The organism is Clostridium sp. AWRP (genome assembly GCF_004006395.2).
In the GTDB taxonomy this organism is placed as follows: domain Bacteria; phylum Bacillota; class Clostridia; order Clostridiales; family Clostridiaceae; genus Clostridium_B.
Genome location: NZ_CP029758.2, coordinates 1,730,143 through 1,787,813, shown reverse-complemented (window position 1 = coordinate 1,787,813; position 57,671 = coordinate 1,730,143). Strand labels below are relative to the sequence as shown.

The 57,671-nt window shown below is 31.6% G+C and carries 53 protein-coding genes, 1 riboswitch and 1 other annotated feature (2 of these 55 only partly in view); of the genes, 8 read left to right on the top strand and 45 right to left on the bottom strand.

All coding sequences use genetic code 11. The annotated features are described in order from the left end of the window. Positions 1-958, top strand: partial view of an endospore germination permease gene (locus tag DMR38_RS08300; protein WP_127720837.1) — the 3' portion only. The gene continues 128 nt to the left of window position 1, outside the view; 958 of the gene's 1,086 nt are visible here — the last part of the coding sequence; the start codon falls outside the window, past its left edge; its stop codon occupies positions 956-958. 66 nt (positions 959-1,024) lie between these two features. On the opposite strand, the gene DMR38_RS08295 is transcribed toward DMR38_RS08300, so the two are convergent. The 18 genes from DMR38_RS08295 to DMR38_RS08210 form a co-directional block, all read right to left on the bottom strand. Continuing rightward, positions 1,025-1,798: a serine hydrolase gene (locus DMR38_RS08295; protein ID WP_127720836.1), complete on the bottom strand. Its 774-nt coding sequence runs from the start codon at positions 1,796-1,798 to the stop codon at positions 1,025-1,027. Between the two features lie 12 nt (positions 1,799-1,810). Next, the gene (gene yjeM, locus DMR38_RS08290) at positions 1,811-3,310 is read right to left on the bottom strand and encodes a glutamate/gamma-aminobutyrate family transporter YjeM (RefSeq protein ID WP_127720835.1); all 1,500 of its coding nucleotides are present in this window, start codon (positions 3,308-3,310) and stop codon (positions 1,811-1,813) included. 82 nt (positions 3,311-3,392) lie between these two features. Further along, positions 3,393-4,469 (bottom strand): dipeptide epimerase, encoded by a 1,077-nt coding sequence (locus DMR38_RS08285; protein ID WP_127720834.1) that lies wholly within the window; start codon positions 4,467-4,469, stop codon positions 3,393-3,395. 121 nt (positions 4,470-4,590) lie between these two features. Next, a complete protein-coding gene (locus DMR38_RS08280; RefSeq protein ID WP_127720833.1) occupies positions 4,591-4,917 on the bottom strand; it encodes a DUF3870 domain-containing protein in 327 nt (108 codons plus the stop codon). Between the two features lie 435 nt (positions 4,918-5,352). Next, positions 5,353-5,739 (bottom strand): Nif11-like leader peptide family RiPP precursor, encoded by a 387-nt coding sequence (locus tag DMR38_RS08275; RefSeq protein WP_127720832.1) that lies wholly within the window; start codon positions 5,737-5,739, stop codon positions 5,353-5,355. 197 nt (positions 5,740-5,936) lie between these two features. Further along, the gene (locus DMR38_RS08270; RefSeq protein WP_175412948.1) at positions 5,937-6,311 is read right to left on the bottom strand and encodes a Nif11-like leader peptide family RiPP precursor; all 375 of its coding nucleotides are present in this window, start codon (positions 6,309-6,311) and stop codon (positions 5,937-5,939) included. A gap of 197 nt (positions 6,312-6,508) precedes the next feature. After that, positions 6,509-6,874, bottom strand: coding sequence for a Nif11-like leader peptide family RiPP precursor (locus DMR38_RS08265; RefSeq protein WP_175412947.1), 366 nt, complete (start codon positions 6,872-6,874; stop codon positions 6,509-6,511). A gap of 70 nt (positions 6,875-6,944) precedes the next feature. Continuing rightward, positions 6,945-7,268, bottom strand: a complete 324-nt coding sequence (locus tag DMR38_RS08260; protein WP_127720829.1) for a hypothetical protein — start codon at positions 7,266-7,268, stop codon at positions 6,945-6,947. A gap of 78 nt (positions 7,269-7,346) precedes the next feature. Continuing rightward, the gene (locus DMR38_RS08255) at positions 7,347-7,901 is read right to left on the bottom strand and encodes a sigma-70 family RNA polymerase sigma factor (protein WP_127720828.1); all 555 of its coding nucleotides are present in this window, start codon (positions 7,899-7,901) and stop codon (positions 7,347-7,349) included. 10 nt (positions 7,902-7,911) lie between these two features. Continuing rightward, positions 7,912-8,610 carry an ECF transporter S component gene (locus tag DMR38_RS08250; RefSeq protein WP_127720827.1) on the bottom strand — a complete coding sequence of 233 codons (699 nt, stop codon included), beginning with the start codon at positions 8,608-8,610 and terminating at the stop codon, positions 7,912-7,914. A 38-nt stretch (positions 8,611-8,648) separates the two neighbouring features. After that, complete coding sequence (locus DMR38_RS08245; RefSeq protein ID WP_127720826.1) at positions 8,649-9,581, bottom strand: DMT family transporter; 933 nt, start codon at positions 9,579-9,581, stop codon at positions 8,649-8,651. Between the two features lie 2 nt (positions 9,582-9,583). After that, on the bottom strand, positions 9,584-10,018 hold the full coding sequence (locus DMR38_RS08240) for a DUF3574 domain-containing protein (RefSeq protein WP_127720825.1): 435 nt from the start codon (positions 10,016-10,018) through the stop codon (positions 9,584-9,586). A 33-nt stretch (positions 10,019-10,051) separates the two neighbouring features. After that, positions 10,052-11,188 carry an ABC transporter substrate-binding protein gene (locus tag DMR38_RS08235; protein WP_127720824.1) on the bottom strand — a complete coding sequence of 379 codons (1,137 nt, stop codon included), beginning with the start codon at positions 11,186-11,188 and terminating at the stop codon, positions 10,052-10,054. Between the two features lie 13 nt (positions 11,189-11,201). Further along, positions 11,202-13,382, bottom strand: coding sequence for an NHLP bacteriocin export ABC transporter permease/ATPase subunit (locus DMR38_RS08230; RefSeq protein ID WP_243124495.1), 2,181 nt, complete (start codon positions 13,380-13,382; stop codon positions 11,202-11,204). A gap of 12 nt (positions 13,383-13,394) precedes the next feature. Next, positions 13,395-15,548 carry an NHLP family bacteriocin export ABC transporter peptidase/permease/ATPase subunit gene (locus DMR38_RS08225; protein WP_127720823.1) on the bottom strand — a complete coding sequence of 718 codons (2,154 nt, stop codon included), beginning with the start codon at positions 15,546-15,548 and terminating at the stop codon, positions 13,395-13,397. Positions 15,549-15,552: 4 nt separating this feature from the next. Next, a complete protein-coding gene (locus DMR38_RS08220; protein ID WP_127720822.1) occupies positions 15,553-16,461 on the bottom strand; it encodes a biotin/lipoyl-binding protein in 909 nt (302 codons plus the stop codon). A gap of 209 nt (positions 16,462-16,670) precedes the next feature. After that, on the bottom strand, positions 16,671-17,339 hold the full coding sequence (locus tag DMR38_RS08215) for a response regulator transcription factor (protein ID WP_243124582.1): 669 nt from the start codon (positions 17,337-17,339) through the stop codon (positions 16,671-16,673). A 9-nt stretch (positions 17,340-17,348) separates the two neighbouring features. Further along, positions 17,349-19,082, bottom strand: a complete 1,734-nt coding sequence (locus DMR38_RS08210; RefSeq protein ID WP_127720820.1) for a histidine kinase N-terminal 7TM domain-containing protein — start codon at positions 19,080-19,082, stop codon at positions 17,349-17,351. A gap of 416 nt (positions 19,083-19,498) precedes the next feature. On the opposite strand from DMR38_RS08210, the gene DMR38_RS08205 reads away from it, so the two are divergent. Continuing rightward, positions 19,499-20,167: a DUF6033 family protein gene (locus tag DMR38_RS08205; protein ID WP_127720819.1), complete on the top strand. Its 669-nt coding sequence runs from the start codon at positions 19,499-19,501 to the stop codon at positions 20,165-20,167. Between the two features lie 44 nt (positions 20,168-20,211). Here the strand turns inward: DMR38_RS08205 and DMR38_RS08200 are convergent, their stop codons facing one another. The 5 genes from DMR38_RS08200 to DMR38_RS08180 all read right to left on the bottom strand — a co-directional run bounded on the left by DMR38_RS08200 (position 20,212) and on the right by DMR38_RS08180 (position 24,584). Next, a complete protein-coding gene (locus DMR38_RS08200; protein ID WP_127720818.1) occupies positions 20,212-21,504 on the bottom strand; it encodes a S41 family peptidase in 1,293 nt (430 codons plus the stop codon). Between the two features lie 125 nt (positions 21,505-21,629). Beyond that, positions 21,630-22,478, bottom strand: coding sequence for a CPBP family intramembrane glutamic endopeptidase (locus DMR38_RS08195; protein WP_127720817.1), 849 nt, complete (start codon positions 22,476-22,478; stop codon positions 21,630-21,632). A 59-nt stretch (positions 22,479-22,537) separates the two neighbouring features. Then, positions 22,538-23,119, bottom strand: a complete 582-nt coding sequence (locus DMR38_RS08190; protein ID WP_127720816.1) for a permease prefix domain 1-containing protein — start codon at positions 23,117-23,119, stop codon at positions 22,538-22,540. Further along, entirely contained in the window at positions 23,112-23,453 is a 342-nt protein-coding gene (locus DMR38_RS08185; RefSeq protein ID WP_127720815.1) for a PadR family transcriptional regulator, read from the bottom strand. The genes DMR38_RS08190 and DMR38_RS08185 overlap by 8 nt, the downstream gene beginning before the upstream one ends. A gap of 228 nt (positions 23,454-23,681) precedes the next feature. Continuing rightward, a complete protein-coding gene (locus DMR38_RS08180) occupies positions 23,682-24,584 on the bottom strand; it encodes a LysR family transcriptional regulator (RefSeq protein WP_243124489.1) in 903 nt (300 codons plus the stop codon). Between the two features lie 242 nt (positions 24,585-24,826). Here DMR38_RS08180 and DMR38_RS08175 point away from each other — a divergent pair, with 242 nt between their 5' ends. After that, positions 24,827-26,770 (top strand): FAD-dependent oxidoreductase, encoded by a 1,944-nt coding sequence (locus DMR38_RS08175; protein ID WP_127720814.1) that lies wholly within the window; start codon positions 24,827-24,829, stop codon positions 26,768-26,770. Between the two features lie 15 nt (positions 26,771-26,785). Continuing rightward, positions 26,786-27,880: an NAD(P)-dependent alcohol dehydrogenase gene (locus tag DMR38_RS08170; RefSeq protein ID WP_127720813.1), complete on the top strand. Its 1,095-nt coding sequence runs from the start codon at positions 26,786-26,788 to the stop codon at positions 27,878-27,880. Between the two features lie 123 nt (positions 27,881-28,003). Here DMR38_RS08170 and DMR38_RS08165 read toward each other — a convergent pair whose 3' ends face one another. The 12 genes from DMR38_RS08165 to DMR38_RS08110 form a co-directional block, all read right to left on the bottom strand. Next, positions 28,004-30,061, bottom strand: a complete 2,058-nt coding sequence (locus DMR38_RS08165; protein WP_127720812.1) for a glycosyltransferase family 39 protein — start codon at positions 30,059-30,061, stop codon at positions 28,004-28,006. A gap of 115 nt (positions 30,062-30,176) precedes the next feature. Further along, a complete protein-coding gene (gene trpA / locus DMR38_RS08160; protein WP_127720811.1) occupies positions 30,177-30,962 on the bottom strand; it encodes a tryptophan synthase subunit alpha in 786 nt (261 codons plus the stop codon). Then, positions 30,962-32,137, bottom strand: coding sequence for a tryptophan synthase subunit beta (gene trpB, locus DMR38_RS08155; protein ID WP_127720810.1), 1,176 nt, complete (start codon positions 32,135-32,137; stop codon positions 30,962-30,964). The genes trpA and trpB overlap by 1 nt, the downstream gene beginning before the upstream one ends. Then, positions 32,137-32,766: a phosphoribosylanthranilate isomerase gene (locus DMR38_RS08150; protein WP_127720809.1), complete on the bottom strand. Its 630-nt coding sequence runs from the start codon at positions 32,764-32,766 to the stop codon at positions 32,137-32,139. The genes trpB and DMR38_RS08150 overlap by 1 nt, the downstream gene beginning before the upstream one ends. A 13-nt stretch (positions 32,767-32,779) precedes the next feature. Then, entirely contained in the window at positions 32,780-33,556 is a 777-nt protein-coding gene (trpC, locus tag DMR38_RS08145) for an indole-3-glycerol phosphate synthase TrpC (protein ID WP_127720808.1), read from the bottom strand. A gap of 13 nt (positions 33,557-33,569) precedes the next feature. Beyond that, on the bottom strand, positions 33,570-34,583 hold the full coding sequence (gene trpD / locus DMR38_RS08140) for an anthranilate phosphoribosyltransferase (RefSeq protein ID WP_127720807.1): 1,014 nt from the start codon (positions 34,581-34,583) through the stop codon (positions 33,570-33,572). Continuing rightward, the gene (locus DMR38_RS08135; protein WP_127720806.1) at positions 34,549-35,154 is read right to left on the bottom strand and encodes an aminodeoxychorismate/anthranilate synthase component II; all 606 of its coding nucleotides are present in this window, start codon (positions 35,152-35,154) and stop codon (positions 34,549-34,551) included. The genes trpD and DMR38_RS08135 overlap by 35 nt, the downstream gene beginning before the upstream one ends. Position 35,155: 1 nt before the next feature. Next, positions 35,156-36,586 (bottom strand): anthranilate synthase component I, encoded by a 1,431-nt coding sequence (trpE, locus tag DMR38_RS08130; protein ID WP_127720805.1) that lies wholly within the window; start codon positions 36,584-36,586, stop codon positions 35,156-35,158. A 53-nt stretch (positions 36,587-36,639) separates the two neighbouring features. Beyond that, positions 36,640-36,956: a binding site (T-box leader), on the bottom strand. A gap of 49 nt (positions 36,957-37,005) precedes the next feature. Then, entirely contained in the window at positions 37,006-37,650 is a 645-nt protein-coding gene (locus tag DMR38_RS08125) for a VC0807 family protein (RefSeq protein WP_127720804.1), read from the bottom strand. 14 nt (positions 37,651-37,664) lie between these two features. Further along, positions 37,665-38,366, bottom strand: coding sequence for a flavodoxin family protein (locus tag DMR38_RS08120; RefSeq protein WP_127720803.1), 702 nt, complete (start codon positions 38,364-38,366; stop codon positions 37,665-37,667). An 18-nt stretch (positions 38,367-38,384) separates the two neighbouring features. Further along, positions 38,385-38,945 (bottom strand): PadR family transcriptional regulator, encoded by a 561-nt coding sequence (locus DMR38_RS08115; RefSeq protein WP_127720802.1) that lies wholly within the window; start codon positions 38,943-38,945, stop codon positions 38,385-38,387. 168 nt (positions 38,946-39,113) lie between these two features. Continuing rightward, complete coding sequence (locus DMR38_RS08110) at positions 39,114-39,500, bottom strand: helix-turn-helix domain-containing protein (protein WP_127720801.1); 387 nt, start codon at positions 39,498-39,500, stop codon at positions 39,114-39,116. A gap of 139 nt (positions 39,501-39,639) precedes the next feature. On the opposite strand from DMR38_RS08110, the gene DMR38_RS08105 reads away from it, so the two are divergent. Further along, complete coding sequence (locus tag DMR38_RS08105; protein ID WP_127720800.1) at positions 39,640-40,158, top strand: DJ-1/PfpI family protein; 519 nt, start codon at positions 39,640-39,642, stop codon at positions 40,156-40,158. Positions 40,159-40,227: 69 nt separating this feature from the next. On the opposite strand, the gene DMR38_RS08100 is transcribed toward DMR38_RS08105, so the two are convergent. The 3 genes from DMR38_RS08100 to DMR38_RS08090 all read right to left on the bottom strand — a co-directional run bounded on the left by DMR38_RS08100 (position 40,228) and on the right by DMR38_RS08090 (position 43,384). Beyond that, on the bottom strand, positions 40,228-41,481 hold the full coding sequence (locus DMR38_RS08100) for an Nramp family divalent metal transporter (protein WP_127723967.1): 1,254 nt from the start codon (positions 41,479-41,481) through the stop codon (positions 40,228-40,230). Positions 41,482-41,495: 14 nt separating this feature from the next. Next, the gene (locus DMR38_RS08095; protein ID WP_243124488.1) at positions 41,496-42,143 is read right to left on the bottom strand and encodes a PRC-barrel domain-containing protein; all 648 of its coding nucleotides are present in this window, start codon (positions 42,141-42,143) and stop codon (positions 41,496-41,498) included. A gap of 231 nt (positions 42,144-42,374) precedes the next feature. Next, positions 42,375-42,563, bottom strand: a riboswitch (M-box (ykoK) riboswitch). A gap of 206 nt (positions 42,564-42,769) precedes the next feature. After that, a complete protein-coding gene (locus tag DMR38_RS08090; protein WP_127720799.1) occupies positions 42,770-43,384 on the bottom strand; it encodes a manganese efflux pump in 615 nt (204 codons plus the stop codon). A gap of 158 nt (positions 43,385-43,542) precedes the next feature. On the opposite strand from DMR38_RS08090, the gene DMR38_RS08085 reads away from it, so the two are divergent. Beyond that, the gene (locus DMR38_RS08085; RefSeq protein WP_127720798.1) at positions 43,543-45,522 is read left to right on the top strand and encodes a transglycosylase domain-containing protein; all 1,980 of its coding nucleotides are present in this window, start codon (positions 43,543-43,545) and stop codon (positions 45,520-45,522) included. Between the two features lie 153 nt (positions 45,523-45,675). On the opposite strand, the gene DMR38_RS08075 is transcribed toward DMR38_RS08085, so the two are convergent. Beyond that, positions 45,676-46,251 carry a phosphatase PAP2 family protein gene (locus DMR38_RS08075; protein WP_127720797.1) on the bottom strand — a complete coding sequence of 192 codons (576 nt, stop codon included), beginning with the start codon at positions 46,249-46,251 and terminating at the stop codon, positions 45,676-45,678. A gap of 217 nt (positions 46,252-46,468) precedes the next feature. Beyond that, complete coding sequence (locus DMR38_RS08070) at positions 46,469-47,887, bottom strand: sugar porter family MFS transporter (RefSeq protein WP_127720796.1); 1,419 nt, start codon at positions 47,885-47,887, stop codon at positions 46,469-46,471. Positions 47,888-48,194: 307 nt separating this feature from the next. On the opposite strand from DMR38_RS08070, the gene DMR38_RS08065 reads away from it, so the two are divergent. Both DMR38_RS08065 and DMR38_RS08060 read left to right on the top strand, forming a co-directional pair. Continuing rightward, on the top strand, positions 48,195-48,956 hold the full coding sequence (locus DMR38_RS08065; RefSeq protein ID WP_127720795.1) for a DeoR/GlpR family DNA-binding transcription regulator: 762 nt from the start codon (positions 48,195-48,197) through the stop codon (positions 48,954-48,956). A 19-nt stretch (positions 48,957-48,975) separates the two neighbouring features. After that, on the top strand, positions 48,976-50,205 hold the full coding sequence (locus DMR38_RS08060) for an aminopeptidase (protein WP_127720794.1): 1,230 nt from the start codon (positions 48,976-48,978) through the stop codon (positions 50,203-50,205). 61 nt (positions 50,206-50,266) lie between these two features. On the opposite strand, the gene DMR38_RS08055 is transcribed toward DMR38_RS08060, so the two are convergent. The 5 genes from DMR38_RS08055 to DMR38_RS08030 form a co-directional block, all read right to left on the bottom strand. Continuing rightward, a complete protein-coding gene (locus tag DMR38_RS08055; protein WP_127720793.1) occupies positions 50,267-51,112 on the bottom strand; it encodes a TylF/MycF/NovP-related O-methyltransferase in 846 nt (281 codons plus the stop codon). Positions 51,113-51,165: 53 nt separating this feature from the next. Beyond that, positions 51,166-53,343, bottom strand: coding sequence for an HD domain-containing phosphohydrolase (locus DMR38_RS08050; RefSeq protein ID WP_127720792.1), 2,178 nt, complete (start codon positions 53,341-53,343; stop codon positions 51,166-51,168). Positions 53,344-53,761: 418 nt separating this feature from the next. Next, on the bottom strand, positions 53,762-55,174 hold the full coding sequence (locus tag DMR38_RS08045; RefSeq protein ID WP_127720791.1) for a peptidoglycan binding domain-containing protein: 1,413 nt from the start codon (positions 55,172-55,174) through the stop codon (positions 53,762-53,764). A 538-nt stretch (positions 55,175-55,712) separates the two neighbouring features. After that, positions 55,713-56,393, bottom strand: a complete 681-nt coding sequence (locus DMR38_RS08035) for a M15 family metallopeptidase (protein ID WP_127720790.1) — start codon at positions 56,391-56,393, stop codon at positions 55,713-55,715. 24 nt (positions 56,394-56,417) lie between these two features. After that, positions 56,418-57,671, bottom strand: the 3' portion of a protein-coding gene (locus DMR38_RS08030; RefSeq protein ID WP_127720789.1) for an insulinase family protein. It continues 1,680 nt past the right edge of the window; the window shows 1,254 of its 2,934 coding nt (coding positions 1,681-2,934); its start codon lies off the right edge, out of view — the gene reads right to left on this strand; it ends in the stop codon at positions 56,418-56,420.

Sequence of the window (57,671 nt, the reverse complement as noted above, 5' to 3'; positions counted from 1 at the left end):
ATTAGCAGGCTTTACTATAATGCTGCCTTTCTTATTAATTTATACATCTCTAAATAAAAGATTTCCTAATAAAAATTTGATAGAGATAAATAATGTATTGTATGGGCGCTATTTAGGAAAAATTATATCTATATTATATATTTCCTACTTTTGGTATGTAGTCTCCGCTAATTTCAGATTTACTGCAGACTTTTTTTCTACATATCTTTTTACAGAAGTAGATATTAGTGTATTTATAGTAATATTTACAATAACCTGCATATATGCTCTAAAAAAGGGATTAGAAGTTATAGCTAGGACTAGTTTCATTTTAGGTATAGTATCAATTATTACAGCTGTATTTATTACAATACTTACTATTAAAGATATGCATTTATCAAATTTCTTACCTCTTTTTCAAATAAATTTAAAAGAATTTGTTCAAGGAACTAATCTTATGATATCTATTCCCTTTGGTGAAATAGTTGTATTTGTTATGATTTTTCCATACGTTAATGATATAAAAAAAGTAAAGAAATCTGCGTTTGCAGGTTTAATTGCAGGAGGTATATTTTTTTTGGGTATTATGTTGCGAAATATAGCAATACTTGGAAATATAAATTCTATTCATTTTCTTCCATCTTATCAAGTAGCAAGATCCATAAATGTGGGAGAAATTATTACGAGAATGGAAATATTAATTGCACTAATACTATTATTTAATGAATTTGTAAAAATATGTATTTTATATTATGCTACAGTTCTATCTATAGGTCAGTTTTTCAAATTGCAGTCTTATAAACCCTTAATTGTTCCTGTTGGAATTATAAGCATTATATTTTCAATTATCATGTTCAGTTCACCAGCAGAGCATGCATATATAGCATCTTCTATATATCCTATATATGTTATTCCATATATAATCTTATTTCCTTGTATCTCCTTGATCATAGCTTGGGTTAGAAAATTAGGTAGTTAGAAACTAGAATCCTGTTAATGCATCAGACGGAGTCAAAACTTCATCTGATGCTTAGAACTCTGTTTATTATAAAGATATGAAATAATCATAAGCTATTTTGGAAATTTTCCCAATTGTTTCTCTCGCAAAATTATTTGTAACAGCATCCCAGGTAAGTCCACAAAAAATATAATCAGCATTGGGAAGATATACTATACCTGCATCATGGCTTATTCCATCTAAATCCCCCGTCTTATGGGCAATAAGTGTATCATCCGGAATATTAAGTCTCATAACACTGTTATCCAATTGAGCAGTCAATATGTTCTTCATAATGACACTGTAGGATTCCTTAATCTTTTCACCTTTATAGATAATTTCAAAGAATTTTGCCATATCAGCAGCAGTAGTTCTATTTTCCCTCCCTTCTTTTCTTGCCTGTGAATCCATCATCTTTCTCTGAAGTACTGTATTTTTTATTTCTAAATTTTTAACATAATTGTTTACATTGTCCATACCTGCAAGATCCATCAGTATGTTTGCAGCCGTATTATCACTTTGAATTATCATCAAGGTTATTACGTCTTTTAGAGTATAACTGTTTCCACTTTCCAAAAGATTAAGTATGCTAAAAGGTACTTTTACATTGTCCTCTACTGTTATTCTCTGTTTAAGTGAAAGTTTTCCTTCTTTAACTTGATTCAATATCTCCATCATTATAGGTATCTTTATAAGACTTGCAGAAGGCACCACTATATTTTCATTATAGGCAATTTTTTCTCCTGTTTTAAGATTTTCTATCACAAATGCACAATTCAATTTTTTTAAATCTATTGCGGCTAATATTTTTTCATACAGCATATCTTATGCCTCCTAATTTTCTACTTTTTGTTTTGAACCTTTATTCTTTTTCTCATAATTAGAGTACATTACAAATGCTACAATTGAGAAGAATATAGGACCTACAACCATCCATATGGTGCTTTGCATGTCACCTTGAAATGCTGGAGCAATTATTGTAAATAAATTTGCAAAACCTATAGTAAATACAACAACTATTTCCCAGATCAATGAAGACTTGTATCCTTTAAAAATTATAAATGGCTTGTTAATTTCCTTTTTCTTCTTAAACGGAACAAAAGCTCCTGCTATAAACATATATGGAATTGTCAATGCTACGTTTGTCATACTTACAACTATGTTAAAGAACTTAGATGCTCCTTCTCCACCAATTGTAAGTAGTACTAAAAACAAAACGATTATAATACACTGTGCCCACATTGCATTTTTAGGCATACCATCTTTTATTTCTGTAAGTTTTTCAGGAAATAATCCCTTTGGAGTACCTTCTATTATCTGTTTGAGTGGTCCATATAATACAGTTATGATACTTCCCGTCAGTGCAAGGAACATTGATAGTCCAACAAATCTTGCTATCCAGGCACCTAATGTAAGTGCTGCAGATTGACTTAAATTAAAGCTAACTCCTAACTGGTACCCTAAGTTTTGCATTATAACATATGCAACATTAGCTAAATGAACATCCGGGTTTGAAAGTACCTGTTTCCAATTTGTAAATATACCACACATAAATATGCCTATAGAATATCCTAGTGTTATGACTATTGCAGATATAGCCATTCCTTTTGCGAAATTTTTTTCAGGTTTTTCAGTCTGATCCACAAGTCCTGCTACAACTTCAATTCCACCATAAGCAAATATGGCAAATACTATAAATGATAAAATTGAAAGAGAACTACCGTATTTTGGATTAGGAGATACTGTAAAACTAAGAGGCTGTGCAAGATGTCCATGGCTTGCTATGAGCACAATTACAGCTCCTATAATTAAAAAAACATTCAACAACATAACTGCAGTACCGCCAATTGATGTAACTTTTGAAATATCCTTCAATCCCTTAGTAGCTATAAATGTTATGGCTACTATAAAAATAATACTAAAAATTCCTATAACTTGGGTAGATTTAAGTCCCCAAAATCCCCAACTAGCTGTTACATCTTTTCCAAATATTAGATTTGAAAGTGGAATCCATATAAGAGAACACATATCAACTATTAAAACAACATATGAAGCATACCACATAAATGTTGCTTCAAAAGCATATTTAGGTCCTACAGATCTATTCATCCATGAATAAATTCCACCTTTTTCATCTTTAAATGCGGAACCAAATTCAGCCATCATAAATGCATATGGAATAAAGAATGCTATTCCCGATATTATATACCATGGAATAGATGAATATCCCATAAGGAGAAATGCTCTTGGCATGTTAGCAAAGCCAAACACTTCGGTAAAAATCATTAAAATTAGTGCTACAAGTGACAGTTTTTTTAAATTGTTTGTACCCATTTTTCCCCTCCTAAATTTATTAAAATATAATATTAATATAGAAGTTCCTAGAAATTTAATCTAAGAGCTTCATTTTAACTTATTAATAATTGATAGATTCTATTCCAAGTCCTGGTTTATCTGTAAGTGTTATTTTGCTTTCATTGAATACTGCCCCACCATTAATTGGGTCTTCACTGCATAAAACAGGGCCATCCAAATCGATTTTAGTTATGATACTCTTTGCACAAGCTAGATGAACTGCAGCTGTTACACTTACTTTTGCCTCCAGCATGCACCCTATCATACACTCAATTCCATGTATTTCTGCTAAAGAACATATTTTTAATGCATTGTATATTCCGCCTGTTTTCATGAGTTTTATATTTATTAAATCTGCTGCTCTTCTCTCTAGAACATTTAAGGCATCCATTGGTGAAAATATACTTTCATCTGCTAAAACTGGTGTGGATACATTGTCTGTAACAAACTTTAATCCATCTATATCATGTGCTATAACAGGCTGTTCCACAAACTCAATGTTAAGCCCTGCATCTTCCATTTCTCTTAGCACTTTTACTGCTTCTTTAGGCTTCCATCCTTGATTTGCATCTATTCTAAGGTCAACATCATATCCTATAGCCTGTCTTATAGCTTTCATTCTTTCCAAATCTTTTTTAGAATCTTTACCTACCTTTATTTTTAAAGTTTTATATCCTCTTTTTATAGCATCTATACTGTCTTTTACCATTTCTTCAGGTTCATTTACACTTATAGTTATATCTGTTATTATTTCTTTTCTAAACCCACCCAAAAGCTTATACAATGGTGCCTTATATAACTGACCATATAAATCATAAAGTGCTATGTCCACTGCAGCCTTTGCACTAGTATTTTTTACAATGCACCCATTCAATTTTTGTATTATTGACTCAAAATTTTCTATTTTCATTCCTATAATAGACTTTTTTATGTGGTCTTCTATGGCTCCTATTATAGATCCAGTTGTATCTCCTGTTATGACCCCAGTGGGTGGGGCTTCTCCAAAGCCAATATTTCCTGTATCTGTATATATTTCAACTATAATATCTTCTACCCTTTCCACAGTACGGAGTGCTGTTTTAAATGGTGTCTTCAGTGGAACGGATATTCTTTTTATTTTTATATCTCTTATTTTCATTTAGAGAACCTCCTTAAAATTAATACAAAAAAAGCCCGCAAAAGCATATTAACATTGCTTTTACTGGCTTTCATTCACTTTAAAATAAGGGTAACTTATTTACCATAAACAAAACAGTAATTTAAAAATATTTTTTTTTCACTTCATTATATTTCTTAACTCCATCCCTGTAAGCTACAATAATAGCTTTTTGAGATGAACCGTGATATCTTTTTATAACTTCTTCTTTTAGTTTATCATCAAATATCTTAAGGTTTCTACCTATTAAAAGAGATCTTATAAATTCATCCGTAGTTCTTAGTGTAGAAGATGAATTTAAATCAATTATTTTATCTGTACTTAAATCCACTACAAAACCTATATAAAAAGAATTAAATCTAATGGTAATGGCATTATCCTCATTAGTTTTAGCATTTCCAACTACATATACCGTATTTTCCATATACATAAAATCATCTCATTAACTGAAAATTAAGTTTAATTATTAATTGTTAGCTATTATGTATATAATATGATAAATATTCAAAAAAGTCAATTAGTAAACAATTAATCTAATAATTAGGGGTACAACTATAACTAAAATGCAATAAACCTTTTTCCACATAAACAGAATAAAATTTAACTTATATGAGATTGATTCATTTGCCATGAACGTAGCACGACTACAGGGTGCAATTGCCACAAGAAACAAAGCAAATGCATTTATGGAACTCAATGAAGCCTACGAGCACTGGGATAACATTGGTGGGTAATAATTTTCACTTCAGCAATATAAAAAGCGCAGCAACTATAAATTCTAATTGTTACGCTTTTAAAATTCTAAATTTTCAGTTTTATTTTAAAATTATGATTTTATCTAACATCTTAAATAATAACCCCTATATTACCATCTTTTTTTTACCTTGTATTTTGTATGACCTGTCTTTGCAAGATGGACAGCTGTCAATGTAGTATAGTTGTAATAGCCATTAATGTCTTTCCATCCGCTGTCCCATCCACACTGTTTGCATATTACTTTAATTTGAGGTATAAGACGGCCAGGCCAATGAATACCACCTGCAACTTTATCTAATTGGTCATCTGGAATCTCACTTGTATCGGTTGAAATTCCAGAAATAAATTCATCGTACTCTTCTTTGGTAAATTCAAAACCTTTTTTCTTTGCATATTCCACAATATTACCTGCAGCTGCTGCCTCTAACACCTCTTGATTTGTTTTCTCGTCATCCTTAATTGAAGCATAAAATTTCTGTACATTTTCCTTTGACATTGTTTTTCCCTCCAAAATTTCTTTATTTGTATTAATCAGCAAATATTTCTGCTGTAATTACCTGCTATTTTAAAATTATAACTCTATCCAGATCATACCATTATTAATACTGTCATCTTATATTAAAGTAGAAAATAAATTCTACCGACCACCTGGATAATCCCTGTAACTCAACAGCTTAAATAACAATCTCCATACTATACTACCTTGTATTTTGTATGACCTGTCTTTGCACAATGCAGAGCTTCCAGAAAATGAACATTACTATTTTTTACCCCCCATCCACTTTTCCATCCACATTGTTTGCACATTACTGTTCTAATTTGCGATGTACTATCACCATGCAAATCGAAACCACCCGCAACTTTATCTAGTTGGTCGTCTGGAATTTCACTTGTATCGGTTGAGATTTCAGAAATAAACTCATCGTACTCTTCTTTGGTAAATTCAAAACCTTTTTCCCTGGCATATTCCACAATATTACCTGCAGCTGCTGCCTCTAACACCTTTTGATTTATTTTCTCGTCATCCTTAATTGAAGCATAAAATTTCTGTACATTTTCCTTTGACATTGTTTTTCCCTCCAAAATTTCTTTATTTGTATTAATCATCAGATATTTCTGCTGTAGTTACCTGTTATTTTAAAATTATAACTCTATCCAGATCATACCATTATTAATACTGTCATCTTATATTAAAGTAGAAAATAAATTCTACCGACCACCTGAATTATCGCTGTAACTCAACAGCTTAAATAACAATCACCATACTATACTACCTTGTACTTTGTATGACCTGTATTTGCACGATGGATACCTGTCAATGTAATGCAGACATTAATGCCTCTCAATCCGCTGTCCCATCCACACTGTTTACATATTACTTTAATTTGCGGTGTAAGACCACCACAATGAATACCACCTGCAACTTTATCTAGCTGCTCATCTGGAATTTCACTTGTATCGGTTGAGATTTCAGAAATAAATTCATCGTACTCTTCTTTGGTAAATTCAAAACCTTTTTTCTTTGCATATTCCACAATATTACCTGCAGCTGCTGCCTCTAACACCTCTTGATTTGTTTTCTCGTCATCCTTAATTGAAGCATAAAATTTCTGTACATTTTCCTTTGACATTGTTTTTCCCTCCAAAATTTCTTTATTTGTATTAATCATCAGATATTTCTGCTGTGGGTATTATTATGCTTTATATTTTTTTGTGTTCTGTAAGTTTGTGAATTTCCAGCAAATCTGCACGAATCATCTTATGACAGTAGGGACATATTTGGCAGCCTACACATCCTGTTCCTGCAGCAGAGATAGAATCAATCTCATCATCTGATAATTCTTCCATATCAGTCTTCCTTTGCTCTTCTGTATTATGAAATACTTCAAGCATTTTCTCAAAATGACGTTTTTTCTTAATCTTATCGGGTACTTCTTTTATTGTAAGAAATTTATTTACCAGCTTCTTGTCCTCATCCTCACCGCTGCAATTATTATTTATAATAAAATCCTTGTTATCATCCATAATAAAACATCCTTTCAAGCTGGTTACACTCTTTTATACGTACAACATTAAAAAGTATTACACCAGATTTTATATTTTTTAAAGATATTCTTTTAATTTTTTTCTAAGCTTTTGCAAAGCACGGTGAACTATAACTCCAATATTTGTTCCTGACAAGCCTGTAAGTTCTGCTATTTCAGTATTTTTTAGTCCAGCAAAATATTTAAACTGTAAAACTTCTTTTTCTCTTTCCGAAAGACAGAACATTGCCTTCTTCAACGCTGCTATCTCTTCTTTATTCTCTACGTGATCCTGTACGTTAAAATCATCCTGTACTTCATAAACCTCTGTAAGCATAGGCTTCTTTTTTCTCAAGTAATCTTTTAAAATATTTTGAGCTATTGTAAATATCCAGGTAGATACAGCCCCCTTTAACTCATCATACTGATGCCATGCCGACGCAGCTCTTACAAAAACCTCTCCCGTAAGATCTTGGGAGACAGTACGATTATTCAGGTGTCCATAGAAAAAATTGAAAACCTTCTGATAATATGTGTTAAAAGCATAAATTAGCAATTCTTCTCCATGGGATTCATACTTTTCATCAAGTTTCACGTTTTTGTTCAAATCTTTTTCACACCTTCCTTTTTTCATACTAGGCAGCCTATTTTTTTATCATAAAAGCAGCTGCAGACATGCTAAAAACAATACTACTGACAATCATTACCCATGATTCAATAAATCTGATTCCCATACAAACCAAAAAAGAAAATATTATTCCACTAACAACAAGCATTATAAATAAAACTCTTTTTCTAAGTATATTTTTTTCACTAGGAATAAAAGCTTTTGGTATTGTAAAACTAATATTTAATTGCTCAGATGTTAAAACTATAAATACTGGCATACCTAAAAATAATGAAAATCCAAAATCATTTAAAAATACTATAAGAAATATAGACTTTCCCCATAGCTCATTAAGTATATCAAGCCCACAAGACAAAATTACAGCTACACTAAGAGAGCTAACTATAGCTATTATAATAAACCGCAGGATATTTTTATTAGTCTTCACATTTGGCAGCTCTTTATTTCCATTCATATACCAGATTTTATACGGAAGATATGCAGCAGTAAAATTGCCCAAAACTCCAAAAACAGAAGCTGCCGAAAAGGTACCGAATAAATCTGCTACAAGGTTTCCCACAGCACATCCTAGGGCTCCTTCCGGTCCAAATAAAAGTCCCACAACAATTGGTACAGCATTTACAGGGCGAATTTCCGTAAGTCCAGGTATCAAAACCATAACTTTAAAAGGCACAGCCATACCTATAAATACCAATGTACACAACCCTGTCTTCAATATTTTTTCTCTGTAATAAAAATCTGTTAAAATTCTTCCTATTGTTTTGATATCGTTACACCCTCTTCACATCTCTCTTTTAATTTTGATTTGATTCTGTTTAAGAAATTAGTTCCTGCAAAAATGGATCCACACAAGATAAACAAACAACCTACAACTTTTTCTACCGACAAAATTTCAGTATTGCCAAATGCATTTGGAATTAACAGTGCCAGTACCATCGTGACTACAGGTTCCATAGATGCAATAACAGTAACACTTATAGGGGATGCATACTTTTGCGAATATACAAGCATTATATAGGCATACGCCTTGGAAAAAAATGCAAGAAGAAATATATTCGCCAAAAGGGAATTTGTATAAGTAATTGTAAAGAAAGTTTTCGGATTCTCTATAAACCAAAGGACAAAAGCAATAGCAAAAGTGAAAAACATTTGTCCTATTCCAAGAAGAAGAGGATCATCTTTTTTCGCAAAATTGTCAACAGTTATTATATAAACTGACATACAAAAAGTAGCCAATGTCATTATAAAGAAGCCTTCATTTAAACTTTGTCCAAATTTCACGCCGCTATTTACAATAACTCCTATTAAAATCAAAATAATACCTACCATATTGTTAAGGCTTATTGTCTTTTTAAAAGCAAGCATCATCAAAGGAACAAAAACAATGTTAAGAGAAGCTACAAAAGCAGCAGAAGATGCTGGTATTGTAGCAAGTCCTATCTTTTCAAACACAGAATTACCACATAATATTAAAGCCAATATAAAAGCATGAAATAAAATTTTTTTGTTATATTCTCTAAGCTTTTTCAAAAAAACTATAGTTAATATAATACTGGCTACTCCTGATGTCATAGTCAAATAAGAAAATGCTGAAATTGAGTTTGATATATTTTTTATAAAAATATATGAAAATGCCCAACAAACAGTAATAGAAAATAAAACAATATTTGACTCTGTTTTAGTCACATTTAATCTCCTTTCTTACTGTAAAATTCATAGGTCACATCACCTTTTTCCACGAGGATTGATTCCTGATTGAGACTTACAAGGAGTTCATCCATAATACTTTTTATTTCTTTTTCATTAGCACCATAAATTTCAAGAACCAAGCTGTTCTCTTTAGTAATCTTACTTTTTTTATCTTTATATAACCCCTGACACCTATAAATAGTAAATCCATTAACGTATTTAAGGCTTGTATTAGTCACAATCTGGAATGCTTTTTCGTCACTGATTTGCTGCTTGTAAGTATTCTTATCGTTAAGTCCAATGTGTAGGGTATATTTTGTTGCTTTTGATTGACTTCCTAATAAGTCCTTGTTCCCTACCGTGCCGCAGCTTGACAGTATAATACAAAAAAACATAATTACTACTATAATATTAAACTTTTTTTTACTTACCATTGTATTAGTCAAAGTAAGCTTGCACCCCTTTCACTAATTATCATTTTTTATCTTTACAAAATTGCCATTTTTACATATTAACATATTCAATTTTTTTATATCAGTTTTTAGTGCTCCTCCAGCATCAAACTTAATTGTTCCCTGAACTCCAGAATATCCCTTTTCATCATGCATAATCTTTGCAATTTCTTGATTATTCACAGTTTTATTTTTAACAGCTGTATCAACAATTAGCCTTATAGAATCATATCCTTGTATAGACCAGATATCTGCTTCTTTACCATATTTCTGCCTATAATGCTCCAAAAACTTGTTTAACTTATTACCAGGTTGAATAATTAAAGTTGATGGTATAACAATATTTTCTGCATCTTTTTTATACGTACTTAAATAATTTGCCCTATCAAAAATGGGCTCTCCAATAATTGGGATTTTACTGTTTTTTTGTCTAATCATTTTCAAAACCTGATATGCCCTTTCTAATCCATATTGTGTTATTACTACAGCATCACAGGAAAGTGCATCCCATCTATCATATATACTATCAAAATCATTTTGTGATACAATATTTGGAACATAATCTATTATTTTTGATTTTGTACCCTTAAGGTTAAGCTCAAAGGCCGTTGCAATATCATCCTGGGCAGATGTACCATTATGATATACGGCTATACGATTGTAACCCATTTGAGCTGCATATAGAGCCATAGCTTTACCAAGATCTGCAGAACTAGGTACATTACAAAAAACATTTTTATACTCTTTAGTACATAATTCATCATAACATCCATAGGGTAGAAGAACTATCTTATTCTTGCTGCTAAGAATATCTGTTGTAGTTTTTGAAACATCAAAATTCTGTACATTTAAAACGGCAGTTACCTTTGAATCATTACCAAGCTTTATAGCATCAGCCACACCATTATCATAAGCAGCCTTGTCATCAATAATTGATGTTTTTACATCATATCCAAGGGATGAATATTCCTTAACACAATCCTCTACTGCCAGCTGAACACCATTATAAAATGACCCATCACTACGAAGCCATGAAGCATCACCAAGTACTGGTATATAAATAGTTTTTTCATTATCTTCCATAACACCCCGGCATCCAGTCATGCCTAATGCAAAAGCAAAAATAATTAATACTGCAATAAACTTTCTCATTCTTGTTTCCCCCCTAGACTATTTGTCTTGATGCCAGTTCATAAAATAATCCACATCTATTAATGAGCTCATCAAAGGTACCATTCTCTTTTATTTCACCTTTATCAATAACAATAATTCTGTCACAGTTTTTGATAGTTGAAAGTCTATGTGCTACAACAATTCTAGTAGATTTAAGCCTTTCAAGCGAATCTGATACTATCTTTTGAGTAATGTTATCAAGAGCAGATGTAGCTTCATCAAAAAGTATAATTTTGGGCTTTGGTGCTATTGCCCTAGCAATCATAATTCTTTGACGCTGTCCTCCCGATATACCACCACACCCCTCACCAATCATTGTCTGCATACCCATTGGCATAGCTTTTATATCTTCTTCAAGACCCGCAAGGCACGCTGCATCCCATGCTTCTTCTATAGTAAGCCACGGCGATGAAATAATTATATTTGAATAGATATCTCCTGAAAAAAGTTTGCCATTTTGCATTACAACTCCAATATTTTGACGCACAGAACGCACATCAAGGCTTTCCAGATCCATCCCATCGAAATACACTGATCCCTCTTCAGGACTTTCAAAACCAAGAATCAACCTTATAAGAGTGGATTTTCCACAACCTGTTTTACCAACAATGCCAACATACTCTCCAGGTTCAACTTTTAAGTTTATATTATTTAAAATAGTTGGCCCTCCTTTTGTATAACGGAATGTAACATTACTTATCTCTATACGACCAGACATACTCTGCGGAATAATTTTATTCTCATCAAGCTCAGGTACAGATTTTAAAATAGGTTCCACCATTTCCATGAGAGGTTTTATATTTGCCAGTGTTGTAACAGTACTAGCAAGTCCAAGGATTGCACCACTCACCCCACTATATGCAGCATTAAATGCAATATAATTGGAAACTGAAACTTTTGTCTTATCTGCAAAATAATAGAGCAAAAGACTGCCTCCCATAGAAATAGCTGTTATAACAGCACTCTCTATCCTTAAAAATACCGGAGGTGCATAAGTAAGCTTTGCCTGATCCTTGTATCTTGAAGCCCATTTACTAAAAGCACGCTTTTCTGCTCCTGCAAGCTTTATTTTCTGTACACCGGAAAATAATTGGTACACAAGTCCAGAATTTTTTGCAGAAACCTTCATAACCTTTTTTGTTACAGTATTTTGCAAAAAACCTGAAAGTATTGTAAAACCTAACATCATCAAAATTATCATCATACCTGGGGCAACAAGTGCAGGTGCATAGTTATTCATCTGAAAAATATATGCCAGTGAAAACATCACCGAAAGTCCTGATGTTATAACATTACCTGAAAGTATACTACAAAGCTGTTCTATTGCTGAGATCCTGTTTGTCAATTCACCTGAAGAATACTCTTTGAAAAAACTTGCTTTTAAAGAAAGTACTCTATTCATAGCAGCACTCTGTACAGATAAATTTATCTTATTACCAAAACGTATAACAATAATACGTTTCGTTACATTAAAAAGAGTAGTTGCAACAGCTATTCCCAAAAGCAATTCCGCCATAGGAAATATGTCACTCTTTGTACCAGATGGTATAATATTATTGAATATCTGCTTATTAATGAAAGGAAGCAGCATACCAAGAAGAGTAACCAACAAACTTGAACCTAAAATATATATCACATCGGATTTTAATATGCTCTTTTTCATGTATACTAATAAATCAAGTATATTCAATTTTTTTGCCGGAAGTGGGCGATAAAAGCAAAAGCCTTCTGTTTGTATAAATTTTTCTGTTTTGTTATTAATTATTATAATTTTGCCACTATCTGGATCAAAATAACTATAACCTGACAAAAGTCTGGGCATAAGTGCCACAACACTTCCATTTACTGTACACCCTAAAAGAGGTCCTGTGGTCTGTTTCCACCATTTATCTTTAAGCTCAATTCTGCGGCGCATGATGCCAGTTGGCTTAAGTAAATATTCAAGCTGCTCGTTTTCATCAATTATATTTTCAGGAATTTTAACTATTTTGGCTCCATAGTAATTCAAAATCTGTTCCATAGCTTCTTTTGAAACCCTTTTTGAGTTATTTGTTCCTTTTCCTCTTTTTATACCATTGCTAACAATAGAAGAAAGGTCATAAAAGGATGTCCAAAATGAATTTCTATCATTTTCAATTCTTTTTTTTATTTGTTCACTAAAACTCAATTTCATAGCATTTCTCCTTTATTCTGTTGAAATCAATTGTGCATATTTACCCCCATTACCCATCATTTCATTATGTGTACCTCTCTCTACAACCTTGCCCTTTTCAAGTACAACAATCTCGTCACAGTCCCTTATGGTAGAAAGCCTATGGGCAATAATTATACAGGTAATACCTCTAGCTTTTATAGCTTCCATTATAGAAAACTCCGTTTTAGGATCAAGGGCCGAGGTAGCTTCATCAAGAATAATTATGGAAGGATTTTGAACCAGTGCTCTAGCTATTTCAAATCTCTGGCGCTGACCGCCTGAAAAATTACTTCCTCCTTCTCTTATTACGTGACTGTAACCTCCTTCACGCTGCATGATATCCTCATGAATTTGTGCATCTTTTGCCGCTTTTATCACTGCTTCTTGTGGAATTGAACTGTCCCACATAGTTATATTTGCAAAAATAGTATCCTCAAATAGTACAATATCCTGATCTACAACCGCCAGTGAGTTCGTAAATATTTCCCTATTTATCTGATTCTTTGGTTGACCATCAAATAAAATTTCGCCTGACCACTGCTGATATAATCCTGAAATAAGCTTAGAAATAGTGGATTTACCACTGCCAGATCCACCAACAAGAGCAATTCTGGAACCGCACTTCATACTTATATTGAAATTTTCAATAAGCGGCGGAGCCACCCTACTATACCCAAACGTTAACCCTTTAATTTCAATATTTCCAGTAAGCTTTTGGTAATCCTGCGGTTGAATGTATTTTGAATTATTCATATCAGATTCTACATCCGGTTTATAACTTATAACATCCTCTACCCGCTCCATCTGACTCTGCATTTCTTGAAAGGACTGAGCCACATTAACAAGCTGATTTACAGGACTCAAAAAAGCATTTAAAAAGCCCTGAAATGCAATAAGCATACCTATTGTAAATTTTCCATCAAGTACTAAATAGACACCTATCATTAAAACAGCTGTATCGGATACTTGCTTTAAAAATTCTGGAATAGCTTCCATATACTGTTCTGTACGTAAAAAATCTACCTGTGAGTTATTCTGTTTAGCATTATAACCTGCCCACCGTTCAAAAAATCCTGTTTCAGCACCACTTGCCTTAATAGATTCAATCATTTCAATACCAGCTATGGTAAAGCCTGCAAGCTTACCACTGTCTCGCTCAAATGTACGACTTAAATTTATCCGTTTTTTTGAGACCATACGTACTGCAATCATGTTCAAAAAAATTGCCGCTATTCCAACACATGAAAGTACAACACTGTAACTTAGCATTACTGCAAGATAGAATATAATCATTGTAACGTTTAGGAAAACAGGTGCAAGTTTCTCTATTAAGGTTTCAGCAATTTCTTCATTGCTTTTCTGTCTTGAAGCAATATCACCTGCAAAACGCTGCGAAAAAAATTCTACCGGAAGTCTAAGTACATGCCACATAAACGTTGCATTTGACGTAATAGCCAATTTCCCCCTTATTTTTAGTAAATAAATAGCTTCTATGAATTCTATGAAAAACTCAAGTAAAATAGTAAATCCTACCACAATAATAAAGGAACTAAACCACTCCGGACTTTTTCCAGATAAAATATTATCAATAAAAACACGTGAAAAAACAGGAGTAACCATATTGACTGCTGCAATTAAAAAGCCAGTAACACCTACAATAATAAAAGAATCCATAGTACCACGAAGTCTTCTCCTGGTAAAGTCCAATATACTCTTAGGCTTGCCATCTGGAATAAAATTCTCCGTCTTCTTAAATCGAAGTACAATGCCTGTAAAAGACTTATCAAATTCATCCATGGAAACTGCTACAGTTCCCCTTGCTGGGTCATTTAACAGTGCTTTATCCTTTTTAAAACCATCAAATATTACAAAATGGTTGAAATTCCAATGTATAATTGCTGGCAGTTCAATGTCTTTAAGTGCCTTTGGCTCCATTCTGTACCCTTTAGCTTTGAGTCCATAATTCCTTGCAGCTAGTAGAATGTTCCTTGCTGAACTTCCATCACGAGACACTCCACAATCCAAGCGTACTTTTTCAAGAGGTACCCATTTTCCAAAATACGCAAGTACCATTGCAAGACATGCCGCTCCACATTCAAGAGCTTCCATTTGCATTATAACTGGTACCTTAACAGTTCTGCCCATTGATTCAATCCTCCTGACTTCCCGAGAAAATAAGTTTAATAGGATGCTGCTTGTTTAATACAATTAATATGTTACAGTTTGTACCTATTCCTATCTGAGTATTTTCACCTTTTTTGTTAGACCATTTTATCAAATCTGAAGAATTAGGATCCATAGTAAGATTTATCTTTACCTCTATAGCACTTCCTCCAGGTAAAAGATTACTTTTATTCTCCAAACCACCCATGGCTGAATCAACTTCATCAGAAGTTACAGGATACTCACCTATACTCGTAATACGTCCATACATATATCCGTATTCTTCCCTTGATGCAAAATCAGGTGACACCTGAACATCCATACCCATCGAAAGCTTTTTTGCCGTAGAAGCTGATACGTAGCAAATAACCTGTTTATCGTTTGCATATTTCTCTTGTTTTATAATTTTTGCAACAGGCTTATCAGTTGAAACGCTGTCTCCCATTTTCATAACATTTATTACCATTCCTGAAACAGGAGATGAAATAATAGACGTATTTTCATACTGAGATACAAGTGAGTTTATTTGTTTACTATTCGAATCACCATTTAATTTCATTTCATTAATCTGTTTTATAAGGTTATCCTGTGGTACAATCGAAATAATTTGTCCCGTATTAACAAAGTCTCCCTCTTTTACCCTCACATCACTTATACGACCCTCAACTGAGGAAATAACATTTACAATACCATTTTGTGGAAATACCATTCCCTTTACTTGAACAGTATCAGATATGCTTCCAAACATAGACCACAAGCCTACAGAAGCAATGATAGCTATAAGTCCTATTAATATGCCAAATACCCCCGGATTTACAATCTTTATATACTCATTTAACTGTTCAGGAGAAGATATTCTCTCCAAAGACGTTTTTCTGAATATATTATTTTTCATAAATCAACACCCCCAATTCTATAACTGCAATTTAATAACCATATTTTACTATATATGTATAAAGATCATTTAACACCTTAAATTATATTCTTCTATATATTTCCCCACAATGTACTAAAGTACAGTCTACACAAAAAAAGTACAGTATCTTTATACAAGATATCCTGTACTTTTATAAAATCAGTTCTTAACAAATATTAAAAAACCATTCACATATTATCTCTCTTATCCTTTACAACACCTATCTTAGCTGCATAAGCAATTACCTGTGACCTATTTTCAACATGAAGCAACTCTATAATTCTACCCATATGATACTTAACTGTTCGTTCTGTAATTCCTAGAGTTTCTCCTACTTTTTTATAAGTAATTCCCTTAGCTACCATTTTTAATATTTCTAATTGACGTTTTGTCAGTAACTTTTTGTTTTTATGCTCTAGTTTATTTTCATAAAAAATATTACCCTTTATATAGCTAGATCCAAATTCTTTCAAAATTCGGGTAGCAATATGCGGTGAAAGGGTAACCTGACCTTTTTCAAGATCAGCCAACATATTCAGAAGTTCTTTTCCATCGGTGTTTTTTAAAATATATCCGGATGCTCCATATCTTACTGCATCAAAAAGATCGCTATCATCTTCAGATGCAGTAAGCATTACAATTTTAATATATGACATTTCAGCCTTAATTAATTTCAATGCATCTATTCCGCTGCACATAGGCATACTGATATCCATTAAAATAATATCCGGTTTTAATATTCTGGCCTTTTCAAGAGCCTCTCCCCCGTCTCTTGCTGTCCCTGCAACTTCTATGCCATAAGTCTTAAGCATATATTGAAGACCTTCTAAAAATAAAAGATGGTCATCTGCTAGCATTAATTTCACCTATATTTCCTCCCTTTTAATAGGTAAACAAATATCAATTCGGCTTCCCTTTCCAAGCTCAGATTTAATATTAATTCGAGCTCCTATCTCTGCTGCACGTTTCTTCATAATATCTAATCCAAAGTTGTTCTTAGAACAATTAGTTTTCAATACATTATGAAATCCTTTTCCATCATCCTCTATAATAGTGAATAATCGCTTCTGTGAAAATAAGAATGTTATTTTCACATTAGAAGCTTCTGCATGTTTCCTAATATTGTTCATGGCTTCTCTAATAATATTAAGTAAATTAAACTGTGCATTTGGCTCCAATTCTTCACCTGTAAATTCACCAGGAATATTTAAATTTACTGTTAAATTAGTCTGTTCTTCAAAATTCAATATATCCTTTTTTAATACCGCAATAAAGTTTTTTTCCATAGATGTTGTATTTACCACATTACGAATATACTCTCTTATCTCATTATGAGCTGATTGGGCAACATTTACCAGCTTGTCAATCTCATGTGATGCTGTTTCCACTCCTTCGTTTATAAGTTCCTGTCTAATACCTTGAGCCTGAACATTAATAAACCCCAATACCTGACACAGGTTATCATGCATATTCCTGCTCATCCGCTCTCTCTCTTCAATAACGGCAAGTTTCCGCTGTTGTTTTAAAAATTCTCGTTGAGCTTGTTTTTTTTCAGTTATCTCATATACTACAGCTAGCCTTCCCATAAAAATACCTCTATTATCTGTAAGTTGAGATAAAAATAATTCATAAATTTTTAGATTTTGATTTTGATTTATAGAAAATTCAGCATGTGTAATACTTCTATCCATACAAGCAATTTTTAATTCTGGAATTTGATTAAATACTTCTCCTGCCCTTTTAGCAGAAATCTGTGAGGCACTTAAACCTACAATTCTTTCAAAAGCAGGATTTACATCTAATATCCTATTCTGCGAATCAATAACTAACATACCTACATCCATTATTTCAATTACTGTAGCTCTTGCTAACGGTACTATCTCAAATAGCTTGAAACGAAAAATTCCCAAAACAATAATCAATCCTGCGGGGCCAAAAAATACCGGAGTGATATCGAATCTTTTCACAGGACCAAATCCTAAAATATATAACATATTTGGTATTACAATTAAGATTACTCCAAAGAATAGTACAATTGCTTGCTTTCTGTAAGCTGCATTTGGAGAAAAGATAGTTTTTATGAGAAGCACTAGTGCTGTAATATTTAAAAAATATGAGTAAATCATATGTACAAAAAAGACGGGACCGTATTTTTTTAAAATAACTGGAAAAGGTCCACTATAATCCATGTACATATCATATCTTACCAAACCATGCAATTGATCAGTCCACACAAATATCACAATAATTGTGGGTATAACCGCAAACCATAGAACCTTTCTATTTTTAATTTTATCATCATATCCTGTAAATTGCATACACAATGCAAGCAAAGTTACAGGAGAATAGCAGTAAGCAAAATACTGCATATTTGCCCAAAAAAGCTTAGTTTTAAAGTCAACAGCTGACATTTCAAGAGCATTACAGGAAGACCATATTGTAACTACTAGCATACTAAGTATGAAACTACTAGCACCTTTAGCATTTCTTCGGGTAAGCAATATATTTATTCCTAAAAATAGTGAGGTAAATGCAGATACAATGAGTGGTCCTGTGTATGGAATATATTGAAACTGCATAACTTCTCCTTCTTTTCTCAAAATTAATATTCAACCCTTAACAATTTGAAACAAAATGTTATAATTTAACAAATAGAAGATAATGTTCTCCCTAATTTTATGAATTCTAAAATAATAGTATGATCAAAAATATATTTAATACCATAAAAAACGATCTATGTATATGGTTGTCCTATTTTTCTTGTACTAACCTTTTCTAAAGTAACAAAAAACATTAGTTATATTCTATTTCTATTAAAATTGAAAGCTATTATCATTATATACCTATTGTTTTTTGTTTTCCAATATTTTTATTTAAACAATTCGTAATATACAATTTATTACATTCTGTTAAAGCATATTATTTTTACTTCGATAATGGAGTATATGAAAATAATGTTAACTATAGTAATTTATGATGATAAAAGATATATTTTTAAAAGAAAGGTGGAATTTTTATGTCTCTAGGACTATATACTAATTATGCTTCAAATAATTACAATCAATCAAATATTAATACAAAAACTGACGCTTCAAAATCAGTTACTGAGTCTAACTCAACATCTAAAACTACAAGTAATTCTGTAGACGAATATTATAAACAGCTTTGTGCTAAATTTCCAAACTTAAACATCATGGTTGGTCATTTTTCAAAGGGAGCAATGATAGCAACAAGTACCAACATAGATCATGCACCCATTACAATTGATCCAGCTTATTTAAAAAAAGCAGCAAACGATCCAAAAATTGCAGCAAAACTTGAGAAAAACCTTGGCGATGAACCTATGGCTTTAAATTGGCTGAAAAATGCAGCTAAAATGGGTGGTAACAAAGTAACAAGCCTTGGTAGTTATTATGATGCAAATGGCGATATGTGCAGTGCTGGTGGTCTTGCAACTGATAATCCGTCTTCAAAAAGTAGCCCATCTCTTATGACTCAATTTGATGAATTATTAGAAAAAAGGTTAAAGAGACTAAAGGAACAGAGAAAAGCAGAAAATAGAATGTTATCACAAATAGCTGCAGAAGATATTAAAAAAGCAAATCTACAAAAGCAAGCTGCTAAAAGTTACAATAATAACTTGTTTAATAATCTCAATATAAATTTACTCGACTCAAATAGTTAAAAAAGAGTGTACCCGTATTTTTTTCAAATGCAGGTACACTTTTTTTACTTAATACTTTGTCTATATAAAATATAGTTTAAAAAATCATCCTTACCATTAAAATAAGACGATGCTTTTAAAGTAATATTTACATCAGGATAAATAGAATCCGTATCTTTACTTGTTGTTTTAAAATACTTACTAGAATACTGTATATCTACATTGGTATTTGATAAATGTATTATTTTAACCTCACCAAAATGATTTGGCTTCCCGCCAGTTGGTTCCCCAATAAGCAGGGCATTTGTACTGTTTTTTAAATCCATAGTATTCAATATTGCAGAAGAAAATGTTTTTCTTCCTATAATTACATATAAATTTCCTTTTTTATTTATATTGCTTCTCTTTTTTATTTCATCTAGAAAAGAATCAAACATTTTAGAATTTCCACCGCCATTGTCACGTAAATCTATAACTAACGTTTTAGCTTTTTTACTGTCAAGAGTTTTAAATACATCCTTTGTAAAGCTTGAAAAAGAATAATTTTTCATATTCGAACAACTGTTGTATTTCACATAGATTACACCACTATTTTCAATGTACTTAAACCAATAGTTTTTATCTGAATTTTGCTTTGAAAGTGGAATATTATTTATATATTTGGGATCATCAGATAAAAATTTAGTTTTATCAAATTCTTCTTTATTTAAAGGCTTTACAGTAACACTAATATTTGATGGCCCCTCAAAAGTAAAAACTGCATCATCCTTTTTTGCTATTCCTGCAAATTTAAGCACACCCGGGAACCTAAGTAAACTGCAAAATTGATTTTTCAAAATAGCTTTATTATCTTTAGATATAATAGGATCAAGTTTTGAGTGTAATTGTTCTATGGAATACCCATTTACTGCCACTAATTTCTTACCCCAGTAATCTTTATATGCTAAAGATGAATTTGCCAGGTAAATTCCGTCTTCAAATTGAAAAAAACTTACAGGGTACGATGATTTGGATTGCATAACAACAGATGTATGGCTGTCATTTATAGAACTTATTATTTTTGTAAGCTCCCATTTAATTTGCATATCATTATATTTATCAACTTTATTTATAAGTAAATCCATATTCCTATCAAATTCAACCTTACTTTTTGAAAAGAACAGATTTTTATGCTTTTTAGGCAGTTCATTTTTTACAAACTTTAAATCTGCTGTCCACTTTTCATTTCTATTTGCATTATTGAGTACAGGCGAACTTACTTTTCTATTAAACAAGTTGTAAGCAAATATTCCCGCTGCAGCAATTATAATAGCTGCTATTACTAGTATAACCACTAATTTTCTTTTCTTTAATTTCATAAATACCCCCTGTATGTCAAAGAATTTAAACATTTTTAAGTTTTTTGTCTCTATAAATGTATTGATATACTTATTTTAGTTCATTTCTATATATTCTGCCATAGAATTAGCTTACATTTTACCATTTAAAGTGACATTTTTGCAATATTTGAGAAAAGTTTTTTCATGCCAAAATATATTATCAAAAGCCCAATGACAGTTAACATAGCTATAATAAGAATATTTGAACTGATTAGTACTAAAAACTGTGGATAGTATTGAAGCAAAATGCTTGTAATTGCGCTATAAAGTATATCTCCAATTATACACAAATATAATGAATGAGTTTTTATATAAAGATAACCTAATAAGATTCCAAGTATAAAAAAACACATAAATCCTGCAGGGGTAAAAGTAGATATCCCGGATAGAAGTGAAGATAACAGTATCGCTTTTAGGCTGGAATTTTTTTTTGAGAGTCCACCGACAATAATCCCTCTAAATACAAACTCTGTTAATAAAGGTCCAATAATACCTAAATATCCAATAAGAAATATAGGATTTTTACTAATAAGTTGTATGCCTTCCGTAAATAAACTAAATCCTGGAAGAATTTTATCTATTGGCATCAGAAGTGAATTAAATAACATAAGATAACCTAAAACAATTAGTATTAGAAGTAATACATTAATTAAAGTGAATTTTTTTACTGGTCTTTCTTTGATTTTATCTTTACTAAGATTAGTAATGTAATATGCATAAAATACTGCAGTGACTGCAAAAAAAGTAACTCCTACTACAAAAATAGATAGTAACAATTGTAATATACTATTGCTGGATGAACGAATAACACTTAAACTGATTTCTAAAGTAAACAACGATATCAGCATATACGAAATTACTGCAACTACTGCATCTGTGATAGTCAGCTTCTTAACCTCTGATTTTTCATTTTCAAGATTTGATAAAATTTTAAAAGGATTTAAGTTAGACATAATAAAACCTCCCCATAAAAATTAAATTTTATTATTTTAGCATACTTTTAATTTAGATTTTAAAGTTTATTCTTGATGAAATATACCTTCATAGCTAAAACTGTAATTAATACAATACCGAATATAATGAGTAAGGTTTCTTTTATGTTATTTGGAAAAAGTATACAACAAACAAAAAATCCGCTAAAAACGATATCACATAGGACTATTAGAGCTAAAAATCCGCTTTTGTTCTCAATATTAATGTGTTGGTAAAAAGCAATGCACCCAATAATCCAAGAAATGTTAAAAAGTAAAGAAGTAAAATTTTGAAAAATAACACTGTCATTATTAAAAGCGATGTGAATTGCAAGGAAAACACATCCAATTATGAAAATTGCAATTGCCGTTTTTATAATCTTCAAAGTAACCTCACTTTTTCTTATCCATATGCTGTTCATTTCTAAAATAACATTGTTTTCTTCGCCAAAATTTTTTAAAGCAATTTGTATACTTTCCTCTTCACTGAGACCTTGATTTTGAAGCTCTGACACCTCATCATTCAGGTTTGATGTCAGTTCCTCCTTAAGTATTTGGATATCTTTGTCAGATCCATTGAATTTGCTGCAAATACGTTTTACATACAAATCAATTTTATTCATTAATATTCACCCCCAAAAAATGATCTAATAATTCCCTAAGAACCCTCCACTCCTGAACTTTTTCTCCGAAAAAATTCAAACCTTCTTGTGTAATTCTGTAATAGCGTCTTCTTCCACCGCCACTATTTTCATCGTCATTCCAGTATCCTTCCAGGTAATTTCTCTTTTCCATTCTTTTTAAGGATACATATAAAGTTGCTTCCTTCATTTCAAAGTTTTTATTTTCCTGTTTTATTGTTTTTCCTATTTCATACCCGTACATATCTTTATGTTTTAAAACTGATAAAACGATTATGTCAATATAGCCTTTTAATAATTCCTTTTCAAATTCCATTAGAGCAGCACTCCTAACTAAATTAGTTCATCTTTAAAAGTACATCATAATATAAATATAGTTCTTTACTATATTATAAGACATATTACTAAATGTTATCAAGTACTTTTTCAAAAAAATACAGCTAATAAAAGCAGGCCACTAAAAAACTAAAGTTTTTCAGTGGCCTCAATAGGTACAAGGGATATTTAAAAGGTTGAGCTTGCTATTCATTAAGATCATGGAAAACTATTGTACCTCATGATTGTTGAGTTTAGGAAGTTGTTGTTTTATATATCGATAAAATGCCAACATATTTTCAGTTAGCACTTTGTTTTTTTTCTTTACAAAATATACGTTCCAGCTAAAGTTATCATCCGGGAATTTATAATATCTGAGTTTGGAATCATCCGAACGTATGGTATGTTCCGGAACAACAAACAGAAGGTTATTATGTTGTGCAATCTCTCTTAAGGAGTTGAAATCACCAGATGATATATCAATAATTGGGTTAAATCCTGCATTTCGACAAGTCGCAACGAAATTGTGGCGTATGTGAAATTGTGTGTTAAACATGGCATATCGTTGACAGTTCAAATCATTTATCTGGATATGTTTTTTGTGGTATAATTCGTGTGTCCACGGAATACACAAATATGTATGTTCTTGCATTAAACATTCAGCAGAAAAGCGGTCTGCATCTGTAACACCAGTTGTAATACAGAAATCATATTCATCTTTTTTCAAAAGTTCTTCCAAATAAAAGTCTGCATGATCTGAATATTCAATATTCACGTGTGGATGTGTATTCTCAAAATCTGTAATCAATTTATAAGGCAGTACAGAAATTACGCCAAAGGCCATACCAAGAAAAATGGTTTCCTGAGGCACATCTTTTATCTGAGAAATATGGGAATACATATATTTTTTTCGTTCCAGAATAATACGACATTCATCCAGAAAATACGCACCATATTTTGTGGGAGATACTCCATTTCTATTTCTGTAAAGCAGTTGGCATCCCAGCTCTTTTTCCAGTTCTCGGACTATTTTGGATATGCCTTGCTGGGACACATGATATACCGCAGATGCTTTATTGATACTTTTACACTCACATACTTCTATAAAGACTTCCATTTGTCTGAATGTCATAACTCATCCTCCTTTATAACTTTTTTAAATATAATAAATTATCACACATTGTATAATAAATTTCTTATAGAAAATAGCACAACTATAATTAAAAATTGCAAATGTTCATGAAGCAATCTTCTACATGCAACCTTTTGGTTGTAGATATACAATAATTTTTCTTCTTTTTTGTCTTAATTTTATCATATATACTTAATGTGTCAAGAAATTATCAAACTTAGATAAAAAAGGAGGAAAAGGATATGAAAAACAAATATTATCCATATCTTGCCAGTCCTATTAAGATTAATGGAGTTACTTTTAAAAACAGAATTTTTGGTGCGCCTATGTCCAACCCGGAATTAGGTGCAGACTGTAATATGAGGAAAGAAGAAATCGCATTCCATGAAAATCGTGCACGCGGTGGTCTTGCCAGTGTAGCCATTGGTCTTGGTATTGTAGATGCTATTGGTCGTACACACACAAAGGAAATAAAGCTCTATGACATAATGTCTCTCCCTTCACTTAAGGAAGCTGCAAACGCCATGCATCGTCACAATTGTAATGCAGTAATGGAACTCGCCCACGGAGGAAAATATGGCAATGCCCGTAGTCATGGCAATGCTGATGGCACATTAATTGGGCCCAATGATGAAATAAATCCAGAAGGACTTCAGGTTCGCAGCATGACAGATGAGGATATCTATAGAGTTGCGGATTGTTTTGCTAAAGGTGCAAAGCTAGTGAAAGAAGCTGGCTTTGACATGGTACTTATCCATGGTGGTCATGGATGGCTGCTTGGTCAGTTCAGCTCTCCAACCATGAATCACAGAACAGATAAATGGGGAGGCAGTCTGGAGAATCGTATGCGTTTTCCACTACTGGTAATAGAAAAAGTACGTGAAGCTGTTGGACCTAATTATCCAATTGAATTCCGTATGAGTGGAGCAGAGTATACGAAAGATGGATACACAATCGAAGAAGGCATAAAGATGGCCAAAATGCTGGATGGAAAGGTGGATATTATCCATGTTTCTGCCGGTATTCATGAGGATCCAGAGGTATTTACACTTACTCACCCATCTATGTTTATTGAACATGGATATAATGTATATCTTGCGTCTGAGATTAAAAAGCACGTGAAGACACCGGTTGCTACATTAGGTGGACTAAATGATCCGGACATGATGGAAGAAATTATTGCTTCAGGAAAAGCAGATATCATACAAATTGCACGTCAATCACTGGCTGATCCATATTTCCCGGAGAAAGCATTTTCAGGAAATGCAAATGATATTAATCGCTGCTGCCGCTGCTATACCTGTTTCTTCAATTATTTAACAAATAGAACATTCTGTTGCGCACTAAATCCAATTATTGGTAATGAACTGGAAAATAAACATGCATTCCCAGTCACAACGCCAAAGAAAGTTATCGTAGTTGGCGGTGGTCCAGGCGGTATGGAAGCAGCTATTACAGCCGCTGATCGTGGCCATTCTGTTACTCTTTATGAAAAGAGCAGTGAACTTGGCGGACAGCTTCTTTCTGAACAATATATTCCTTTTAAGAAGGATATGTTCAACTTTGTAAACGTATTAAAAGGACGTTTGGAAAAATCAGGCGTTGAGGTTTGTTTGAATACAGAGCTTACTGCCGAGCAGGCTGCAGCAGAGAATGCTGATGTCATTATTACAGCTATTGGAGCTAAACCGATTGTTCCACCAATCCCTGGAATTGATAATAAGAAAGTTGTTGGTCTTGAAGTCCTTCATCAAAAAGCTCCTGCACTTGGACACAAGGTTGTTATCCTTGGCGGAGGTCTTGTTGGATGCGAATCTGCAATTTATCTGAATAGCCTTGGAAAGGATGTTACAATCGTTGAGATGAAAAGCGACTGGGCAGCAGATTCTTACTTTATGCACAAAAATGCAATGGTAAGGGCAATGCGGGGCAGCAATATCAAGATTAATGTAAATACAAAGGCAAAGGCTGTTACAGCTGAAGGACTTGTCTGTGAGACAACCGATGGTGAAGTTACTTTTGAGGCTGACAGCATTTTGTTAACAGCAGGTATGAAAGCTGACCGTGCAGTTGCAGACAGCTTCTATAACGCAGCACCACGTGTATTTGAAACAGGTGACTGTATCAAGCCGGGTCGTGTTGTTGATGCAGTTACAAACGGATACTATCGTGCACTAGATATTTAAAGAAAGGGGATTATTATGAAAATAAAAGCGGCAGTAGTTCATGAAAAAGGACAAGATTTTAAAATTGAAGAGATAGAATTAGCAGCACCAAAGGCAGATGAAATACTTGTAAAAATAGTATCAAGTGGTGTTTGTCATACTGATGAAGTTTCAAAACTACAAGCAATTCCGGTACCTTTACCAGCAGTATTTGGACATGAAGGTTGTGGTATTGTAGAAGAGGTTGGTAGTAGTGTTACTGACTTTAAAAAGGGTGACCATGTTGGGTTTTCCTTTGGGTTTTGTGGACATTGTGAAAACTGTCTAAGTGCACATCAACATGCATGTGAGAATTTTAATGCAATTAATTTTGGTGGTGTTATGAGTGATGGTACAAAGAGACTTTCACAAAATGGAAAAGAAATATCTTCATTCTTTGGACAATCCTCCTTTGCAACTTATGCAGTGGTAAATCAAAACAGTGCAATAAAGGTTGATGATGATATAGATCTTGCATTGGTGGGACCCCTAGGGTGTGGCATTCAAACAGGTGCAGGTGCTGTATTAAATAGATTAAATCCAAAATTTGGTTCTACTATTGCGGTATTTGGATGTGGAACTGTAGGAATGAGTGCTATTATGGCAGCTAAAATTACAGGATGTTCAAAAATTATTGCAGTAGGAGGAAATCCAAGCAGTTTAGGACTTGCAAAAGAGCTTGGAGCAACTCATACTATAAACAGAAAAGAAACTGATGATATAGTTAGTGAAATTAAGAAAATCACAAATGGAGGATGCCACTATGCAATTGATACCACTGGAGTTGGTGATTTTGTAAAGAAAGCTCTTGCTTGTGTTCGTTTCTTAGGTACTGCAGTAGTTTTGGGAGCAACTGGAGATTTGACCATTAACGTACAAGAAGAATTAATGGGTGAAGCAAAATCTCTAATTGGGATTGTAGAAGGTGATTCTATTCCAAAGTTATTTATTCCTCAATTAATTCAATACTATAAAGAAGGCAAATTTCCATTTGATAAATTAATTAAATTCTATGATTTTGAAGATATTAACAAAGCTTTTGAAGACTCTCACAATGGTAAAGTTATTAAAGCTGTATTAAAAATAAATTAAATGGCTGAAAAAATGAAGTTTATAAATGAAGTTTACTTTCATTTTAATAAGCATAAGGTGGAGTCAAAACTCCATCTTATGCCAAGAACTCTGTTTATTTTACTTCAATACCTCCATTTTGCCTCATTTACTTAAATCATATAATTTCATAGAATTGTTTTCTCCGCCAAATCCATTAGTTCTCTGATTTTCAGCCTTGTTCTTGGACGTATTAGAATTATTCCATTTACTATCTGGAACAACCTTTCCATTTTTCTTAATCCAATTAGCAATATCATTATTCGAACTGCTTCCAGAACCCCCGAAACCCATAAAGCCTCTGCCATTACCTGAACTTACCAAAACATACCTTACAGCTCCATCACTAACTAATTTTTTGAACTGGTCTACTGTAAGTATAGGATCTGATCCACTAAATCCTCCAAGTGCCATTACAGGTTGGCCAGTTTTAAGTATTAAATCCGAACCATAAGAATTAGCTGAAGGCACTACAACAAGGTACTTTTCATTTGTTTTATTATTTTCTAAGAATTTTATGAGTTTTGAGTTATTGGTGTTACCCATATCTCTTTGCTGATTACTCCTTGCAAGCTCCAATCCAGCTGACGGACTGCTTCCATTCATTTTGTATATCATTGGAGTAAATGACCACACTGTAGGAGCAGCTAAAATTCCTATAAAAGCAATACTAGCCAGTGTTTTACTTAATGCTGTATTATTACTAAAACCTGAACTTTTCTCTTTACTTCTAATTAAATTAATTATACATAATATTAGTGAAGATAGAATGCACAAAACCCCTGTTATTATAATTACAATCTTGTATCCATTTGATCTATTATAATTATAAGATAAAATAAGTATCTCAGCACAACCATTTGCAATAAGTCCTATTGGTAAAATCCAGGATTTTAAGCCACCTTCCTTATAAAATGTCCACATAGCTGACAATCCGATTCCAGTCAAAGCTGCAATAGATGGTGCCATTGTTGTTAAATAGTATGTGTGCGTTACATTTTTTGAAAAACTAAAATATATGAACTCAGTCAATAACCACATAACCCATAATATTAAAGATAACTTTCTTTTACTATCAAAAGGAGCCTTTAACTTTTCCTTTATGGCTGCAGCAATAAATCCAATCACAGCAAATAATAAAAACCATGATATTTGATCTGACATATTGCCATTACCAAATAATCTAAAAATACCGGACTTTGAGTTAGATCTCATACCGCCTTGTGCATTATTAACATATGACTTATTTTTATTTGATCCATTAGATCTGTTTCTAAAGTCACCTAAGCCTGCTGTTCTTTTAATATTGTTTTTATTAAATTCATTTTTTAATGTTCCCTGCTGTTTTTCACCTTTATCAGCATTTCTTCCGTTTATTCCAATTCTTTCTAATCCGTTATGACCTATTATAAGCTGCATAACTGTATTATTGGTACTGCTTCCTATGTAAGGTCTGCTGCTTGCTGGCACCAAGTCTACAACTATAGCCCAGGATAGTGATACTACTAAAAGTACAACTGTACCTAAGATAAGATCCTTTATTTTCTTCTTAAAACTCATAGTAGAAGCAAGAAGATATGTTATATATACAGCAGGTGCTACCATATAGGCTTCAACCATTTTTATGTTGAATCCTATGCCTATAAGAACCAAACTCAATATGAGATAACTAATTTTGCCTCTTTCAGCAGCTATCTGTGCAGCTAAACATGCTAACAATAAAAACATAACTAGCAAATTATCAATAGTATTATTTCTAGCTGCTGCTACAGATATTGGTGTTACTGCAAGGCACAATGCTGCAATAAGTCCTGCTGAAGCTCCAAAAGATCTTTTAACAATAAAATATATAATTGCAACAGAAATTACTCCTGCAAGAGCCTGTGGAAGAATTATACTCCATCCACTAAATCCAAATATTTTTGCAGATATAGTTTGAATCCAAAAGCCTAAAGGTGGCTTATCAATGGTTACAAAACCTGCTGGGTCAAAAGATGCAAAAAAGAAATTTTTAAAATTCATCATCATACTTTTTACACCTGCAGCATAAAAAGTATTTGCATTTCCTTCTATACCCAAATTAGCAAAATTCAACACCGCAGATAATATTAAAATTAATGATAACAAAATACTTTCTCTTGTAAATTTAATTTTTTTATTCACTATACCAACCTTCTTTCAAGCAAATATGAATAATCTAATTCTAATTAAATTTACATTACAAATATGTTATTTGAGTGTCAAATTTATTAACAATGTGAAAATAGCATTTTTTGCATTAAGCTAATTTTAATTCTTTAATAAACTTTTTTACATTTTTAATTATATCTTCTTTACTTTTTCCAGCTTCTATCTTTTTAATTACTGCACTTCCCACAATTATGCCTTCACAATAAGGCTTGAATTCTGCAGCCATTTCTGCTGAGGATATTCCAAATCCAAGTGCTTTTGGAACGTCTGTATAAGTTGAAATTATATTCATATATTCCTCAATATCAGTATTTATACTGCTTCTTGTACCTGTAACACCATTTACAGAAACACAGTATACAAATCCACCCGCATCTTTTACTATCTTTTTTATTCTCTCCTTTGAAGTAGGTGCTACTAGTGGAATAAGATGTACATTATATTCTTTTCCAATAGCTGCGATGTCCTTTCTCTCTTCTATAGGGAGATCTGGTATTATAATACCATCTACTCCGCACTGGCTGCACTCTCTTATAAACTTTTCCATGCCATACTTGAATATAGAGTTATAGTAAACAAGATACACAAGAGGTACTTCTGTTTTTTCTCTTATCTTTTTCACTGTATCCATTATACCTACTATTTTCGTTCCGCCTTTAAGGGATCTATTTGAAGATGCCTGTATAGTAGGTCCATCTGCCAGAGGATCTGAATAAGGTATTCCAAGTTCTATTATATCTGCTCCTGCCTCCTCCATTGCAATTACTAATTCTACAGTAGTGCCTAAATCTGGATCTCCAGAAGTTATAAATGGTATTAGAGCTTTTTCTCCTCTTTCCTTTAGCTTTGAAAACTTTAAATCTATTCTATTCATTATAATTCCACCCCCATTATATTAGCTATAGTGTTTATATCCTTGTCTCCTCTTCCTGATAAATTTACAATGATTATTTTATCCTTACTGAGTTTTGGAGCAAGCTTCATTGCATAAGCCAGTGCATGAGAGCTTTCAAGTGCTGGAATTATTCCCTCAACCTGTGACAGGTAAGTAAATGCATTCACTGCTTCTTTATCTGTAGCTGATTCATAAGTTGCCCTTTTTATATCATGATAATATGCATGTTCCGGTCCTATTCCCGGATAATCAAGTCCTGCTGATATAGAATAAGCAGGAAGTATTTGACCATCCTCATCTTGAAGTACGTAAGTCATCATACCGTGAATTACCCCTACAGAGCCCTTTGATATAGTAGCTGCATGTTCATCTGTATCAAGTCCTTTTCCTGCAGCCTCTACTCCTACCAAATTTACAGAAGTATCTTCTACAAAGGGATAAAAAATTCCCATGGAATTGCTTCCACCGCCTACACAAGCTATGACATAATCAGGAAGTCTTCCTTCCTTTTCCAGAATCTGCTTTCTAGCTTCATCTCCAATTACCCTTTGAAAATCTCTAACCATAGTTGGATAAGGATGTGGTCCCATTACAGAACCTATTACATAAAAGGTATCTTCTATATTTGACACCCAATTTCTCATAGCTTCATTTACAGCATCCTTTAAGGTTCCCGTTCCCGAAGTTACAGATGTTACTTTTGATCCTAATATTTTCATTTTAAATACATTAAGAGCTTGTCTTCTTATGTCTTCTTCACCCATAAATACTTCACATTCCATGCCAAAGATAGCAGCTGCCGTAGCTGTAGCTACCCCATGCTGTCCAGCTCCTGTTTCAGCTATAACCCTTTTTTTACCCATTCTCCTTGCAAGGAGCACCTGCCCTAGTGCATTGTTTATTTTATGTGCTCCCGTATGATTTAAGTCTTCTCTTTTAAGATATATTTTTGCTCCGCCTAATTTTTCAGTAAAGTTCTTTGCAAAATACAGTGGATTTTCTCTTCCCACATAATCTTTAAGGTAGTACCTATATTCCTCTATAAATTTTTCATCTTTTATTGCTTTATTAAACTCCATTTCAAGCTGCATAACTGCATTCATTATTGTTTCTGGTACATACTGTCCTCCAAATTTTCCAAATCTTCCATCCATTAAAAATTCCTCACTTTCTTTATAAATTGATCTATTTTTTCAAAACTCTTTACACCATTTTCTTCAACCCCGCTAGATACGTCTACTGCATAGGGTTTCACACATTCTAAAGCAGTATTTATGTTATCTGGATTAAGCCCCCCTGCCAGTACCAATTTCTTATTTATATTTAAGTTTTCTAATACATTCCAATTAAAACTTGTACCTGTACCTCCAGTTTTTCCACCTATACTACTATCTACAAGTACTGCTTCCACATTACAATTTGGTATTTTATCTATCTTGTCTTTTAAATTTTCTAATGAAGCTTTTACCTCAATGCTCATGCTTTTCCATATTTTAAATGGATACAAACTTTTTATATAACTTTCATCTTCCCTTCCATGAAGCTGGATTACATCTAACTTCAACATTTCTGCTGTATTTTTCACTTCTTCCAAACTATTGTTTTGAAAAACTCCCACTGGCCTTATTTTTTTATCTAAATTTTTAATAAGCTCTTCTGCTAATTTTAAAGTAACCTGCCTTTTACTTTCACAAAACACAAATCCGGCATAATCTGGGAGGAGCTTGTTTAAAATTTTCACATCTTCAACTTGCCTTATACCACATATCTTTACTAATGTCATAAATTCACCCTTTTCAAAACTTGGACTGTTTTATAAAATCTCTTAATTTGTACTCATCTTTAATATTTCTCATAAAAGTTTCTCCTATAAGCACTGCACTTACACTTAAACCTTTCAAGTACCTTATATCTTCTGGAGTCTTTATAGCACTTTCAGAAACTACTAAAACTTGATCTGGTATTTTCTTTATAATTCTTTCTGTATTTTTCAAGTCTTCTGTAAAATCTTTTAAGTTTCTATTGTTAATTCCTACAATGGAACATCCAGCTTCAAGTGCAATTTCAAGTTCTTTTTCATCATGGACTTCCACCAGACATTGAAGTCCAATACTTTGTGCCAAATTGTAATAATCTTTTAATTTATCTTTTAAGATGGCTGTTATAAGCAAAATAGCATCTGCACCTATAAATTTGGATTGATATATTTGATAGGTATCAATTATAAAATCCTTTCTTAAAATGGGCTTTGAATTTGCCACTTTTACTTTGCTTATGTATTTGTCACTTCCCTTAAAGAAATTTTTTTCTGTAAGTACAGACACTGCATCTATATCTATGCTTTCATATATTTGGGCTATGCTGGCAGGATCAAAATCTTCTACAATAATACCTTTTGAAGGTGATGCTTTCTTTATCTCTGCAATAATAGATATTTCTTCTTTGCCAAGTAGTTTTTTAAAATCTCTTGTAACTTTACTGCTGCATCCTTCTATTATTTTAGTAAGAGGCATATTTTGTTTTTCAAGTTCCAATTGAGGCCTTTTAGCTTTCACTATTTCATCAAGTATCATTTTTTCATGCCTCCTAAAAATTATTACTGCACTTTATGAGTTCATTCATCTTTTCATAAGCTTTTTTAGAATCTATAATGCCTTCTGCCATCTTCACTCCTTCTTCCATGCTTTCACATGCTTTTCCTACATATAAAGCTGCTGCACTGTTTAAAACTACAATATCTCTTCTAGCACCTTTTTCTCCTTGAAAGATTTTACGTATAAGTGCTGCATTTTCTTCAGCAGTATATCCTTTTATGTCATCCATACTGCATACATTAATTTCAAAATCTTCTGGATTTATTTTATAATCTGATATTTTTCCATCCTTTAATTCACTCACATAGGTGTTAGAGGTATTAGTTATTTCATCAAGTCCATCTTCTCCGCAAACTACCATAGCTCTTTCACAACCTAAGTTTGAAAGTACTTTTGCAGCTGTGTGAGTCAAATTCTTATCATATACTCCAAGTACCTGGCCTTTTACAAAAGCTGGATTCGTAAGAGGACCTAATAAATTAAATACAGTTCTTATACCCAATTGTTTTCTTGGACCGGCTACATTTTTCATTGCACGGTGGTACTTTTGAGCAAACAAGAATGCCATACCGTTTTTATCAATACAATTGGAAGCATATTTTGGTTCTAAATTTATATTAAAGCCTAACTTTTCAAGTACATCTGCACTCCCACTTTTACTTGATACTGCTCTGTTGCCGTGTTTTGCCACTTTCACTCCTGCAGCTGCAGCTACAAAGGATACTGCTGTGGATATATTAAATGTTCTTCCTCCATCCCCTCCTGTTCCACAAGTATCAATGACATACTCAGACTCTAGTTTTAAATCCTCTGCATTATCTCTCATAGCCCTTGCAAATCCTGTTATTTCCTCTGCAGTTTCACCTTTCATTCTCAAGGCTACTAGAAAAGCTCCTATTTGGGAATCTTCTGCATTTCCCTGCATTATTTCATTCATAGCTTCATAGGCTTCACTTTCCTCCAAATTACTTTTACATATGATTCTCTCTATTATCTGCTGCAACATTACAAATCCCCCCTAAAAAATTTTTTATTATTTGCTTTCCCTTCTCTGTAAGAATTGATTCCGGATGAAATTGGAGTCCATAAACTTCATATTCTCTGTGCTTCACAGCCATTATTTCTCTGTCGTCCAAACTTTCTGCCATTACCTCAAGTTCTTCTGGTAAAGTGTTTTTTTCTATTATGAGAGAGTGATATCTCATAACATTTATAGAATTTTCCAAATTTTTAAATAATTTATTTGGAACTATGCTTATTTCTGATGTCTTTCCATGCATTATATTGTTTGCTCTCACTACTTTTCCACCGTAAGCACATCCAATAGCCTGATGCCCAAGGCATATCCCCAAAATAGGAATTTTACTTCCAAATTTTTTTACAACCTCTATGCATATACCTGCATTTTCAGGAATACCGGGTCCTGGGGAAAGTATTATTCCTTCAGGCTTTAACCTCTCTATCTCATCCAGTGATATTTTGTCATTTCTAAAAACTCTTATATCCTCATATATTTCACCAATATACTGGTAAAGATTATAAGTAAATGAATCATAATTATCTATTAAAAGTATCATCTTATATCACCTCTATCATAGCCATAGCTTTATTTAATGTTTCCTGATATTCTCTTTCTGGAACAGAGTCATACACAATTCCTGCACCAGCCTGAACATACGCATGGCCATCTTTAAAGAGTATGGTCCTTATGGCAATGCAGGTATCCATGTTTCCATTAAGTGAAAAGTATCCAACTGCACCAGCATATATACCTCTTTTAGTATCTTCAAGCTCATCAATTATCTCCATAGCCCTTATTTTAGGTGCTCCAGATACAGTTCCTACAGGCAAACAAGATATTAATCCATCTAAATATCCCAAATCTTTTCTCAAATCTCCTGAAACCTTGGAAACTATATGCATAACATGAGAGTAAAAATCTACATCCATAAATCTATCTAGTTTTACACTTCCAAACTCACTTATTTTCCCTATGTCATTTCTCCCCAGATCCACTAACATCACGTGTTCTGCTCTTTCCTTTTCATCTTCTAATAACTCTGTTTTTAATTTTAAATCCTCTTCTAAAGTTTTGCCTCTTGGTCTTGCACCTGCTATAGGATTAGTCATAACCCGTCCATTCTTTACACTTACTAAACTTTCTGGAGAGGAACCTGCTACTTTAAATTCTTCAAAGTCTATATAAAAAAGATAAGGTGAAGGATTTTTAGCTCTTAATCTTCTGTACACTTCAAAAGGATCTGAAGTACTTTCAAATTTCAGCCTTTGTGACAAAACTACCTGAAATATATCACCAGCTTTTATGTATTCCTTTGCTTCTTCTACCATGCTGCAGTATTTTTCTTTTGAAACGTTCGATGTAAATTTTTTGCGTTCTTTAACTTCTGAAAGTTTATGAATAACATTACTTGTACATATCATGTCCTTCAAACTTTCCAGAGAGTCTACAATACTTTCGTAAGAACTTTCACCCTCTTCTGCCACATTGTAAATAAAATAAACTTCATGCTTAAAATGGTCATAACACACAAAAGATTTATAAAACATGAGATATGCTTCCGGTGTTTTTAAAACATCTTCATTTTCCACTGGCAGCTTTTCATACTGTCTTATTACATCATATCCTGCATAACCTATAGCTCCTCCTGTAAATGGTATGGAAAGTCCAAGGCTATCATAAGGTACATTTAAATATTTCTTTATATAATCCAACACTTTTCCCTGAACATTTCTTACTCCGCTTTCATCTTCTACACATATTTCATTTCCGCAGCTTTTTATCTTCCTATAGGGATTCATTCCTACAAAAGAATATCTTCCTATTTCATTTTCAGAATATATACTTTCAAATAAGAATTTATTTTTTCCTTCCAAGCTGTAATAAATACCTATAGGGGTAATCTCATCTCCATTCATTTTTATAAATAAAGGAAAGGTCTTTTTCAAATTTTTATAATAATAAAATTCTTCTTTTTTAAGATTGATCACAAAATACCACCTCTTTGATTTAAATTTATACAAAAAAGGCCATTTCATCCTCAAACTGGGACGAAATGACCGTGTTGCCACCCAAATTAGTCTCCATTTATGGTGAATTTTTTGAAAAATAAAAAACATCTCATCCTTAAAGGACGAAATGTTGAATTTCGTTATGCCACCTAAATACAAACTATCTTTTCCAGGTACAGATTTACTCGATACCCTGTCCTTTTAACGGTAGACTACCGGTTTTTGCTACTATAATTTTGCATTACACCTCCAAGACCCATTCAATACAGACTACAGTACTTGGCTTACACTACCCCAAATTCGCTTAAACTAAATTTCTATATTTACTATTTCTTTTCACAGGTTTTATATTACTAACTTGTTTTATATATTAAAGCTTTTTTTCCCCGTTGTCAATACTAATTTTTAATCTTTTGTCTTTTCTTTTTGAAATATATTTTGGGGAATGTGATAGAAAATGCCAGGAGTAAAATACTTAAAATATTACCATATATATTAATTACAGCATAGTATAAGCTCATGGATACAACTTTAAGAAGTATAGCGCCCAAAATCACTTGACTTAGATTACCAAATCCCCATATTGCACTGAGAAACCTCCAAACAAATTTATGTTCTTTATCATTTTTCATCTTTTCTGGAGCATTTTTCAAATAACTTTGTTCCACTATTACTTCAATCAAAGATTTCCTAGACAATAAGGACAAAAAGAAGATTAAAGAAACCAAGGCGTTTCCAACCAGAGGAGATACAAAATAAAAGGCAGCATTTCTAGAAATAATACTTCCCACCAAACCAATTCCTGAAAAAGCTGCAGCAATTACTGCTAGAGCGTTAAGTTCCCTTGTTTTAATAAAATTTGCTATAACAACACCTATGCTCCACAAACCAGAAAATATGATTCCACTAAGAGTCATTTTAAATTTATTAAAAACATAAAATATTACAACAGGTACTATAGCACTTACAACAAAATCCCTATTAAATATATTTCTCAATATTGAACCTTTATTTTTCGCACCATTGGCATATGACTTTTCCATACCTAACCTCCAATTTATTCATTCCAATTTTTATTTGCATTCTTTAAATACATTTCCGTATCAATAACATCTCTGTCAAGTATAGCTTGTGTATCATCTTTTATATATCCACAATTTATAACTTCTTCTCCAGCTTTTTCTACTGCCTCAAAGAAAGGTTCATACAATTTTTTCAGCATATCGTTATCTTTAGAAGCAGCAAGTACCCCACCTTTATCACTTAAAATTGTCGCTGCAAGATTTCCCTTAGTCATAACTTTAAAAGTTTCAAGTAAGCCGGAAAAATTATATCTGCCGGGGAACCCACAATTTGAGATTAAAACAGTCTTTACTGGTTCTTTTCTAAATCGACGGATATGAGAATATTTTTCATCCTTTTTAACTATTTCACCCTTATTCATAGGAAGCATACGATCCATAAAATCTTTCATTATTCCAGTTACAGTAAAATAATATAGAGGAGTTGCATATACCATTACATCTGTTTCTTTTATTTTATCTAGCAATTCACTCATATCATCCTTATAAACACATTTTCCAGGCGTCTTTGTCCAACATGTAAAGCAGCCGCTGCAGTGGTTTATCTTTTTATCCTTAAGATATATAGTTTCTACATCTGCTCCTGCTTTCGAGCATCCTTTAAGGAAATTTTCTAAAATAACCTCTGTATTTCCCTGTTCTCCCCTTGGACTTCCATTTAAAGCTAACACTTTCATTTTATACATCTCCTTAATCTATAAATCTTTTATATTTTCTAAACTTTTCAGTGTTTCATCACACCACTTTAATTTTGCCTCTTCAATATATTTTCCAAACCTAACAGTCGACTTCCACAAAGCTAAATTTTTTTCATCCAATTTTATCTTTCCTGTGTTAAATGCATCTTCAATTTTCGAATATTCCTCAAATTCTTTTTCGCACTCTTCTTTTACATTCTCAATTTTTTGAATAACATTTTGTGTAGGTACATTTCCTGAAAGAGAAATCTTTAGTAAAAGCTCTGACCTGTTAGGAATACTTTCCACAGGAAGCATAATCCACTCTTTTAGTTCTTTTCTTCCCTTTTCTGTAATGGAATAAACATTTTTACTGGGTCTTCCTTCTGTCTGTTCAACCTGTTTTGTTATAAGTTTTTCTTCTTCCATTTTCTTTAGTACAGGATATATATGTCCATAATTCTCATTCCAAAAATAGTTTATAGAAGAATCACAAAATTTTTTAATATCATATCCAGATCCTGATATATGGCTAAGTACTCCCAAAATAGCATATTTTGTTTTATTTACTTTTGACAATTCAATTTCACCTCTGTTTTATATATCACTATGATATATTATGTTATTTATTATATCATAGTGATATATAAAATCAATATTTAAATTAAATTTTAATAAACACAATTAGTTGAATATATTAAAACATTATAAATAGAGCCACATCCCTATTAACTATAGGAATGTGGCTTAAAAATAGCTTGATTTATCTATTTGTTTTTTTATTTCTGTCATTCGCTTTTTTCCCCAATCATACATCATTTCCAATATAGGAAGTAGTGTCATTCCTAGCTCAGTCATAGAGTATTCGACTTTCGGAGGAACTTCCGGATAAACCTCTCGATGTACAACTCCATCTTCCACCAATTCTTTTAGTTGATTTGCTAAAGTTTTATGAGATATTTTGGGGAATAGCCTTTGAAGATCACTGAAACGATGTGCCCCTTCAACACCTAAATGCCATAGAATAACTATTTTCCACTTTCCACTTATAATTGATAAAGTAAGTTGTTTTTCACAGTCATAATCCCCATTTAATATTTTATTTTTGATTTCATCTCTAAATGTATCTGACATTGTTTCTGCCTCCTTATATATTTTAATAGTAACCTAATTGTAACCTTGTTACAAAAAAGTGCACTCTTAACACCGCACCAAATATATAGTAATATAAATTTGTTAAATAGGAATAAAGATTTTTAGGAGGAATAAAATTATGAGTAAAAAAGCCCTTTTAATTATACCACCTGAAAGGTTTAATGAAGATGAATTATTTAAACCAAAAGAGGCACTTGAAAATGCTGGAGTTAAGGTAACTGTTGCAAGTACTAAAACAGGTGAAATTATTGGTGACTACAAAGGTAAAGTAGTTTCCGAAAAAGTCTTTTCAGATGTTACTGCTACAGACTACAACGTCATTGCTGTAATTGGAGGATCTGGTACAAACGATTATATATGGGGAAACCAAGAAGTATTGAATTATTTAAAACAAGCATATAAAAATAAAGTTCTTGTAACAGGAATCTGTGCTGGTTCAGCTACTTTAGCACAAACAGGACTGCTTTCTGGAAGAGAAGCAACTTGCTATCCAGTTGATGTACAAAAAGAAGTACTTAAAGCAAATAATGTAACCTATGTTAAGCAGCATGTTGTTGCACATAATGACATTATCACCGCTGATGGCCCAGATGGTGCTGAAGAATTTGGAAAATCCTTGGTTAAAGCATTAAGCTAATAATTTGGCAAAATTACAATTTAATAAAGACTTCTTTAATGAAATGTAGAAGTCTTTATTAAAAATTTCTTATTTTTTTAAAATAGTTATGATAGGTTCAAAAGTTAAAATAACTGTTAATATAATTAGAACTATAATAGTTACCCATCCTATTACATTTTTAGTTCTACCATTTACATATTCACCCATAATATCTTTATTATTTACCATAAGCATCATGCAAATTAGAACTACAGGAAGTAACACACCATTTATAACCTGTGACCATAATGTTATCTGAATTAAAGGTGCTCCTGGAATCAATATAATGCTAATTCCAATAATAATTATTATAGTAAATAGTGTAAAAAATTGTGGTGCTTCTTTTAATTCTTTATTTATACCAGCCTCAAAACCAAAAGCTTCACAAATATAAAATGCTGTAGCCAAAGGTAGTATTGTAGCCGAAAAAGTAGAAGCTATAAATAATCCAAAAGCAAAAATTTGAGAAGCAAAAGCTCCAGCAAGTGGCTTTAATGCTAATGCAGCATCTTTAGCCTCATTTATTTGGATTCCACTTTTATAAAGTGTTGCCCCACAAGCTACGATTATAAAGAAAGCAACTACTACTGTAATAACACTTCCAACAACAACATCCCAAAATTCGTATTTAAATTCTTCCATCTTAAGTCCTTTTTCTATAACTGCTGACTGCATATAAAACTGCATCCAGGGTGCAATAGTAGTTCCCACCATGCCAATAACTGTACTTATATAGTCATAATTAGTTTCAATAACAGGATGAATTAACGCATGTCCTATTTCATTCCAGTCTGGTTTAGCAAAAAATGCAGAGCCAACATAGGATAATAAAAATATGCTAAAAACTAAAAATAACTTTTCAGTAGTCTTATATGTACCTTTTACTACCAAAATCCATACTGCAATAGCAGCTAGTGGTACCGATATATATTTACTTACTCCAAAAATCTGCATACTACCTGCAATACCTGCGAACTCCGTAGCTGTATTTCCTATATCTGCAATTACTAGTCCAATAAACATAAAGAAAATTACCTTAACGCCAAAATTTTCTCTAATCAAATCTGCTAGCCCTTTACCTGTAACTATACCCATTCTAGCATTCATTTCCTGTACTACAAGAAGTACAATAAAGCATGGGATTAATGACCAAAGTAATTTGTAACCATAAGTAGCACCTGCTACAGAATATGTTGTAATACCACCTGCATCATTATCTACACTACCTGTTATAATTCCAGGACCTAAAACACTTAAAAATATTAATAAATTTGTCATCCATGTTTTTCTTTTTGCATTCATCATTAGCATCCCCATTATCTATACATTTTATTGGATTTGGTAATTTCATGGAAAATATCATTCATATTAACAATCCCTATGATATTCATTTGTTCATCAATTACATCTGCAAGTTCTGAAGGATGAAGTGTGGATAGTTTATTATAACTTTTAGAAAGTAAAATATCTTTTGAGGTAAAAGCTGTTTGAATATCATCCCATAACATTAGTTTACTTGATATTTTAAATCCTAATCTCTTTAATGGTTTAGCAATTCCAATTCTTCTTAATAGCCCATCCATGCCAATATCTACTGCTGCAATGAACATACCTGATGGTACTATAACTAATCTAACATCGTTAGCTCTAACTACCTTTCTTCCGTTAACATCAACAATCTGTTTGTCCAAAACATACTTTTTCAGTAACATATAGTCACCTAAATCTTTATCTTGAACTTCACTACACATTAAAACATACTGTCCTTTTTCCTTAGAAACACTGATATTATCAAAATAAATAAATTTTACTCCTTCTTTTGTCTTAACAACAGCTATAGTAACTTTAGGATTTTGAAAATTCACATCAACAGCTACATCCTTTAAAGTTCCTATTACTTCTTTACTATTAGTATAAATTTTATTACCCAATATTCTGCTTAAATAAACACTTGTAAATTGCATTGTATACACTCCTTTGCTTCCAGGATGCACAATGCAAAGTTTTTAATGCAAGTACATCCCTATAATATTTTTACCAATAAATCTCTAAATTTTATATCATTACATTTATGACACGGGTCACCGTCCATTAAATTCATCACTCTCCTTAGCTTGGTAATTTATACAATAAAAAAATCTCTTCACAACAAAATGAAGAGATTGGATTCTTAATAAATTCCAAGACAAAAAATAGTACATCTTCACTCGTTGAGCTTTGACTCTGTAAAGCTTAGATCATAAGCATTCATATTTTTATGAATGTTGTCAGCTACATTAAGTAAAACCTTAATCCGGTAGTACCTGCTCACCCATTGGTGTCTCTCGACATTTCTGGGCAGTAGCGTATGTCTTATACAGTAATCTCACCTAACAATGTTATTAAATTATACTTTTAATTAGTAATAATACGTTTCTTATTATATACATATATTCCTTAGTTGTAAATATTTTTTAAGAAATCAAATGTTAAAAATATGTTACTTAGAAAATATACTGCCTCAAAATGTATTTTAAGGCAGTACCTAATTATTCTAATTTTGTGTCAAGAACTCTGTTTATATAATAATTGGCAAAATAACTAAAAAATATCAATTAAAGAATTCAATTATACCAAGTATTATTAACAATATGCCTGAAATTAATGGTGCATATTTACCAAATAATTTACCCAATACGTGATTGCCTACAGCTTCACCAATTATAATTGTAAGAATACTCAATATAAATGTAAATATGACTGTAAATTTAATATTAACTCCTGTTATACTAGCTGCTATGCCGGTACCTAAGTTATTAAAGGTTAACCCAAATGCTACAAGAAGAGCTTCTTTTATGTTTATATCCCCAGAGTTGTCCAAATCTGACTTTTCGGCGTATTCAATCATATCAGTAATATCTTTTAAAGCAAGTTCACTTGATTTTTTATTATTTATAAGTTTTATTATGCTTTGAATTATAAAATATACTCCCAATATAGCAATGGCTATAGAACCTAATGCATTTGCTATAGAGTGAGGTAAAAATTTTGATATATATACCCCAAGTGACATTGATAGAAATGTTCCTGTACAAGTTATAACTGCTATTGCAAGGTTAGGAACTACTCCTATCCTTATTTTCTTTATTCCATAAGCAATACCTACAACTACATTATCTAGATTAGAGGATAAACTAAACAATAATGCAGATAAAATTAATGTCATGCATAGTCCCCTTTTTTATTCTTTTCTTTTTAGTATATGACTTTAAATTTTTAGTGTGCTTAGGAGTTCAAAAAAGAAGATGTTTTAAATACATTGCAGTTCCAAACTAAAGTATATATAAAAAATTTACTGGGGATATTATAAGTACACAATTAAAAATGGAAGTGACTCAATTGCCAAAAAAGCAAAAAAGCAAAAAAATTCATAAAGTAAAAAAACATATACTGCTCAAGGTTTTTTTTGTATTTCTAATAGTTATATTACTCTTTTGTATTAAGTATTTATCTATAGCAGTATCACTCTATAATGATGCGTCAGCTAAAATAAATTCTATATCATACAACACTTTTCATGGGAATCAAACAACTTATTTGTATGATTCAAAGAACACTGTAATAAATAGACTATATGGTTCGAAAAATTCTCTATATTTAACATCTTTCTATATACCTCAAGCTGCAAAAAATGCCTTTATATCTATAGAGGATAAAGATTATTTTAATCATGGTGCTCTTAGTATAAAAGCAAATCTTAGAGTTTTATATTCTATTATAAAAAACAAGGGAAAAATTACACAGGGTGGAAGTACAATTACACAGCAGCTAGCTAGGACTGTGTTTTTAAATTTTGACAAAACTTATAAAAGAAAATTAGAAGAAATAATAATTGCCATAAAATTAGATCAAAAATATACTAAACAACAAATTCTAGAATTTTATATTAATAATATTAATTTTGCTAATAATGCTTATGGCATTGAGGCGGCTTCAAGAAGATATTTTAACAAAAGTTGTAATGAACTTAATTTATCACAAATATGTTTTTTAGCTGCAATACCTAATAATCCTACTTACTATAACCCTATAAGGAATATAAACAATACATTAAAACGTAGAGATCTTATTCTATTATCAATGAGACAAAATGATTATATTACAGATTATCAGTACACTACAGCAGTTAACTATAAAATTGTATTAAATCCAGAAAAATATGATGGAAATGTATGGGTTGAATCCTATGCTCTTAATTGTGCTGCAAGGGTGCTTATGAAGCTAAATGGATTCCAATTTAGAAATACATTCGATACACAGCAGGATATAGCTAGTTATGATAAAAATTATTCTAATGTATATAACGAATGTATAAATGACATCCGCACTAATGGATATAAAATTTATACTTCTATAGATATGGATAAACAAAAACTTTTACAGGATTCCTTAGATACTGGGCTGCTAGATTTTACAGAACAAAATAAAGGAATATATTCTCTGCAGGGTTCATCCGTTTCAATAGATAATAAAACTGGATATGTTATAGCAATAGTAGGTGGTAGAACAAGTCCCGAAAAAGATTATTTGAATAGGGCATTTCAATGCTTTAGACAGCCTGGTTCATCTTTTAAACCCTTAGCAGTTTATACTCCTGCCTTTGAAAAAGGATATGATGACACAAGTATTATAAATGACCATTATACAAATGGAGGTCCTCATAATGATGGTGATGTTTATATGGGAGATATATCTATAAGAACAGCTGTGCAAATGTCATTAAATAGTGTGGCATACCAAGTATTTAATGATATAACACCTACTTATGGATTATCCTTCGTAAGAGATATGAATTTCAATAAAATTGTAAAAAAAGATTACACTCTATCTGCTGCATTAGGCGGTTTAACTTATGGAGTAACTCCCATAGAAATGGCATCTGCTTATTCGACACTTACAAGGGGAGGCGAATTTATTGCTCCTACATGCATACGTAGTATTGTAAATAGCCAGGGACAAACTATTTATGAAAATAACTTAGGAAAGAGAAGAATATTTACTTATAATGCAAGTTATTTAATGTCAGATATTTTAAAAGGCACTTTAGAAAATACCTGGGGTACTGCATATAATGTAAAGCTTGATGGAATTACCAGTGCTGCTAAGACTGGTACAACAAGTAACCAAAAGGATGGCTGGTTATGCGGATATTCTGCCTACTATACTACAGTAGTATGGGTTGGATATGATATACCAAGGTATGTTGATAACTTATATGGTGGAACATACCCAGGACAAATTTGGCATAATTATATGCAGCAGGTACATTCAGGATTACAAGATAAGGATTTTTATACACCTTAAATAAAATAACGATATATCACAAATATAATATAAATGAGCAAGAGATTTTTTGGTCAAATTTTAACCTATGCTACTATTTTAATTGTTGCAATATACTTTTTTATTAAAGCAAAAAAAAGGAGAAAATAATTAGTAATCATTAAAAACAATTTTTCATAATATATTTTGATAAAACATAGCAACCTTTTCCATAAATCCTTCCTGCAAAATTATAAAAATTAATTTTGAGCATAATATACCAAGTATAACTCCTGCTATAACATCTGTTGGATAATGAACATACAAATACATTCTGGATAAAGCTATTAAAAATGCTATTCCTATAAATATCAACTTATACTCAGTAAAATACATGGACAGCACTTCTGCAGCAGCAAAGGAAGACAAAGTATGTCCTGAAGGGAAAGAATAAGATATGGGCTTTGAAATCAACATATTCAAACTATTTTGCTGATTACATGGCCTAGTTCGTCTCACTATATGTTTCACTATTCCCTCTCCAGCAATTGTACTCACAATTAATGTTAATATCACTACACTTCCAATCATCCTATACGGTTTATCTAATATTAAAATAATAGCTATAATAATCCAAACAATACCCAGGTTACCCATATCTGTCACTATAGGCATCAACATATCTAAATATTTATTTTGTACATACTTCTTAATAGAAAGTAAAATATAATTATCAAACATATCTATTTTTCTTAAAATATTTAAACGCATATTTTCTCCTCCTCGTAATTAAAATTTAATAATTTTTATTCTCTTATATATTATCCACTTAGTAGATTAAAATTAGGTTAAAAAGTCCTTATATTTAAGTTAAAAGATATTAGCACATTTTTATATATTTAAGACATAATAAAGCTGCACCCCCATCAAATATGGGAATACAGCTTAAAAATAATTTAAATAATAAAATTTATTCTCGTATAATGCACTAACTTTGTACATATGTCTCCTTACAATTTTTCATATTATAGTTTCTAAAGGATTCTTCTAATTCTTCCAAAGATTTATTACGTGTTTCTGGTACAAATTTATAAGTAAACAATATGTCAATAACACCAAATATTACAAATACAATAAATGAACAAGTTAATCCGGCTGTCTTCAATAATATAGGATACATAAACCCAACACAAAATGTACCTATCCATAAAAAGAATGTTGCAATTCCCATACCTAAGCCTCTTACTCTTAGTGGGAAAATTTCAGACATTTCTAACCAGGTTACAGGGCCAATAGTTCCTTGAAAGAAAGCCAAAAAAATCATAGTTAAAGCAATAACTAAGAATGGAAGTAATGCTGATCCTGTTAACTTAAACGTAACTATAGACAACGCAGCCATTGATAAAGTAGTAGCAGCATATCCTAATAATAACATAGTCCTGCGATTAAACCTATTTGCTAAAAATTTCATGTAAACCAATGCCGAAGTAACAGACACCATTCCATTTCCTATATTAGCAATTAAAGCTGCTTTAACTCCAAATCCAGCCTTCTCTAAAATCGTTGTGCCATAATACATAACTATATTTACTCCAGCAATCTGCTGTGCTATACCTATACCAATGCCAATTAGTACAAGACGGCGAATCCATGGAGTACTTATATCCTTAAAAGTTGCTCGTTTCAAATTTTCCTCTTTATTTATGTTACTCTGTATTACTTTAAGTTCTTTTTGTGCTTCCACTTCATCACGGATTGTTTTTAAAACTTCAAGTGCTTTATCAGTTTTTCCTTTTGCAGCAAGCCATCTTGGTGTTTCTGGAACTAGTAACATTCCAAACCATAAGATAACTGCTGGAATAGTAGCTATTGCTATCATATATCTCCATATTCCAGGATTCCCAGAAATACTTCCTAAAATAGCATTAAATATGTAAGCTAGCAGTTGTCCTAATACAATCATAAATTGATCTTGTGAAACAATACTTCCTCTAATGCTTGAAGGTGCCATTTCTGATAAAAATGTTGGTACAATAGCTGATGCTCCACCTACTGCTAATCCTAATATAAATCTACAAATAATAATAACTGATGCAGTTGGTGAAAGTGCACAGCCTAAAGTTGCAAAGAAAAAAATTACCGCAAGTGTTCTAAGCAGCTTTCTTCTTCCATATTTGTCAGATAAACGTCCTGTAAAGACTGCCCCTAAAGCTGCTCCTAAAGTTAGAGAACTTGTAACAGCACCTTGAGTAACAGCTGTTAAATTCAATTGATCTTTTCTTGACATAAAAGTAAGTGAGCCATTTATAACTCCTGTATCATATCCAAATAAAAGTCCTCCGAATGTTGATATAATAGATATTTTTTTCAAAAGCCTTGATTTTTGTATGTTAGAAGCTTCTACCATTTTAAATCATCTCTCCTATCATTTTTGTGATGGTTATTTATTTATTATATATTGAGTATCTTTTGATTAAATGTTATCACTTTTCTTATAACTTAGTCAATATTTTACCATAATATCCTTTTTATTTATTCATAACTAAGTTTATTCTGCTTAACTTACAAATAACATCTTCTCAATTATTTACTTTTAATAATTTTTATATATAATTATATTTAGAATATGAATATATTCCCTGTAAAACTCACTAATGCTGCATGATGTTTTACTATTAACATATTAAATTTAGATTTTTGAAAGGTATGGTATTATGAAATCAAAGAGAATAAACCAGATAGAGGAATATGTGTTAAATAAAAATACTGTAACCTTAGATACCTTAACGGATGTTTTTAATGTATCCAAAAACACTATACGTAGAGACATACAGGAACTAATTAAAAGAGGAAACATAAAAAAAGTATATGGGGGTGTTGCATCAAATTCTAAACTGTTATCAACATTTAATGAAAATCAAATAAAAAATACCTACACTAACGGTTTAATAGCAAAAGCTGCTTCACGTTTCGTTAAAGATGGAGATATAATATTTATAGATTCAGGTACAACAACTTTAAATATGGGAGATTTTTTAAAGGATAAAAATAACCTTACTATAGTAACAAATAATCTAAGCTTTATCATAAACTGCTTAAAATATACTAACTTGAACATAATTTCAACTGGAGGAACATTAAATCGAGAAACAAATTCTTTTTCAGGAATAGATTCTTTAAACCTGCTTAAAAATTATAATATAAATAAAGCTTTTATGGATGCCACAGGAATATCCTTAACTAATGGGATTACAAATTCTTCTCCACTTGAAAGTGAAATTAAAAAAATTGCAGTAAAAAAAAGCAGCGAGGTATTTATACTTGCAGATTATTCAAAATTTGATATTTGTTCTCTAGTAACTTACTGTGATTTAGATGATATAGATTACTTAATAACAGATAAATTTCCACCTGAAGCGTATAACCAATTAATTGAAAAAAGTTCTATAGAATTAATTGTCTCAGAGCAATTATGAAGATAAAGGAGATATAGACATGAATAAAAATTACTTAGAAAATTATTCAAAAATAGTTGTAAATGCCGGTCTTAATATACAAGACAATCAAATATTGGTTATAAATTCACCAATAGAATGTGCTGAATTTACCAGATTAATTTCTGAAGCTGCCTACAAACAAGGTGCACGAGATGTAATAATAAATTGGAGTGATGAGCTTTCAACAAAAATTAAATATTTAAATGGAAAAGACGAAATTTTTGATGAGTTTCCAAATTGGAAAAAGGAATTATATACATCCTATGCTAAATCCGGAGCTGCATTCTTAAGTATTTATGCCCAAGATCCAGAACTTATGAAAGATGTAAATCCAAAAAGATTAATGCGAGCAAGCAAAGCCCAAAATATTGCACTTTCTGAATATAGAGAGAGGATTATGACAGATAAAAATTCCTGGTGTGTTATATCAGTTCCAACTAATTCCTGGGCAAAAAAAGTTTTTGAAGACCTTTCAGAAGAAAAAGCAGTTGAAAAACTGTGGAATACTATATTTAAAACTGTAAGAGCAGATGAACCAAATCCTATAAAGGCATGGGATATTCATAAAGCAAATCTTAAAAAAAGTATGGATTTTCTCAATAAAAATAAATTTGAATATCTCATATACAAAAATTCACTAGGTACTGATTTAAAGATTGAACTTTCAAAAGATCATATATGGCTTGGTGGTTCATCCTCTACGCCTGAAGGAATAGAATTCATGGCAAATATGCCTACAGAAGAAGTGTACACTTTTCCACTAAAATGGGGTGTAAATGGAAAAGTTGTAAGTTCAAAACCTTTAAATTACAATGGAAATCTTATAGAAAATTTCTCTTTAACCTTTAAGGATGGCAAAATTATAAGCTTTACCTGTGAAAAAGGTTATGAAACACTAAAAAATCTTATTGAAACAGATGAAGGTTCTCATTACCTAGGCGAAGTTGCATTAGTACCTTTTAATTCCCCTATTTCCAATTCCAATATACTATTTTACAACACACTTTTTGATGAGAATGCATCCTGCCATTTAGCTATAGGTGAAGGTTACCCTACCTGTTTAGAAGATAGTGAAAATATGAGTAAAGAAGATTTAAAAAATGCAGGTATAAATTCTTCTCTAGAGCATGTTGACTTTATGGTTGGAACGGAGGATTTAGATATAACCGGAGTTACAGAAGACGGAAAAGAAATTCCCGTATTTATAAATGGAAATTTTGCATATTAGATGTGAATGGGTATAGATTTGTGTAAAAACCAAATCTATACCCAATAAAGTTTGTGTATATCTACTGTTTAACTATTACAGCAGTTCCATGTAAATCGCATATTGGAACTACAAAGACATTTTCTTCCCTGCAAAACTGTTGTACTGCCTTCCTTACTCCAGAAAATTGAGTGTTATTATAGTCATGTATAATCATATATCCTCCTACACTCATACGGGGATAAAAAAACTTTAATCCTTCATATATTGGCTGGTACAAATCTGCATCTAAACTAACCACTGCAAAATTTACGTCTATTCCATATGCAGTATCAGGGAAGTATCCATTCTTAAATATAGCCTGTTCTCTATAAGGAAGCCTACTGGATACCATATCAATACTAGTATCATTAAATTTTCCAATTTCACTGCGGGAAAATTCATTTTTCTTTTCAATTTCTATATCACGCCCGTCAAATCCCTCAAAAGTATCAAATAAATATATATTTCTCTTTGGAAATAAAGCGTTTATTGCAGCTGCAAATTTTCCTTGATATACTCCTAATTCTGCTACATCTCCTCGAATATCTCCCCGCTCCACTTCTCTAGCAATCAACTTTAAGATTGCAAGACGAATATCTAACTGCTGACGATATTCAGTAATACTAATAATATTGCATTTGATTCCTAACGCTTCAATTTGTAATTTTACTTCCCTGCAGGCATCTTTGTTTAAAATTGCTACATAAACATAGTCTGGTTCTATACCCAAAAGCTGCTGCTCATTAACAACAGGTATACTGTCAATCTTAGTACCTTGCATTTTCTTATTATTGTCACAATATGCCACAACTTTCATATCTGGACTTAAAAGATTTCTCATCATTTGTCCACCTTGTCCTACACCCCAAATTACAACCTTTTTCATTGCCATACCTTCTTTTGCAAATCATTTTTAATTTATTACTAGTGTTATCCCTTTTAACAATGCAGTTTATCTAATACCTTGTTAATAAATACATCTATAAGTTCTGGATCAAACTGAGTGCCTGCATTAAGTTTTAGTTCCCCTATAGCAACTTCTTCTGACAAAGCACTTCGATAACTTCTTTTACTGGTCATAGCATCATAAGAATCTGCTATAGCTATAATTCTCGATTGAAGTGGTATTTCTTTTTCCCTTAAACCCTTTGGATATCCATTTCCATCCCACCTCTCATGATGAGCCAATACATAGTCTGCCATTTCTGACATATCATCTACTGTATTAAGTATTCTATATCCTATTTCTGGATGTCTTTTTATTTCCTGCCATTCTTCTTCTGTAAGTTTTCCAGGCTTATTGAGTATATTTTCCTCTATAGCTACTTTTCCTATGTCATGAAGCAATCCAACAGTTTTTAATTCCCTAATTTCATGTTCAAGTAGACCGAGAGCCTCACCCATATCTTTGCATAATAGTGAAACTCTATGAGAATGTTCTTCTTCTCTTTTATTTTTTTCATGAAGTGCAGTAATTATAGCACTTATAGTTTTCCCTATCATATTTGGCCCTTCAAAAAGCTTTCTTTTGTACATGTAATCTTCAGCTTTTTTGAAAGTTTCTTGAATTTTTACTTTTCTACTCTTCTTAGTTTCGTATCCAAAGGAAATAGATATATCAATGGCGCCTATCTTTTCTTTTGCTGCTATGGATTTAATACGTTTAAGAACTTGTTCTGTTTGAAAAGCATCTGTTTTAGGTAATAAGATTACAAATTCATCTCCTCCCCATCTAGCAGCAATGTCCTCCTTTCGACATCCCTTTTTTATGACTTCTGCCACCTTTTTAAGGAGTTTGTCTCCCATAATATGACCAAGAGAATCATTCACAAGTTTTAAACCATTTACATCTCCCATAACAATTGTAAGTGGTAAACTTTTTTCTACATCTAGTCTATTTAATTCTGTTTCAAAAAATCTTCTATTATACAAACCTGTTAATTGATCATGGTAACTCAAATATTCCAATTTAAGTTGCATTTCCTTTCTATCTCTAATATCCCTCCATAGTGAATGAAAAACTTTCTTTCCATTAAGAAAAATAGTCGTTAACATAACCTCTACTGGTAATACATTTCCATCGGCTTTTTTATACCACCATTCAAATTTACATTTTCCATTTTCTATAGTACTTTTACGCATTCTAATAACTTTTTCTCTGGTTATTTCTCCATTTGGCTGTTTTTCAGGATAAAACTCAAGTGGATTCTTACCTAGTATAAATGTTTTTGAATCATATCCTAATGCTTTAACCATAGCTATATTACAATCAACTATATTGTCATCTGAAATTATAAATATAGCATCCGATGAGTTTTCAAAGAGGTTTCTAAAAGTGGCTTCACTTAATTTCAATTCCATTTCGTTTTGTCTTTCATCAGTAACATTTCTCGATATGGCAAGTATTTCTTTCTCATTATTTTTTACTATTCTAATTTCAAAATAATATTCCTTATTACGAATCCACACCTTATATTCAAAGCTATCCAATATTCCTTCTTTAAGCACTACCTGCATTTTTTCATAGAGTTTTTCTGACATACCTTTAGGAAAAATTTCTAAAATATTCTTTCCTATAAAACCTTTTTTGGGCATGAGCACATATTTTTCTTCACTTGACATACAATCTATCAAATACCCTTTATCATTAACGACAAATAATGCATCGGGTAATGCCTTAATAATAGCCTTGTTTTTTTCTTCACTTTTACTTAATTTCTTTTCATTCTTAATGATTTCATCACATTGAAGTCTTAATTTTTTCTTGGAATCAATCAATTTTTTTACATATGTTTTAAGTTCTTCATTAACTAATGATATTTCTTTATAGCTTTCATTAAGTTTTTTTTCCACAAGATCAACCTTTTTTAAAAGATTGCTTATTAATAAATATAAAACAAATGTAGTTATAACAACATATAGACATCCCTTATATACATTTATAGCTAAAAACATATTATCATCACTAGCAAATTTAATTGCAATTCTATCAGAAAAGTAAACCCAAGGTAAACTAATCCCTAAAAATATTAAACATATTCTTATACTTTCGTATTTCCACAGTTCATTATTTTTATTAAAAATTGAGTAGATTTTTTTTCTTATTGATACAAGCATACTATACCCCCATCTGTAATATAATTCTACAATTCCGCTCAATTTATTGATATTAAAACATTATTGGCTTTATATTTTAATATAAAGTAATTCTTAGGTTCAGATGGAGTTTGCTTATAAGGATGGCTTTTCTCCAGCTGAACATTAGAATCACTTATCCAGATGCGTAACAGTGCTTATCCCCCACCTTGATGGAATATAGGGGTATTAGCAATGGTAGCAATCGGATAAATGTAATATATCCTTATATACTGCCTATTTCGATAAAATACAGCAAAAATTATTTAACTACATTATATCAAAAAATTAAAAAAGGTGATAACTTTTTTAATTATCACCTTTTCAATTAATTTATCTTATGTTAATTATATAGATTATTATCTAATCATACATATTTCTAAAATCGTATAGTATCATACTAATAATAACAAACAACTGGAGTACCTTTATCAATGTTCTGGAATATTGTCCTTGCCAAATAATATGGTGAATTTACGCAACCATGTGAACCATCTGACATATATATGTTTCCACCAAATGAGCTTCTCCAACTTGCATCGTGTATTCCAATACCTCCATTAAATGGCATCCAAAAATCAACTGGTGAACTGTATCCTTCACCTTTTAATGTAGCATGTCTTTCTTTATATTTCACCCAATAAACACCTTCTGGTGTTGGATGTCCCTGACTTACATTACCTGTAACAACATCTCCTTGTACTACTAGTGAACCATTTTTATAAAACCATAAATGTTGATCGCTCAAATCTACTTCAACATAAGTATTTCCTATATCGTTAGCTCCACGAGATGCCGCAGTTTGACTATATGCTGGTTCTTTTTTTACAGTTCCACCTTGTTTAATATAGGCAATCAAGTTTTCTGTTTCCTTAGAGGAATCAATGTCCCAGCCATAATCACCTCCACCAACACTTATTGTTCTTCCTGAAGTTGTAACAAAACTTCTTGTCTTACCAATTGTATCATAAGTTTTTGAAAGCTCAAGCATATAATTTTTTATTTTATCTTTATCAAATTCAACTTCAAAATTATCATTAACTGTAAGCCAATTATTTATCTTAGAACCATCTATCGTTTCTTTTTTATCTCCAAATGTATAGATAATTTTAGAAGATACATATTTATTAAGAAGATCCCTAATTTGGGTAGTTTTCACTGATTTTACAGTATACTTTGGATTTACATAACAATTCATTGCTTCCAAATCCAAAGTAGTTTCACCTTTAGATATTGCCTTTACTACATTTTTATATAATGCAGTTTTATCTACTTTACTTCCATATACTTCACTTGCAATAGTATAACCCTTATCTGAGTATTTGAAACTAGGATTTTTAGGTTCAATTACATTTTTACTATCAAAACAAGAGAGTTTATTTATTTTATCTTCCAATAGCTGCTTATCATATGAAACTGCAGCTGTCATTTTAGTATCATTTGTATCTAATAATGCTATAATCCATTTATAACTACCTTGCTTATCCTTAAGTTTTCTAAATTCATAATCTGAATTATACTTTAACTTAATGTCAGATCCACTAATTTGTTCGCTTTTACTACCTCGCTCTTTTAAATTTAACTTATATGACTTTATCTGAGATGTCAATTCCGTATTTAATTGCTCCACAGTTTTACCTGAAACATTCACACCATTAATTTCAGATCCAAAATAAAAATGCTTTGTGAAGTACACTGCCATCCCAAAATATATAATAAGTAAAATGCAAATAGAAATGATAGTACCTTTGATAATTTTATTGCGTTTACTTTGTCCCTCCTTCTCATTTTCCTTTTCTGCATCATTTTCCATAATACCCATCCCTTCTATAATTACAATAAAAATTTAAAAATTAAGGCTTTATAGTCTTTAATATTAATTAACTTATATACATAAAGGCTACATTATATCTTGTGTAATATAACTTATAATTAAAACAATTATTACTTGATAAAACTGAAAAAATAAATAAACTAAAAGAACGGATATTAACTATTTATTCAGTTCAAAATCATTTCTACAACACATCTCAGGAAAACTTCTCTTCTTTATTTTACAATATTCCAATTTTTGTGTCTACCTCTTATTTAAAAGCAACATCCTAAGCATAACACTGTAATTTTACAGCATTATGCTTAGGTTTACAAATCTATTTATTTATTAAATTATGCAATTTTTATTGATGATCTACTGATTAAAATAATTATTTGCTAGATTCATCAATTATATCAAATTTATCCCATGACTACTTGCTCTAATACTCCCAGGAGTAAAGAGCATCTACGTCACTGGATAACGATTTCTTGGCATCAGGTGGAGTTAAAACTCCATCTGATGCCAAGAAATCTGTTTATTTTTCACCTAAGTACTCCTCCAGAACTATATTCCTATCATACATTTTTTTTGCTGCCTTTACTCCAACATATCGTATATGCCAGGACTCATAATTATAACCTGTTATAGCTTCTTTTTCTTTTGGATATCTCATAATAAATCCGAATCTATAGGCATTAGCCTTTAACCACTTTCCCTCTTTTGTTTGTCCAAAATCTACTGTTAACATGCCTTTGAAACCAGCTTCATTTGTAACATCTATAGCAAGACCTGTTTGATGTTCACTTGTACCAGGATGTGCTACATATTCATCAGCTTGCTTTTTGCCTACCCGTCGAACTCTCTCATCATATACTTGTTTTTGTGATTTGTAAGATCTATATGCCGATACACCATATAAATTCATATCCTTTTTATGAGCATACTTGAACAAATTTTCTAGTTGCTCAGCTGCTTCACCTTGCATCATCTTTTCTTCATGAGATGCACTTGGTAAAAATTCCACATTAAGCATTGTTAAATTCTCGGGTATATAGATTGATGATAGAGGATGATTTTTATTTACTAAAATTAAAAATTTATTTGAATTTTGATTATTTGAGTATACGTGAGCAATTTTAGCTTGACTTAAATTACATACTGAGTAAATTATTACTGCAGCTATCAACAATAGTGGTACTATAACTAACTTTTTCAATTTATATGCCTCCACAACTTTTAATTATTTTGTTAAATGAATTATTCTACTAAACATATCCTTTTGTGCATTTATTTTATCTTTATTTCCTAAAACAAAGAAAACATTTTGTTTAACAACATCTTGAATCATATTAGACATATTATTTATATCTTCAGGGGTTGTATTTAAAATTTCACTCAATTCCATTTCATAATCGCTTTGGGTTTTTCCTTTAATTGTATCTTCCTGGCTGCTTATTGCAGAATAAACCTGTGATCCTGAATTAGTTAGCTTTTTAAATGCACCTATTTTATATCTCATCATTTCATCATTATCAGCTTTAAAGTTTTTCAAATAAGAAGGTAATGTATTAAATATCTCCATGGATTTATTAATATCTGGCATTCTAGCAGTACTAAAATAAATATTACCATCCTCATTTATAGTTGAATCTGCTCCATATCCACCGCTTGTACGAACCTGATTAATTAAATAATCATTAATTACAGCTCCAAGAACTTTCATGCTGCCGTTATATTTGTAGCCAAGTTTATTTATATTGCAGCCTTTATATACTCCATTTATATTTGGACTGAGAGTAGGAATAGCTTCATTTTTACTAGCATCATTAAATTTATAATTTACAGGTTTAGAATCTGTATATTTAATATTCTTCAAAAAATCTGAAAAACTTTTTTGAAAACTTGCATATGAATCATCTGTTCCAACAAATCCAACTATAAGATTGCTTTTATTGAATACAATATTGTACACATCTGTAAGATTGGCTTGAATTTCATTCCACTTTAAATCATAGTTATCCTGTAAACCACATAAAAAATCATAGTAAGGAAATCCTTTTAAATTATCATTATACTTACCCTTTTCTGAAAGATAGCCCAAAAAACGATTTTTATAAACTTCACCTTTTGATGAAATCTTCGCCTGATTTATAAAATCTTTTATTTTATCTTTATTATTGAAGTTTGTATTATTAATTATCTCCTTAAGTAATTTCAATGAACTATCTATGTTACCATTTGGTACAGCTGCATAAGCCTTTATTTTAGGAGAATATACAGTGGAGGAATCAAATCTTCCATATGCATCTGAAGAAAATTCTATATTGCCATAAGTAGGGGCATCAGTTCCATTTGTAGAATTGAACTGATTGTATTTATCGCTGCTTCCATTTGTAAGAATATAGCACAATAGATTTATATAGGGAATTTTATTTTGCGGTATCATGGAAGTATCAAAATATAAATTGTAATAAGAACCATTACTTGTGTTAAC

Bases quoted from the DNA above. Each gene is read 5' to 3' on its own strand.
- DMR38_RS08060 (WP_127720794.1), top strand. From the start codon at position 48,976: ATGAATAAAAATTACTTAGAAAATTATTCAAAAATAGTTGTAAATGCC.
- trpA (WP_127720811.1), bottom strand. From the start codon at position 30,962: ATGAATAGAATAGATTTAAAGTTTTCAAAGCTAAAGGAAAGAGGAGAA.
- DMR38_RS08265 (WP_175412947.1), bottom strand. From the start codon at position 6,874: ATGTCAAAGGAAAATGTACAGAAATTTTATGCTTCAATTAAGGATGAC.
- DMR38_RS08105 (WP_127720800.1), top strand. From the start codon at position 39,640: ATGAGTAAAAAAGCCCTTTTAATTATACCACCTGAAAGGTTTAATGAA.
- DMR38_RS08205 (WP_127720819.1), top strand. From the start codon at position 19,499: ATGTCTCTAGGACTATATACTAATTATGCTTCAAATAATTACAATCAA.
- DMR38_RS08075 (WP_127720797.1), bottom strand. From the start codon at position 46,251: ATGCGTTTAAATATTTTAAGAAAAATAGATATGTTTGATAATTATATT.
- DMR38_RS08065 (WP_127720795.1), top strand. From the start codon at position 48,195: ATGAAATCAAAGAGAATAAACCAGATAGAGGAATATGTGTTAAATAAA.
- DMR38_RS08090 (WP_127720799.1), bottom strand. From the start codon at position 43,384: ATGACATTAATTTTATCTGCATTATTGTTTAGTTTATCCTCTAATCTA.
- DMR38_RS08120 (WP_127720803.1), bottom strand. From the start codon at position 38,366: ATGAAAGTGTTAGCTTTAAATGGAAGTCCAAGGGGAGAACAGGGAAAT.
- DMR38_RS08240 (WP_127720825.1), bottom strand. From the start codon at position 10,018: ATGGTAAGTAAAAAAAAGTTTAATATTATAGTAGTAATTATGTTTTTT.
- DMR38_RS08135 (WP_127720806.1), bottom strand. From the start codon at position 35,154: ATGATACTTTTAATAGATAATTATGATTCATTTACTTATAATCTTTAC.
- DMR38_RS08125 (WP_127720804.1), bottom strand. From the start codon at position 37,650: ATGGAAAAGTCATATGCCAATGGTGCGAAAAATAAAGGTTCAATATTG.
- DMR38_RS08200 (WP_127720818.1), bottom strand. From the start codon at position 21,504: ATGAAATTAAAGAAAAGAAAATTAGTGGTTATACTAGTAATAGCAGCT.
- DMR38_RS08100 (WP_127723967.1), bottom strand. From the start codon at position 41,481: ATGAATGCAAAAAGAAAAACATGGATGACAAATTTATTAATATTTTTA.
- DMR38_RS08150 (WP_127720809.1), bottom strand. From the start codon at position 32,766: ATGACATTAGTAAAGATATGTGGTATAAGGCAAGTTGAAGATGTGAAA.
- DMR38_RS08295 (WP_127720836.1), bottom strand. From the start codon at position 1,798: ATGCTGTATGAAAAAATATTAGCCGCAATAGATTTAAAAAAATTGAAT.
- DMR38_RS08270 (WP_175412948.1), bottom strand. From the start codon at position 6,311: ATGTCAAAGGAAAATGTACAGAAATTTTATGCTTCAATTAAGGATGAC.
- DMR38_RS08230 (WP_243124495.1), bottom strand. From the start codon at position 13,382: ATGAAATTGAGTTTTAGTGAACAAATAAAAAAAAGAATTGAAAATGAT.
- DMR38_RS08215 (WP_243124582.1), bottom strand. From the start codon at position 17,339: ATGCTAGCAGATGACCATCTTTTATTTTTAGAAGGTCTTCAATATATG.
- DMR38_RS08180 (WP_243124489.1), bottom strand. From the start codon at position 24,584: ATGACATTCAGACAAATGGAAGTCTTTATAGAAGTATGTGAGTGTAAA.
- trpD (WP_127720807.1), bottom strand. From the start codon at position 34,583: ATGTTGCAGCAGATAATAGAGAGAATCATATGTAAAAGTAATTTGGAG.
- DMR38_RS08235 (WP_127720824.1), bottom strand. From the start codon at position 11,188: ATGAGAAAGTTTATTGCAGTATTAATTATTTTTGCTTTTGCATTAGGC.
- DMR38_RS08195 (WP_127720817.1), bottom strand. From the start codon at position 22,478: ATGTCTAACTTAAATCCTTTTAAAATTTTATCAAATCTTGAAAATGAA.
- DMR38_RS08055 (WP_127720793.1), bottom strand. From the start codon at position 51,112: ATGAAAAAGGTTGTAATTTGGGGTGTAGGACAAGGTGGACAAATGATG.
- DMR38_RS08070 (WP_127720796.1), bottom strand. From the start codon at position 47,887: ATGGTAGAAGCTTCTAACATACAAAAATCAAGGCTTTTGAAAAAAATA.
- DMR38_RS08095 (WP_243124488.1), bottom strand. From the start codon at position 42,143: ATGCAATTTACAAGTGTTTATTTAAGCAGAATATTGGGTAATAAAATT.
- DMR38_RS08255 (WP_127720828.1), bottom strand. From the start codon at position 7,901: ATGAAAAAAGGAAGGTGTGAAAAAGATTTGAACAAAAACGTGAAACTT.
- trpB (WP_127720810.1), bottom strand. From the start codon at position 32,137: ATGGATGGAAGATTTGGAAAATTTGGAGGACAGTATGTACCAGAAACA.
- DMR38_RS08190 (WP_127720816.1), bottom strand. From the start codon at position 23,119: ATGAATAAAATTGATTTGTATGTAAAACGTATTTGCAGCAAATTCAAT.
- DMR38_RS08275 (WP_127720832.1), bottom strand. From the start codon at position 5,739: ATGTCAAAGGAAAATGTACAGAAATTTTATGCTTCAATTAAGGATGAC.
- DMR38_RS08110 (WP_127720801.1), bottom strand. From the start codon at position 39,500: ATGTCAGATACATTTAGAGATGAAATCAAAAATAAAATATTAAATGGG.
- DMR38_RS08225 (WP_127720823.1), bottom strand. From the start codon at position 15,548: ATGGGCAGAACTGTTAAGGTACCAGTTATAATGCAAATGGAAGCTCTT.
- DMR38_RS08045 (WP_127720791.1), bottom strand. From the start codon at position 55,174: ATGGAAAATGATGCAGAAAAGGAAAATGAGAAGGAGGGACAAAGTAAA.
- trpC (WP_127720808.1), bottom strand. From the start codon at position 33,556: ATGATACTTGATGAAATAGTGAAAGCTAAAAGGCCTCAATTGGAACTT.
- DMR38_RS08220 (WP_127720822.1), bottom strand. From the start codon at position 16,461: ATGAAAAATAATATATTCAGAAAAACGTCTTTGGAGAGAATATCTTCT.
- DMR38_RS08280 (WP_127720833.1), bottom strand. From the start codon at position 4,917: ATGTATATGGAAAATACGGTATATGTAGTTGGAAATGCTAAAACTAAT.
- DMR38_RS08175 (WP_127720814.1), top strand. From the start codon at position 24,827: ATGAAAAACAAATATTATCCATATCTTGCCAGTCCTATTAAGATTAAT.
- yjeM (WP_127720835.1), bottom strand. From the start codon at position 3,310: ATGGGTACAAACAATTTAAAAAAACTGTCACTTGTAGCACTAATTTTA.
- DMR38_RS08260 (WP_127720829.1), bottom strand. From the start codon at position 7,268: ATGGATGATAACAAGGATTTTATTATAAATAATAATTGCAGCGGTGAG.
- DMR38_RS08085 (WP_127720798.1), top strand. From the start codon at position 43,543: ATGGAAGTGACTCAATTGCCAAAAAAGCAAAAAAGCAAAAAAATTCAT.
- DMR38_RS08185 (WP_127720815.1), bottom strand. From the start codon at position 23,453: ATGGAATTTGAAAAGGAATTATTAAAAGGCTATATTGACATAATCGTT.
- DMR38_RS08285 (WP_127720834.1), bottom strand. From the start codon at position 4,469: ATGAAAATAAGAGATATAAAAATAAAAAGAATATCCGTTCCACTGAAG.
- DMR38_RS08050 (WP_127720792.1), bottom strand. From the start codon at position 53,343: ATGCTTGTATCAATAAGAAAAAAAATCTACTCAATTTTTAATAAAAAT.
- DMR38_RS08170 (WP_127720813.1), top strand. From the start codon at position 26,786: ATGAAAATAAAAGCGGCAGTAGTTCATGAAAAAGGACAAGATTTTAAA.